The organism is Proteus sp. HMSC14B05 (genome assembly GCF_001808035.1).
Classification (GTDB): domain Bacteria; phylum Pseudomonadota; class Gammaproteobacteria; order Enterobacterales; family Enterobacteriaceae; genus Proteus; species Proteus mirabilis.
On record NZ_KV791969.1, the window covers coordinates 229,610 to 284,990 of the forward strand.

Here is a 55,381-nt window from a genome sequence, read left to right on the forward strand (position 1 = left end):
GCCTATTGCCCCTATCTATCAGTATACTAATGGGCGTCTAATTAAACCTTGGCTAAAAGGTTATCCCATTGAGAATCCTGAAGATGTCGCTTATAGCCATATGCTGTATGTTATAAAGCATTAAATAAGTGTTACAGGCAATAAGATAAGAAAGCCAAAATATTAGCAAAGAGTACGTAATGATTATTGCGTACTTTTTTTTTAGGGGAAGAGAGATAGAGAAAAAAAATCCCTCTGTTATGCAACAGAAGGAGACTCAAAAGGAATAAACATTGCAAAATTATGTTAATATAATTTTGCATGAATGTTTTGACTAATCGTGCAGTTGATGCAAAGTATAAATTTATACTTTTTATTTATAGGTATAACTACTTAATATAGCCTTATAATTATAATTTCAGTGGTCAGTAAACGTATTTTAACAACAAATAAAATTGATAAGATTATTTTTAACTTATGTTATCGTTTATTTATAAAACATTAAAAACGATAGCCTAGGGATAATTGGATACTATTTAGTCTAATATTATGTTTGTTTGACTCAGTATCTGAATGTAAATAGCCAAGATTAATGCCTACATTTTTTCTAAGGCTATAATCAATACCCGCTTGAAACATCACATTGGTGGTGTCGACGATAATGGTATCGGTTACCGCAACGCCTGAATAACTTTTATCAACTCGATATTTTAATTTTTTAGGCCCCATTTGGGCGTAGATAGCCAAAGAAGGTGTAATTCGATACGTTGGGCCTATTAACAATGCAGAAACCTTTGCATGTTCATCTTTTGTGCCTAGTTTAAGTGAGCTAGCGTCTATAAAATGGCTTTGATGTGTTGACTTGATATGCAGTAATGAAAGTAACATTCCCCAGTGAATATCGGATCCATAGTGATAACTTATTATTGCACCATTTGCTTTGTGGTTTTTTATTTTTCCATATATGTAACCGCCATAAATTGCCTGATTATTCTCAAAAGCATGTAGTGATGGAGAGAAAGGTAAAATAAAGCTTATAAATAAAATAAGATTTTTTTTCATTATCGCGTATCTAATTTGTTGGAGATGGCGATATTTTTAGTGAGTTAATAACATATTTCAAGTTAATTTCTTTGGAATGATTCTTAAAAAAAACTAGCATTCTTATTGAGTTAAAAGAAATTATTTTGGTATTAATAGAAGGGTAATTACTATAATCTTAGATAATATAAGATATTTTATAAATAATCGTTATTATTATTGGATCTTATTTATAATTTATAGCTAAAGGAAAGCGTAATAATAGCGAAATAAACAATGGATCCGAAAATCCATTGTTTAGCTAGTGAGTTACTTACTTTTTATCTAAGATCTCAACCAGTGTATATTTGATGCTTGGTGCATCCGCAGGAGGATTAGGAATATCTGTAACTTTGACTTTTACTTTGTACTGCGTTCCCGCTTGGTAATCAAATCCTTCGATATTTTGATAGAAGAGAGACCATTCACCAGCAGGTAATTCTTTTACTTTCATGCATTTCATTGGCGCAACACCAACACAATCATAAAGCTGAGAGTCAATAAGCAGTGTTTTTGTCGAATCGTTCATAACTTGGGTGTTGGTTCCTGTCGCTGTATTGCATCCTGCTAAAAGTAAAAATAAAGGAATGGTGAGAAACTTTTTCATATTAATAGCCTTATTTCAGGGGCGACAAATTAATTAAATATTTGCGTTTATTTTAAGCAAATTTCATTTTTATGACTAATATCTAGTGCCAATCGATAACCTAAATATAGGCATATATTGAAAAATCTATTATAACCTAATAATTAATGCTTATTTTAGTGTAAAAATCTTAAAGTAGAAAATATTTTACTCAATAATGTTGTTGTAGATGGGGGAACGTGATGGCGTTAATCTAGGCTAAATAGTGGCTTGATTTAACCTCTTGCAACATAATCAAATAAAGGCAATATTATTGATTGTTTACATGATTTTAGAAAAAAGCATAAAATTATATTTTAAATGATGGTATCAAGGAGGACGAATAATGAAAAGTGTCAATAACGCTATAATCGAAGATTCTGATGCTATCTATACGGCTCAGCTTAATGGGCATGGCGGAATTATGCCGATCACGGCTAATAGCATAGCAAGTAATGAAAGGCCTTTTTGGGTTCATCTCGATTATCGTAAACCCAAAAGTGATCAGTGGATTAATCAGACTGAGTTACTTCCTCCTATCGCAAAAGATGTGCTTTTAGCTGAAAATGTTCGACCTAAGGCACAGCGTATCGGGGAAGGGGTTATTATTAATTTGCAAACGATTAATAACAACCCCGATGATCGGCCGGATGAACTGATTGCGTATCGTATTTATATTAATGGTCAAATGATTATTTCGAGCCGACATCGTCGCGTTAATTCCGTTGATTCGGTGATCCACTCTTTAGAAGTGGGTGATGGTCCAGAAAATAGTGGTAGTTGGTTGATCACTATGGCCGATGCAGTGACAGATGAAATAGGTGATTTTGTTGAAACACTTCATGACCAATTAATTGAGTTGGAAGATATGATCCTCGATCAGCAAATTCCGGCTCGAGGTGAATTGGCATTGCTACGTAAGCAACTGATTGTGTTACGCCGTTATATGGCGCCACAACGTGATGTATTCTCTCGACTCTCTATCGAAAAATTACCTTGGATGAGCGACAGTGATCGCATTAGTTTGGTTGAAATATCAGAACGTCTCTCGCGTCGATTAGAAGATTTAGATAGTAGTATTTCTCGTACAGCCGTTATTGCTGATGAAATTACTTCAATGATGGCAGATGCGATGAACAGGCGCACATATACCATGTCATTAATGGCGATGCTATTTTTGCCCACGACCTTTTTGACAGGACTATTTGGGGTTAATTTAGGGGGGATCCCCGGTAATGAGTTTCCTTATGGCTTTGCTATATTTTGCTTTTCACTGTTTTTCTTGATTGTGATTGTTGCTTGGTGGTTAAAGCGTAGTAGGTGGTTGTGAAATTTCAGCAAATTAATCGTAACTAAATGGATTTAAAAAAGAATTCTCTAACTCTGTTTGAGATATATCAATTTTTTAAATGCCAACATCTGGCATTATAACTCTCGCAGGTGAATACAACGTTGAGCGATGAACGTTGTGCTCCATAATTGTAGTTTTTCTCATATTGAGTTCTTAATACAGAATAATTGACCATTATTACACCGATGTTAAATAAACATCGGTTTTTTTTTGCTTATTATTCTCGTCATAAGCAAAGCATATTAAACCCCAGCGCAACGACGATGGTTTGCTAGGGATAATACTGGCTATGCTTATTTTACCTCAACAACATCCAATCTAGCTTGGCTAAAGTCAGGACGCTCATCTTCATCATCGGAAAGAATAGGGCTTGTTGGAATATCATCCTTATCAAATGCTAGATCACCGCCGTTAATAATCTCATCACCCTGTTTGATATTAGCAAAGTCAAATAATTGGGTATCACATAGATGCGAGGGAACAATATTTTGGGTTGCCCTAAACATGGTTTCAATGCGCCCAGGGTAACGTTTATCCCAATCTCTTAGCATCTCTTTGATCACTTGGCGTTGCAAGTTAGGTTGAGAGCCACAAAGATTACACGGAATAATAGGGAAATTTTTTGCTTGAGCAAAACGCTCAATGTCTTTTTCTCTGGCATAAGCCAATGGACGAATAACGATATGTTTTCCGTCATCACTCATTAATTTAGGTGGCATGCCCTTTAGCTTTCCACCATAAAACATGTTCAGAAACAGCGTTTCTAAAATATCATCACGATGGTGGCCTAAAGCAATTTTTGTTGCCCCAACTTCGGTGGCTGTACGGTATAAAATACCACGACGTAAGCGAGAGCAAAGTGAACAGGTGGTTTTACCTTCTGGAATGATCTCTTTTACAATACCGTAAGTATTCTCTTCAACAATTTTATACTCTACACCCAGTTGCTCAAGATATTCAGGTAAAATATGCTCAGGGAAGCCCGGCTGTTTTTGATCTAAATTAACGGCAATTAAGGAAAATTGTATTGGCGCGCTTTTTTGCAAATTCATTAAGATAGATAGGAGAGTATAGCTATCTTTCCCGCCAGAAAGGCACACCATGATTTTATCGCCATCTTCAATCATATTAAAATCAGCGATAGCTTGCCCAACGTTACGGCGTAAGCGTTTTTGTAATTTGTTAAAATTATATTGCTCTTTTGGGATGCTCATTTTTTACGGTTCTATATCGTTGCTAAGGTTTTTTAACTTACTTTAAAGGGGTTTTCTGCTTTGTTTTCAATTTGTTGTATGACGTGCTTTATCGGAATAACATAATATCTATGCGTTTAAACGAATAAAGCTAAAAAGCAAAATTTAATCACCACTTATTGCAAGGAAATGATAAGCCGACAATGATAACAGAAGCATCGCGCATTTCGAAACTGCTAAGTAAAATAATCGCCACCCTGTGGGGCTGACTTACTGACCAAGATAGTAACGGGGAAAATAGCGATTACTATAAAGATAATCGCTATTGATAACAACAGCCCCTTATTTAAGTCACTAAAGGACGTCTATTTAAGAGGAGAGTGTGGCAAGTTTGGTGGCAAACCCCATAAAAAATAGCCCAACAATACCATTTCCCAGTTTAGCGATATTTTTACGTGAACCGAAGAAACGCGCCAATGCTACACCACCAAAAATAAGAAAAGAGAGATAAACAAAGCTAAATGCTTCAAGCATAGAAGCTAAGATCAAGTAGGATAAACCAGTATGTGCATAGTTAAAGTCGATAAATTGCACAAAAAAGGAGATATAAAACAAAATCGCTTTGGGGTTGGTTAAGCTTAATGTTAATGCCTTACGAAATACATGCTCTTGAATACAGTTTGTCTCAGTATGGCTTTGCTTTTTGGCAAAGAAGTTAGCATGAATAATTTTGATACCGAGATAGAGTAGATAAAAAGCACCTAAGAAACGGACAATAGTAAAAAGCACAGGAGAGGCTTTAATAACTGATGCCACACCGATAAATGCTAAGAAAATTAAGATAGCATCGCCAATAAAAACCCCTAATGCGGCTCGATAACCTGCACCAGCTCCTCTTGATGCACTGGTTTTAAGCACATAAAGGGAATTAGGGCCGGGGACGATAATAATAAAGAACATACCCGCAAGATATGTCCAAATATTGAGCACTCCAAATTGTTCAAGCCACACAGTAACCCCCATACTTTTACTGTACATGATATAAACATTGACCTGTTATTATATAAAGAGAAACAGAAAAATTTAAACGCCTATTTTTATACACTTTTAGCATAATTATTCGTAAATAATGATTTTTATACAGAAAGTAAGTTGTTTTTTAGTAGAAAATAGGGGGGAAGATCATCGTGATACAGAACAAAAGTGAATAGGGTCAATATTATCTTAAAAAGTAGAGTTTATCTTATTGATTTATCTATTTTTATCAAAAATAATAGCAACGTATACACTTGCATATAAAACTAAGGAAATAGATCATGGCAACCACTTTTCTACCTATTGGTCTTTTTGGGCCATTAAACCCTATTGGTTTGGGCGGTATTATGTTTGAATTTTTCTATTATTTTTAATCATAATATAACCTCTATAATAGTAAATAGTACCTCATCACCATTCTATATTAATAGTAAGGGATATTTATGATAAAGGTTATTGCAGAAGATTTTATTAAATCAGCATCAATAGAAACGGTCTTACCACTTTACCAAGAATTGGTGAAAGCTAGCCAACAAGAAGCACTTTGTATTAGCTATGATTTATTTGTTGATGAGAAAGATCCCGGTCACTTTATTTTTATTGAATCATGGCCAAATAAAGAAGCACTAGATATTCATTGTAATAGTGAACATTTTCGTCGCATCATTCCGATGATTAAACAATATACAAAAGCAGAGTCAAAAATCACTTTAGTCAATAGTGTATTTGATAAAAATATAGATTAATCATTTTATGTCTATATTTTAACGTATTAATAAATAATATATTAATTGGGGCCGCATTATTTATTGCGGCCTTGTTATATGTTGTGAACTATATTGAATAAAGCTCTAAAGGTAAGCCATCGGGATCTTGAAAAAAGGTAAAACGTTTTTGGCTACTAGGATCAATACGTATTGGCTCACATTGAATATTGTTTTGTTGTAAATAAGCAACTGAAGCATCAAGATCGTCCACTGCAAATGCCACATGGCGTAGACCACGTGCTTCTGGGTAACTTAAACGTGCTGGCGCATCTGGGAAGCTAAATAATTCAATTTGGTAGACTGTACCTAACGCAAGCTCAGCTTTCCAAGATTGTATTTCTTCACGGTATTTTTCATTTAATAGGGTAAGCCCCAGTATTTGACAATAAAAATGTTTGCTGACGGTATAATCAGAACAAATAATCGCCACATGATGAATTTTATTTAATTTTAACATTGATAACTCAACTAATAAAAAAATAACATAAGATAAATTATGCTATAAAGATAGCATAAAATAATAGATTTAATAATATTTATTTTATATAAGCGTATGATTTTTTATTTTTATATTTTGGTTAATTTAGAATAATCAAAAACAATAACAATTCTTAATATTTACTTAATGGTGGATAAAAATAATATAAGTTTACTCTAATTAAAGAGAGAGATTTTATTTTCATTTTATTAATAAGAATTTCTTTATAATAAATGTTTTTTATTGTATCGTTTTTATTGTTTAAAGATGCTTAACTTCATAAAAAATATAATTTTTTTAGTTTTTTTGTTATTTTATATAGAGAATAAAAATGAAATTTAATTTTTTGCTTTCAACTTCAATACTCGTTGTTTCTACTCTTTCTTTTAATGCTTATGCAACATTAGAAAATACAGTGTCGATAGGGTATGCTAAATCTAAATTGAAAGTCGATGAAGATTTAATAAATGATAACCTTAAAGGTATTAACTTAAAATATAATCATGAAGTAGCTAATGATTGGGGCGTTATCAGCTCGTTTTCATATGCAAAAAATAAAAATGATGGTTATGATCATTGGGGATATGCAGGTACTTCAAAGATTAGCTACTATTCGTTAACGGCAGGTCCAAGTTACCGCCTTAACAATTATGTCAGTGCATATGGACTAATAGGTTTTGGCTATTTTCATGAAGACTTTCACTACTATGATGAAAGAGAAAAAGAAAATAAGATATCAATGGCTTATGGATTAGGTGTACAAGTAAACCCAATCACTAACTTAGCTATTGATGTTTCTTATGAATACTCCAAACTATATGATATTGATTTTACTACTTGGGTAGTGGGTATCGGTTATCGTTTTTAATCAAAGGTGTCACACACGATAGTCAATATATTTTCTAAGGTCGCTTTTGCGACCTTTTTAGTCTTTATATAAGCTACTTTTAAACAAATTAAAATTGATAAGTTCGCCAGTGTAGTTAAACAGACAAATTGTGTGGTTATTAAGAAGTTAAGATTTCCAAATAATATGGTACATGGGTTGCAGGGGATCACGACTAATTAATACACGACCAAAAATATCATCAATATCGGCGTTTTCATCCGGTGCAAGACCGATAATCACTTCACTAAACCGGGCTGATGAAACAGGTAAACCGACAATAAATTGCCAATTATTCCCTAATGTAACAACTTCAGCTGCACCTCGTTCTTCAAATTGTAAATTAAAAAGCAGCTGATCGGCTACATCAAGATTATCAGCGGCTTGCGCTAAAAAGAGATCATAGGCTTGTTCTAAAGCTTCTTCTTCACTGATTAAGGTTGGTTGGTTCATGGTCATGCCTATAAATTATGTCAATATTGTCGCGCTATTTATATCGATAGTTAGCTGTTTTCGCTAACTATTTTATTGTTGATATAATTACTGAGCTGATTGTATCACTCTTTCTAGAGAAGTGGGCTAAAGAAATAACAAAGGCGTTCTAACACCCGATTCATAAATGGACGTTTTTCCCATTCATCAAGAGTAAGTTGTGTTGAACGGGCAATATAATCATATTGTACGATGCTAAGATCACTAGCAAAACATTCATCATCAATCACAACAGTTATTTCAAAATTAAGCCATAAACTACGCATATCAAGGTTAACCGAGCCAACCATACTCAGTTGACCATCAACCATCACACTTTTTGTATGTAATAGGCCATCTTCAAATTGAAAAACTTTTACACCCGCCTCAAGTATTTCAGTAAAAAAGGCTCGGCTTGCCCAACGTACCAGGAAAGAGTCATTACTTCGTGGCACAATAATACTGACATCCACACCACGCATAGCGGCGGTTGAAATGGCATGAGCCAGATCGTCACTTGGCACGAAGTAGGGGGTTGTCATGACTAATTCTTTTCTGGCTGAATAGATGGCCGTAATTAATGATTGTTGAATGAGTTCTTCAGGAAAGCCGGGGCCTGAGGCAATCACCTGTGTAGTATGCCCATTTGCTTGTTCAAATGGCATAATATTGTTATCTGGCGGCGGTGGTAAGTGGCGTTCACCGGTTTCCATTTCCCAGTCGAAAGCATAAATAATACCCAGTGTCGTAGAAACAGGGCCTTCCATTCTGACCATAATATCAATCCACTGACCGACACCCGCATCTTGTTTAAAATAGCGTGGGTCGACCATATTCATACTGCCGGTATAGGAAATGTAGTTATCAATTAATACTATTTTACGATGCTGACGTAAGTCCATACGACGCAAGAAGAAACGGAACAGATTGACTTGTAATGACTCGACAAATTCAATGCCGGCGGCTCGCATTCTTGCAGGGCCATTGGTGCGAAAGAAACTACGGCTTCCTGCAGAATCCACCATAATGCGACATTTTACACCACGTTTAGCCGCTTGAATAAGGGCTTCAGTGACTTCCTCTACCAATCCTCCGGATTGCCAGATATAAAACACCATTTCAATATTATCGCGCGCATTATTAATATCACGCGTGATGGCATTTAATGAGTCTTCGCAAGTTGTTAGTAGCTGGATCTTATTACCTTTTACACCATTAATACCTTGGCGTTTAGCGGTTAACTGAAAAATGGGCTCCGCAACATCACTATAGTGTTTAGCGAAAATATGTTTACATTTTTTTAATTCTTCAAGCCATGCAACTACGGAAGGCCACATCTGCCTAGCATGTTCGACACGGCGTTTACCAAGATGAAGTTCACCAAAGGCAAAATAGGCGATAACACCGACTAAAGGAAGGATATAAATAATCAGTAGCCATGTCATCGTTGAGGTGACAGGTCGTCGATGCATTAGGACACGAAATGTGACCCCTGCGATCAATAGCCAATAGAAGAAAAAAGTTAGCCAACTTAATACAGTATAAAATGTTGTCATAGTAAAGCTATTTTCCGTTGAAAAAGAATCGCATGAATAGGTCGGAGGCAATTTACTAACAATAGTTCATTATTTCTATTATTTGCCAAATGTTGTTATTAAATCAGGATTATTTTCTCTGTCAAATCTCTCTGGTAAGAGATAAACATCAAATAAGTCGCTATATACTTATTTTGATACATTTTATTTTTGAGAGAAAGGTATAAAGCATAAATAAAAAATAAGGCAAATTATCAATCCCCCCTTGGATCATAAAATGAACGTCCTATAATACACCACTTATTTGAAAAAATAGGTATTGATTGCAATGAGACATAGCAGGAATGAAGTGGCACGTTGGCGAATGATGAGACAAGCGTTACGTCGCCGTCGCCGTTGGTTAGAGGGTCAATCACGCCGTAACTTACGTATTTACCAAATGCGTAAGCTTGATACTTCTAGAAAACATAGAGCGCTGTTGTTCGTGCAATACACCGAACTAAATTGATCTTTAGCTTTTTTAGTTGTTATAGCAATCATTTTGATAAACGTTATTGAATATGATTGCTATTTGCATTTAAACTAGAGGCATTATTTTTTGTTTAGGTGAAATAAGATCAGTTATGCGCTTTAAGCTTTGGGTATTTATATCACTGTGTTTGCATGCCTCGCTTGTTGCGGCTGCCATACTGTATGTTGTAGAAGATAAGCCAATTGCACCAGAACCTATCTCTATACAGATGCTAGCCTTTGCTGCAGATGAGCCGGTAGGAGAGCCTGAGCCTGTAGTTGAAAAGGTGACGCCTCCGGAGCCTGAGCCTGTTGTCGAGCCAGAACCTGAGCCAGAACCAGAACCGATCCCAGATGTAAAACCGGTGATTGAAAAACCGATAGAGAAGAAGCCCGAACCGAAACCAAAACCTAAGCCAAAACCGGTGGAAAAACCAAAGCCACCTGTCGAACGGCCACAGCAACAGCCATTGGCGCTGAACAAGGGAAATGAGATGAAAAATCTTAATCCCAACGCTACACCGAGTAATAAAGGTGAGGAAAAGCCTGTTGCGACAACTAGCCAAGGGGAAGGAAAAGTACCTAATGTGCTTCGCCAAGGGTTACCTATCTATCCTCCTCGTGCCAAGGCAGTGGGTATTGAGGGTTCAATAAAAGTACGCTTTGATATCGATGCCGATGGACGGGTAGATAATGTAGAAATTCTCTCTGCTAACCCAAAAAATGTCTTTGAGCGCGAAGTGAGAAAAGCAATGCGTCAATGGCGTTATGAGAAAATCCCTTATAAAGGTAAAGTGGTTATCATTGATTTTAATATAGATGGTGTTTCTGCAAGTTAATAAGAAGCCATTGATTGATAAAGCGTCACATCACTCAATGATAAAAAAAGGCACTTTTGATAAGTGCCTTTTTTGTTGGTTTTATTGAGCTTAAAAAGGTTATTCCATGGTACTTGCTAAGGTAAAATTGGTTTTACCTTCAGGTAGGCGACGAGCGCTATTATTCTCATCGACTGCCACATAAGTAAACACGGCTTCAGTGGCACGATACCGTTGACCTACCGGCTCAGTTGCTACTTTTTTAACCCACACTTCAATATTAACAGTAATTGAAGAGTTACCGGTTTTTAAACAACGAGCATAACAGCAAACGACGTCGCCAACGGCAACAGGTTTTAGAAAGGTAATGCCTGTTACACTTACAGTAACAACGCGACCTAAGGCAATTTCTTTCGCTAAAATGGCACCACCAATGTCCATTTGAGACATTATCCAGCCACCGAAAATATCACCATTGGCGTTAGTATCAGCTGGCATGGCAAGCGTACGTAATACTAGCTCACCATTAGGCAAAGATTGTTGTTCAGTCATGGGGAAATACTATCTATCAATGTTAAAACTAAGGAGACTCCCTTGAGGCAGTCTCCCGATAAAATAGAGGTCATTATTCAGATTTAGATGTCACATCTTTATGTAATACTTTAGATGTTGATGTTGTTCCGTTATCTGATGTTTCAGATGTATGACTTTCTGTTGATTCCTCTTTCGTCTCTTCTTCGGGTAACCGGTTGTTCCAGATATACACAACACTAATCACAGTAAAGATTAAGGTTAATATTGTTAACCCAAAGACTTTAAAGTTTACCCAAGTTTCTTGAGATAAAGAAAATGCGACATAAAGATTACCCAGCGCACAAGCTAAAAAGAACAGAACCCAAGCGATATTGAGTTTTTTCCAATTAGTCGCTGGCATCGCTAATTCTTTACCTAGCATTCTTTCCATTAATGTTTTCGGCGTAAAGAGTTGCATCGCAATAAGCACTAGCGCAAAAATGGCGTAGATTGCGGTGACTTTCCATTTAATAAAGACATCTGAATGGAAAGCGATAGTCAATGTACCAAATATCGTTACAACGATTGCGGTGATCAGTGGTGCTTTTTCGACTTTATGGAAAATAAGCCATGTTAAACCGACTGAGATCCATGTTGCTACAATTAATGCGCCAGAAGCATAGAAAATATCTTGCCATTTATAAAAGATAAAAAACACTAATAGTGGAGCGAAATCAAGTAATTGCTTAAGCCAGCCGTTTTTCATAACCGATAGAAACCTATTGTCGTTAAATTTATAAACTAGGTTATTCTAATGCAAAGCGACATGAAAAGGGTAAACAATTGCATATCTTTAATAAGATCAGGCTTATTTATCACAATATGGCGGTTTTATATTAGATTAACTCATTGAATATAAGGTTTAATTTAATCTTGTGTCATTTAAAGATAAAGTATTGATTATGGTAGGAGATTAAAACATCACTCTAGTATATGATTCATTGAGCCATTATCTCTTCACGCGACTTTTTGATGAATGCGCGAAAAAGTAATTCAGATAAGAGGAAATCAATGAACGGAAAAAGAATAATAAAATGGATGCCTGGATTAGGCTTATTGTTTAATTATCAGCGTGAATATCTTGGATATGATATTAAAGCAGGGCTTTCTGTTGCTGCGGTTGCATTGCCTGTTGCTATCGCTTATACCGAATTACTCGGTATCAATGCCATTGTGGGATTATACGCCTGTATCTTACCCATGATCATGTATGCTTTATTTGGCACTTCACGCCAATTAATTACTGGCCCTGATGCTGCAACTTGTGCCGTGATAGCCGCAGTTGTCATCCCTCTTTCTGCGGGGGATGAAAATACCCGTTGGCAACTGGCCATTATAATGACTGCAATGACCGGTTTTTGGTGCATTCTTGCGAGTCATTTTCGCTTTGGCGCATTTACGGACTTTCTCTCTAGACCTATATTACAAGGTCTATTAAATGGCGTTGCCATCACTATCATGGTGGGGCAATTGAGTAAAGTATTTGGTTTTACCACCTCCCCAGAATATTTAATTGAAAAATTACTTGAAGTACCTTTTCGATTAAAAGATGCACATTGGCCAACACTGTTGATGTCGGCGCTAACCTTAGCATTACTATTAGGTATTCGTCATTTTAGACAACGTTGGCCCGCTCCATTAATTGCTATGGTGGTGATGACCTATTTAAGTTGGCAATTTGATTTAGTCAATTATGGGATTGCTATTGTTGATAAAGAAGCAGACAACGGTGATCTCTTTTTACCCATCGTTTCAATGAGTGGCTTTCATCTTGGATCACTTCGTGAATTAATTGTTCCTTCTATTAACCTTGCGGTGATTAGTTTTGTTAGCTTTATGATGACGGCAAGAAGTTTTGCTAGCAAAAATGGTTATGATGTTGATGCCGACCAAGAATTAAAGGCATTAGGCATTGCTAATATCGCATCGGCACTTTCGCAGGGATTTGCAGTAAGTGCCGCCAGTAGCCGTACTGCGGTGAATGATTCTGTTGGCGGTAAAACACAATTGGTCTCTATTGTGGCTGCGTTAGTAATTTTAGTTGTGTTGCTTTTTATGACCGACTTTATTGCCTACATTCCGTTATCTTCTTTAGGCGTTGTGCTGATTGTTTCCTCTTGGTCATTGCTAAGTATTCGTCATATTTGGTCTTATCGTAAACGAAATCGACAAGCTTTTACCTTAGCAACGTTTACTTTATTAGCGGTGTTGTTAGCGGGATTGATTAACGGCATTGGTTTTGCTGTGTTACTTGGGTTATTGCAATTTTTACGTATTGTATTCCGCCCAAGTGATCAGTTATTAGGTGTTGATGAACAAGGAATGATCCACTCAATCAACCAAGGTAACGGCATTGAATCGATATCAGGATTGATGATGTATCGTTTTAATTCCCCCTTAACCTATTTCAATGTTGGCTATTTTAAAAAGCGGGTACTACAGCTAGTGGACAGCGCGCCACAACGTCCTGCATGGTTAGCGGTTGATGCTACTGTAAGTTTTACTTATGACGATGTGAGTGTTTTTGCTGTTATTGATGAGCTAATTAGAGAGCTTAGGATCAAAGGCGTTAAATTGGTATTGGCTGGGCGCAGAACAGAATTAAATCGTTGGATTGCACGTAACAAGATCACTATCAATGATGATGATTTAATTATTGCACCCGATCTCTATTTTGTTATTCGTTTATATCAAAGTCGACAACAAATAAAAGAAAAACACAAACAGCAACAACAAGAGCCGTTTGCTGAAGATAACCAAGCCACTTTCATCAGGGATACGGAAACGAGGGGATAGAATGAATAACATGGGGTTTAGTGGCTGGATAGGTGTGTAAGGTTAATTGATTGTTTTTAAATGATTATGTTAATAACAATGCCGTGCTAATCTATTAATCACATTAGCACGGCATTGTTTGCTACGAGGGGGTTACTTGGTGATATATTTATTTTCAGTCAGCATAAACAGACGGAATAGATAAATAATCATCCATGCAGACGTAATATTCTTTAAAAAATAATATAAAAATTTGTGGATCATGTTAGGCAATTCACCCGTAATATTGCTTAAGAAGCCAATCCCAAATTGTAATAAAATCCAAATTCCTAAGGCAGGGATCAGCGCCCCTGATTCACCAAAGCCCATTTTCCAGCCTAGACGTATTGCGCTACCAATAGATTGTTGGCGTACCAGTACGACTGGCGCTAGTGCAAATCCCACTAATAAAATGATACCAGGGATAATCAACATAAAGCCTGCACTAATTAAAATAGAGCAGAGCAAAATTAGCAGAAACATCTTCGGTAAACGGGGTAAGCTGGCATTAAACGTTTGGTTCAATGTCACGTTATGACCGGCAGAAAGTGCCATTGCCAACATTAAAATCACTAAAACCAGAATACTTTGCTGAAAAAGCTCAAAAACATAGACCAGTAAGACCTTTTGAAATACCCCAATAACACTGTTATTCATCGCTTCTAATTCAGCGGGTGAGACATCAGCGAATCTGGTTTTTTGAAAATTAATAATAAAGTCATTAATTATTTGTGATTCTTGTGCATTAGGGCCAACCAATAGATATATGACAGCTAAAATGAGGGCCAAAACTGCAGATAGCGTGATAATGCTACGTTGTTCATTTTTATAAAAGTTAAGACTATCACGGTAGATTGTGCGTGCCGGGGTAGGCATGAAACTGCTCCTATACAAATAGACTAAGTCAATGGGACATATTGTACCTTTTAAGACAACAAAAAGGGATCATTTCTGTTATTTCTATAGCTATTGTTATTGAAAGGTTTTTTTCATTCGTTTGGTGAATGAAAATTAAATAATCAAATCAGATGAAACATTAAATTAACAATTAAATAACGATATTGTCAAATATCATATTTTAATGAGGTTCTTTTATTTAATGATTCTTAAAAACAATAAATTTAATTATAAGAAAATATTGTATTAATGCTAAATTTGATGTGGATCAATTATAAATAATCAGCATCATAAATAATAAAGAGAGGAATAACACTTTCTGCAAAAATAATTCCAAAGTTGTGATCGGCATTAGATCATAATTACTTATTAATGGGTATATTTTAGCGGAGATTTTACTTATTACAGGAATGGGTTAAATAATGAAAAAACTTTCTGCGCTTATTCTAGCGGCTGCAACACTTGCACCGTCTATTTCTTTTGCTCATCAAGCGGGTGATTTTTTATTCCGTGCGGGTACTGCAACAGTTCGTCCTAATACAGGTTCAGATACTATATTAGGTGGGCATTTTGATGCTAATAACAACACTCAATTAGGTTTAACCTTTGGTTATATGGTAACTGATAATATTGGGGTTGAGTTATTAGCAGCAACACCTTTTGAGCATAAAGTTTCTTTAACTGGTGTGGGCGAAATTGCTAAAGTTAAACATTTACCGCCAACATTAATGGCACAGTATTACTTTGGTGGTGCTGAAGATAAATTACGCCCTTATTTAGGTGCTGGTCTAAACTTTACGACCTTCTTTGATGAAAAATTCAATAATAATCCAGCGGTAGGCCAACATGGATTAAATGATCTTGATCTTAAAAACTCTTGGGGCTTTGCAGCACAAGCAGGTTTAGACTATAACCTAGATAAAAACTGGATGCTGAATGCTTCTGTTTGGTGGATGAATATCGAAACCGATGTCAAATTTAAAGATGGCGATGGAAACCACTATAAAGTGGATACTCGCTTAGACCCATTTGTGTTTATGTTCGGTGTTGGTTATCGTTTCTAATTATTCTTGCAATAACAGAATATGCTATTAAGTATCAGCGGGGCAGTGGCTCCGCTTTTTTTTATCTGTGTTAATCATAATTGCTTATCTACAGTTATCGTGTTTAGACTAAAAAATTTTATTACCTCTATTATGTGTATTAAGGCTTAGCTGATTATAACTAAAATAATAGAGGTATATTTTAATGGTGTATTAAAGATACATCTTTATATTTTTTATTAGTTAAAAAAATAATCACTATTCTCGATGAGCATTTAATTGGCTCGCATAAATGGGAATTTATAGATGTATTTTATTTGCATGTTTTATTTGCGTATGATATTGCCTAATAATAATTAAAAAATAGCGCCTAAATCGGCCAAAAATATTATTACTGATATTGAATAGTACTATTAAGAAAATGATGGTCGCATCAAATTTAAGTGAAAGTCACCAGAGTGGTGAAAATAACATCGAAAAAAGATAAGTATAACTTTAGTTTTAACGGTTTTTTGGGGATATTTTACCCGTAAAAAAGAAACGGCTAATTTTAGTAAAACAGAGAATTTGTCAAAAATTGATCTTCATACCAAAGAGTGTGGAATGCTTTAGATGAGACAAGAAAAAAACCACCGAAGTGGCTTTTTTCTTACTGACTTATAAAAAATAGCTTAACGGATAACCATTGAGTTAATGACACCTTTAACGCCAGTGACTTTACGTGCGGTTTCTATGGCGCGATTTGCATCAGCCTGTGAAGAGACAAAACCACTTAACTGAACTTTACCTTTAAATGTCTCAACGCTAATTTGTGTTGAGTTTAGGTTTTTCTCACCAATTAAAGCTGTTTTTACTTTAGTGGTGATCACCGAGTCATCAAAATATCCCCCAGTGCCTTCTGATGTTGCCGTTGGAGAGCATGCAGATAAAGTCATGGCCATAAGTAATGCCGCTAATACGGTAGAAATTTTTGCCCATAGTTTCATTATCAAACTCCTTATAATGACATTATTGATTGAGTACTACTGAATAGAAAACCTAAAGCTGTATACCCTATATAAAGTATGTGCAAGAAATGACAGATTGCCAACTGACTGAGCAAAAATAGTTTTATGCTTGTTCAGGCGAATCACGCATTACTCGCGCTACGAATAGAGGCTGATGGGGAAGTGATGGTCGATTGTTAATGATTAAATTAGGAAAAATCTGCTTAGGAAAAAGTTTTCTCTAAGCAGACGGCGATAATAATTTTAGACTTAAACGCTTATTGTTGCGGCTTTCATTTGTTGCACAAACTGCGTCAACATTTTTAACATCACATCAGGTTGATGTAGGTTATTTTCAATAATTTGTACAACGGCTGATCCTGAGATAGCGCCAAATGCACCATTACTAATGGCCTGTGAAACTTGTTGTGGCTCAGAAATACCAAAACCTTGTAATGCGGGTGGTGCATTATAAGCTTTAAGTTTACTGGTTAAATGAGTGAGTGACTGTTCTGCTCGTTTATCTGTCCCCGTAACACCGGCTCTTGATAATAGATAAGTATATCCCTCTGCGCTGGTGGCTAACTCTTGTAATAACTCATCATCTGCATTGGGCGGGCAAATAAAAATAGGGGCAATATTCGCGCTTAATGCTGCTTCTCGAAATTGTTTTGCTTCACGCAAGGGAACATCACCAATCAGTACTGAATCAACACCCGCTTGTTGGCATTTATGGTAAAAATTATCAACGCCATTGCTAAAAACAAGATTTGCATACACCAATAGTCCAATCGGAATAGTGGGGTGTTTTTGGCGGATCTGGCTTAATAACTCAAAACATAGGGTTGGGGTGACATTAGCATTTAATGCCCGTAAGTTTGCCCCTTGAATAGTAGGGCCATCAGCCAGTGGATCAGAAAATGGAATGCCTATCTCTAACGCATCTGCACCCCCTTCAATTAATGCGTCAATAATTTTTAACGACAGTTCAGCATCGGGATCACCTAAAGTGACAAAGGGAACAAACGCGCCTTGTTGTTTTTGTGCTAATGCTTCAAAGCATAATTGATAACGGCTCATTAAATTTCTCCTCGTGCAGCTAAAATATCGTTAACAGTAAAAATATCTTTGTCACCTCGTCCGGATAAATTGACAATTAAGAGTTGTTCTTTATCTGGATTTTGGGCAATCAGTTTCAACGCATAGGCCAGAGCATGTGACGATTCTAATGCGGGGATGATCCCTTCACGGCGTGATAGCGTTTTAAAAGCCTCAATGGCTTCATCATCTGTTACAGAAACATAATCTGCACGGCCAATGCTGTTTAAATGCGCATGTTGAGGGCCTACGGATGGGAAATCTAATCCTGCAGAAATAGAATAGGACTCTTCAATTTGGCCTTCTTCGGTTTGCATAATCGGTGATTTCATACCGAAATAAATGCCTAACTTGCCATGTTTTAATGGTGCTCCGTGCTCTCCTGTTTCGATCCCTTTTCCTGCCGGCTCAACACCAATTAATTGTACTGAGGTTTCTGGTATAAATGAGGCGAATAAGCCAATGGCGTTAGAGCCACCGCCAATACAGGCGATAACGGCATCAGGGAGACGACCTTCACGGGCTAAAATTTGCGCCTTAGCTTCATCCCCAATCATGCGCTGGAATTCGCGAACAATAGTGGGATAAGGATGCGGGCCTGCCGCAGTGCCTAATAAGTAGTGAGCACGCTCGTAGCAGCCAGACCAGTCACGTAACGCTTCATTACACGCATCTTTTAATGTTGATGAACCACTATGCACCGGAATAACTTCGGCACCCATTAAACGCATACGAAATACATTGGGTGATTGACGTTCAACATCTTTTGCCCCCATATAAATACGGCACTTCATATTTAACAGAGCACAAGCTAACGCAGTGGCAACACCATGTTGCCCAGCGCCCGTTTCTGCAATAATCTCTGTTTTTCCCATCCGTTTTGCTAGCAGTGCTTGGCCTAATACTTGGTTTGTTTTATGAGCACCGCCATGCAATAAATCTTCACGTTTTAGATATAAACGGGTACGAGTACCTTGGGTCAAATTGCGACAGAGTGTCAGTGCCGTTGGTCTACCTGCATAATTTTTGAGTAGATCTTGAAACTCTTGCTGAAATGACGGATCGTTTTGTGCGTCAATAAAGGCTTGTTCAAGTTGATCTAATGCAGGGATCAATATTTCTGGTACATATTGACCACCAAACTCACCAAAGTAGGGATTAAGTTTTCTCATTGTGATGTTGTCCTTGTCAGAAATTTTGTGAAAATTTGCTTTGTTGTAATTGTGTAAAGACTTGCGATAGACGTTGTGGATCTTTGATACCTGCTGAAGATTCCACCCCTGAATTAAAATCAAGTCCTAAGCAACCGGTGTTTAGAGCGTCTAAACAGTTATCACTGTTTAGGCCACCTGCAAGTAATGCTTTATGGCGTAAAGTAGGCGGAATAGTTTGCCAATCAAAGGTGTTGCCTGTACCACCCGTACCATTATCTAATACATATTTGTTAACTTGCGCAATGTGCTGAATATCATGGTGATAAGCCATATTAAGCGCTTGCCAAATTTCGCATTGTGGGGCAATTTTTTCCCTTAGTTGGGCAATAAATTGTGCATCTTCAGCGCCATGTAACTGAACAGCAGATAAATTAAGTTGTTTAGCATAGTCACAAATAAGCTCAATAGATTGGTTTTGAAAAACGCCCACAAAAGCTAATGGCGCTTGTGTTATCAATAATCGCGCTTGTGACAGTGTCACTCTTCGTGGTGATTTCTCAGCAAAAATTAATCCTCCATAATAGGCACCCGCTTGATAGGCCGCTTTAACATCTTGTGTACGGGTTAAGCCGCACACTTTATGCTTTCCCAAAACAAGTGCTCTTACCGCTTGGGCAATATTCTCTTGTGACATCAAGGCACTGCCCACTAAAAAGCCATTAGCATATTGACTTAGTGTTTTAACTTGTTGATGGGTATGAATTCCAGATTCGCTGATAACAATAGCCTCTTGCGGTAAACCTTGGCTAAGTTGTTCGGTACGGGATAAATCAATAGAGAGATCACGTAAATTACGATTATTAATCCCGATCACTTTTGCTTTAAGCTCAATGGCTCGCTGACGCTCTTCTTCGGTGCTCACTTCTGTTAATACTCCCATGTTTAATTGGTGAGCAACGGCACTAAGCGCACGGTACTGTTCATCATTAAGAACAGAAAGCATTAATAAAATGGCATCAGCTTGGTAAAAACGAGCTAAATAAATTTGGTATTCATCGATAATAAAATCTTTGCATAAAACAGGTTGATGAACGGCATCACTAACTTGACGTAAATAATCAAAACTGCCTTGAAAATATTTTTCATCAGTCAGTACCGAAATAGCGGCTGCATAGGGTTGATAAATTTTCGCAATGGCAACAGGATCAAAATCAGAGCGAATAATCCCTTTTGAGGGCGATGCTTTTTTACACTCTAAAATAAACACTGGGTGTGATTGCGTTAATGCTTGATAAAATGAACGTGTCGATGGCGCAATCTTATCTATAAAGGTTGATAAAGGTTGCTGTGCTTTACGTGCAACTAAATATTCGGTTTTATCTTTAACAATGGCATTTAATACAGTCATTATTTTTATCCTCTTGCGGCTAGCGCATTAACGCGATTAATGGTTTTACCGCTATAGATTGCGTGCATAGCAACTTCGGTATTAGCTTTCAAATCTTCTTGTCCGTGTAAACGCATTAATAAGGCGACATTGGCAGCGACGGATTCAGTGTGTGCGCGTTTACCTTGTCCTTGCAGTAAATTAGCCAATAATTGGCGATTAACCTCAGGTGTACCGCCTTCAAGATCACTTATCGCACAAGGACGCAGACCAAAATCACTTGGGGTTAATTGATAACGAGTGATTTCCCCATTGTGTAACTCAGCCACTTGTGTGGGAGCATGTAATGACACTTCATCCATTCCACCACTATGGACCACTGCCGCACGTTTGTAGCCCAAGACATTTAAGGTATCTGCAATAGGCATTAATAATTCAGGACTATAAACACCAATTAATGCTAAAGGCGGACGCGCTGGATTAATTAATGGGCCTAACACATTAAAGAGCGTGCGTGTTCTTAGCTGTTGGCGCACAGGGGCGGCAAAGCGAAAACCACTGTGATAAAGCGGCGCAAATAAAAAGCATAGTCCAATTTCATCTAACAATTGGCGGGCATCGTTGGCACTTTTATCTAGCGGAATACCAAATGCCGCTAATAAATCTGATGATCCTGAGCGACTAGACACGCTACGATTACCATGTTTAGCCACTTTTAGACCAATTTCTGCCGCGACAAACGCACTGGCTGTTGAAATATTGATGCTATTGGCTCCATCGCCGCCAGTACCCACAATATCGCAAAACAGATAATCTGGGCGTGGAAAAGGAGAGGCATTATCCAATAGGGCACGAGCCGCTCCGGCAATCTCTTGAGGGTGCTCACCACGCATTTTCATACTAATCAATACCGCTGCTAACTGTGATTCTGTTAATTCACCACGAATAATCGCACTAAACAGTGTTTGGCTCTCTTCTAAGCTTAATTGTTGTCCTGCAAATAATTTATTGAAGATAGTATCCATATTATGCGTCTCCTCTTGGTGCTTGTGCCCATGTAATGGTTTGTTGTAAAAGTTGTGCGCCTTTAGTGGTTAAAATTGATTCTGGATGAAACTGAAAACCACAAGTTCGATGTTGGCGATGGCGCACGGCCATCACGGTGTTATCACACCACGCATTGACGATAAGTTGCTCAGGCACAATTTCGCCAGAGAGTGAATGATAACGAGCGACGGGCAGAGGATTTGGCAGATGTTCAAACATCGCCTGCCCATCATGGGTGGCGAGCGTAGCTTTACCGTGTAAAATTTCCCCACAAGAAGAGACTTTACCGCCATAAGCTTCAATAATGGCTTGATGCCCTAAACAGATACCAATAATAGGCAATTTACCTAACATGCGATTAAGTAGCTCAGGCATACAACCCGCTTGTGATGGTGTACCAGGGCCGGGAGACAACATAAGAATAGGGTTATCTAACAGGTTTAATTGTTTTTCGATAAAAGAAGCACTGACATCATTGCGATAGATGATCACTTGATGATGTTGACTGCGTAAAAGGTCGACTAAGTTATAAGTAAAAGAGTCGATATTATCGAGTAGTAAGAGCGTCGCCATTAGCAAGCCTCCTGCATGTGAGTTTCAGCATGCGCCTGTAAAATGGCATTGATAACCGCTTGTGATTTATTGCGAGTTTCTTCCGCCTCCATTTTGGGATCAGAATCGAGCACAATACCAGCGCCCACTTGAATAGTTGCAATATCTTTTTCTACATAAGCAGAACGAATAACTATGCAAGTATCAAAATCACCGTTACCAGTAAAGTAGCCAATTGCACCGCCATAACTGCCTCGTTTGGTTTTTTCATATTGTGCAATCAGTTGCATAGCACTGACCTTCGGTGCTCCTGAGAGTGTCCCCATATTCATACAGGCTTGATAGGCATGAAAAATATCTAAGTCATGACGTAATGTTCCTACTACTCTTGATACTAAGTGCATAACAAAAGCGTAGCGATCTACTTTGGTTAATTCAGCGACATAACGGCTTCCAGCTTGGCAGATACGCGCTAAATCGTTGCGTGCTAAATCAACCAACATAAGGTGTTCTGATAACTCTTTGGTATCTGTGCGCATTTCAAGCTCAATGCGGCTATCTAAATCAGCATTGATTGAGCCGTCGGCATTGCGACCTCTTGGGCGTGTACCTGCGATAGGATAAATTTCAATTTGGCGATCACTTGCTTGATATTTCAACGCACTTTCAGGTGACGCACCAAAAACGGTAAATAACGCATCTTGCATATAAAACAAATAGGGACTGGGGTTTTTTTGTTTCAAAACTTGATAGGCAGCCAGTGGTGAGGGGCAGTTAATTTGAAAACGGCGTGATGGAACAACTTGGAAAATATCGCCACGACGAATATAGGTTTTCATCGCTTCAACAATAGCACCATACTCTTCGTCATTCATATTGCTACTTACAACCGCTTGCTGAGGTGTTAATGGTTGACGTTGTGGTTGTTTTAAAGGTTGCTGTGCGAGTGCAACTAATTGTGCCTGACGGGTATCAAGACGCTGACACTCTTGTGGATTATCCGTAAAGGCAACGGAAATTAATTGGCTATGATGATGTTGATGGTCGATCACAATTAACTGTTCAGCTAAATAAAAACAGTAGTCAGGGCAAGAAAAAACCGCTTCTAAATCAGGTAAGGATTCAAATCCGTTCACTAAATCATAGGCAAATAACCCTCCCACAAAAACAGCATTGGCTTCTTTTGCGGTGCTATTTGCTAGGAAAAAACGTAAAACATCAAATACGCTAGCCGCTTTTAACTTGCTCTCTTCATCTTGTGGGAAAGATGATGATGCAAAAGTAAATACACATTGTTCCGCTCGCTCTACGGAGAGTGTGCTTTTTTCTTTTAGTGCGTTTTTTAATAACGCTAAGATATATTGGCCGTTGAGACTTAACGCATCGACAGTCACTTGATTTTTGTTTGCACTAATACGCAATGCACTATCAACGATTAACAAACTTTTTAAATTGGCTTTGGTATCAATTTGTGCGGATTCTAACAATAAGGTGTGATGACGATGTTCACACAACGTATTGAAAAGTAACGCCGGCTCGCTGTGATAAGGCAATGCCGTTACCTTAGTTGTTAATGGGAATGCAAGTGAAGTATTCATTATTATCGCTCTATTTTCTTTTTTCTGGTGCTGATAAGCACAAAATTGGCACATAAAAAAACCCGCGGTAGGCGGGTTTTAGATATCACTGATGCTAAGCAGGAGATCAAACCGCCCATAAAAGAGTTTTGCGCCACCACAGAGCAATAAGACGTTGATTGATATTCATAAGATCTCCTTACAGCGGATGATAAGTTTATATTTAATAGACTAGCTCATGTTGTGTACTAGTAAACTGGATTATATTAGGTTCGTCAAGTACTTTATGGCATACTCTTAAAAATTCGTTGTATCACTGAGGATAAACAGGGAGAAGGAATGACTGAATTGCTATCTGATTTACGCGTGATTTATGATCTGCATAGCCATACTACTGCATCAGATGGCGAGCTCTCACCTGATGAATTAATCGATAGAGCCATTGAAAAACAAATTACGGTATTAGCGATAACCGATCACGATACTACTGCTGCTATCCAACCTGCCAAAAATTATATTGCAGAAAAAAGTTTACCTTTAACTTTGATATCAGGTGTCGAGATATCGACTTTGTGGGAGAATATAGAAATCCATATTGTTGGATTACAGATTGATATCGAACATCAAGCTATGACGACATGCCTAGCAAAACAGAGTCAATGCCGTGAAACTCGCGCTAAAATGATCGGCGAACGTTTAGCTAAAGCGGGTATTGCTGGGGCATGGGAAGGAGCAAGTGCCCTAGCGAAAGGCGGGCAAGTGACACGAGGACACTTTGCGCGTTTTTTGGTTAATGAAGGGCATGTGGCATCGGTCAATAAAGTATTTAAACGCTATTTAGCAAAAGGAAAAACAGGTTATGTACCGCCACAATGGTGCTCAATTGGTGACGCTGTCACGGCTATTCATCAAGCGGGTGGAGTTGCGGTATTGGCACATCCTGGTCGCTATGGTCTATCCTCTAAATGGTTAAAGCGATTAGTGCTTTATTTTAAACAACAAGGTGGTGATGCTATAGAAGTGGCACAATGCCAACAACCACCACAAGAGCGAGAACAACACGCAGCTTTAGCACAAGCTTATGATCTTAAAGCTTCGTTAGGTTCTGATTTTCATCGCCCTTGCTCGTGGATAGAGCTAGGACGTAATTTATGGTTACCCGCTAATGTTGAACCTGTATGGACATTATGGCAGGGATAACATCAAAAAGTCGTTGAGGGATATATGAGCCAACTTTTTTACATTCACCCTGATAATCCGCAGGCTCGTTTAATTGAACAAAGTGCGGATGTTTTACGCAAAGGCGGAGTGGTAATTTATCCAACAGATTCAGGCTATGCGATAGGTTGTTGTTTGGATAATAAAGATGCGATGACGCGTATTTGTCGAATTCGCCAACTCGATAAACATCATAATTTCACTCTAATGTGTCGAGATTTATCAGAAATTGCCACTTATGCCTATGTTGATAATGTTGTTTTCCGTTTAATTAAAAATAATACGCCTGGTAACTACACCTTTATTTTAAAAGCCACCAAAGATGTACCTAAGCGTTTAATGAATGATAAACGTAAAACAATTGGTTTACGTGTACCTTCTAATCCTATTGCGCTGGCATTATTAGAAAATATCGGTGAGCCATTAATGTCTACCAGCTTAATATTACCGGGTAATGATTTTGCAGAGTCAGATCCGGAAGAGATTAATGACTTATTGGGTAAACAGGTTGATTTAGTGATCCACGGCGGTTACTTGGGGCAAAAGCCAACCACGGTGATTGATTTAACAGAAGATAGCCCCGTTATTGTCCGTGAAGGAATGGGCGATATTACGCCTTTTCAATAACCTTTTAAATTTGGTAAATGCATCATAGGGGACTTATTATAGTGAGATAAAAGGTGAAGAGATTTATTGCTTGTGTTAAATTTACGCACTGCGATAAAGCCATTGGGCGCATCTTGTGGTTAGTGACATCAAGAAAGCTGTTTTTGAAGTAAACGGCATAGTAACGATGGAAGCCTTAGGCGCTATTTTATCGACACGATTTTATTTGTCATGCTCATTTTATTGTCACTTTGGCATGGCTTATCCCTGAATCAATAGACCTGTGTTTGTTAAACAGTTTAATAAACATGGGTTATTTTTTACCTGATTGATTTTAAAACTAATTTATTTTATGACGCCTGTGAAGGCGACACATGAGGTTGTTTCATGAGCGATAAATCGCAACGTACTGAAAAATTACAAAAAATTCTTGCTCGTTCTGGTCATGGTTCTCGACGTGAGATTGAAGGCTATCTTCAAGAAGGCCGTATCAGTATTGATGGCGTGAAGGCAAAATTAGGCGATCGTATTGATGCCAATTCTACAGCCAAAATCCGTTTAGATGGTCGTATATTAAGTATTCGCGAAGCACAAAAAGATGTTTGTCGAGTGTTAGCTTATTACAAGCCAGAAGGTGAGCTATGTACACGTAGTGATCCACAGGGCAGACCGACCGTATTCCAACGTCTTCCGCGTTTAAATAGTGCGCGTTGGATAGCCGTTGGTCGTCTTGATGTTAACACCAGTGGTTTATTACTCTTTACCACTGATGGTGAGTTAGCCAATCGCTTAATGCACCCAAGTCGTGAAGTTGAGCGTGAATATGCGGTACGTGTTTTTGGTGAAATTGATGATGCAAAAATTCGTCAATTGACTCGTGGGGTACAATTAGAAGATGGGCCGGCATCATTCCGTTCGGTTTCTTATCGCGGTGGTGAAGGCATTAACCAATGGTACAATGTATCGCTAACGGAAGGACGCAATCGAGAAGTCCGTCGTATGTGGGAAGCGGTAGGTGTGCAGGTTAGTCGCCTTATTCGTGTTCGTTATGGTGATATTGATTTGCCTAAAGGACTTCCACGTGGCGGATGGGTTGAGCTAGGCTTAAATCAAATTAACTATTTACGCCAGCTGGTGGAACTAAACGATGAGACAGTAACCAAAGTGGCTGTCGAAAAAGATCAGCGTCGAATTAAAGCAAATCAAATTCGTCGGGCGGTGAAACGCCATACCAAAATTTCTGCGCGTACTTCAACTTCACCGGCTAAGCGTGCCTCAAGCCGCCGCCAATCAGCGGGAAGTAAAAGCAAATAAACGAATAATTATTGATAAATTCAAATTAAATTTTCAGTTAGATACAGAAGTCTGCTAATTTTTAGCAGACTTCTTTTTTTGATAGCTTTATTTTTATAATAAATAAAACTATGATGCTTATATTAATACGATGATAAGCTGTTTCTATCATATTAATATTTTATTTGTATTTATTACGATAAGGTATACGCGATAATATGCATCGTTATATTTATTTAACAACAGTGTTGTGTATGAACTTTCTTAGTTTAGGCTGTGATGAGGCAACAACATCGACAACACAAACAGGCATTTTTTATATCAGTAACAATAACAATGTGCCGTTACAATTTAAAATTGATACTAATCATTTTTCGATTAATAAAGGTGAGGTAAAAAAAATAACATTAACCAATGGAGAGCATATATTAGAATCAAACTCAGGTGAAAAGAAAGTATTTATGGTTTACCCTGGAAATAATGGGGGGATTATTAATCCCTCTCAGGAAATATACTATAGCTTTACTTCCGTGTTTACTTCAGAAGAAAATAAAGAACACTTTTATTTAGATACGCGCTCTGTTTGGATCAATGGACAATTAATACATGGTGCCATTAATAGCACAGATGCTGTGTTTATCGACAACAATATCTTTCGTTGTGACATTCCATTAAATGAGCCTATTCCTCCTTATTTACCAGATTGGAAGAATTCTGGGGTAGGCAATGTATTGACTAAATGCTTCTCTCAAGAGGAGTTTCAAACGTTTTTAGCCAAATATCCTTATGGTATTCATTTCGATAATAATCACGATTTATTAACCAAACAAGCTGAGAAAGAACAGTTTAGTTGGATAAATGAAAAAGATACACGTACTGAGGATTTTAATCCTACACTGAGTGAAATAAATTTTAATAATAAAGAATTAGTACAAGAAGCCAATACTATTTATGAAATAGTTTACTCGTATTTAGCGTCTCGTGATCCTGATAAGAAACAAGAGCTTTATAATATTTATCATCTGCATATCATGTCTATGGCATGGATTTATAGCCAACAAATACAAAATGATATACTGGATGATAAAGAAGCCTACTTTCAATTAATAAAAGAGACCGGAAGAATATTTGGTGCAGGTATATTAGGTGAACCTGTATTGATATAAATATATTACGGCAATCTGAACACATAATACGAGTTTATTATACGCGTTTATTTTACCAATCAATTCCTTTTTGTGCTTTGATACCACTGTCAAACGCATGCTTAATAGGACGCATTTCCGTAACGGTGTCTGCTAATTCTATTAATTGTCTATGACAGCCTCGTCCTGTAATAATAACACTTTGATGATCAGGACGAGAAGTAATAGCCGCAACCACATCTTCAAGTGGTAGGTAATGAAAACTGATCATATAAGTAAGTTCATCTAAGACAACTAAATCATAGTCAGGTGAATTGAGTAATTGCAGTGCATATTGCCAAGTATTTAAACAGGCTTGTGTATCGGCAGCTTTATCTTGAGTTTCCCATGTAAAACCGGTTTCCATAACATAGAAGGGAACGCCGGCTTGTTCTAAAAGATTACGTTCTCCATTTTCCCATGTCCCTTTAATAAATTGCACAACACCGACTTTTTTATGATGACCAACCGCACGTGTAGCGGTTCCCATGGCAGCGGTGGTTTTCCCTTTACCATTACCAGTAAAAATCATCAAAATGCCTTGTTCGCGTTGCGCCTGCGCAATTCGGGCATCAACTTTTTCTTTCAAACGTTGTTGGCGCTGTTGGTGTTGTGCATCACTCATAGGATAAACCTTATATTCTCAAGTTATTCAGCAGGTCCGGCTTTACGATCGGGTTGTGCATCTAAAGATTGACCACTCACTTCAATGCTGTCATCACTCATTAGATAGAGATATAACGGCATTAGATCTTTTGGCGTTTTAAGTTTTTGTGCATTTTCATCGGGGAAAGCACTTGCTCGCATACTGGTGCGTGTTCCACCCGGATTGATGCAGTTAATACGCAAGCTACTGTCTTTATATTCTTCATGTAACACTTGCATTAAGCCTTCTGTGGCAAATTTAGAGACAGAATAAGCCCCCCAACCATAACGGCCTTGGCGACCAACACTGGAGGTTGTCAAAATAAGGCTTGCATGAGGCGCCTTAAGCATTAGGGGGATTAAGGCTTTAGTCAACATAAAGGTTGCATTAACGTTGACTTGCATCACATCATGCCAAAGTGTACTTGGTTGGTTAATTATCGGCTCAACGACACCGAGTAGGCCGGCATTTTGTAATACACCGTCCAAATGAGGAAAACGTTTTACGATAGTATCAGCAAATTCCTGATAATCGTTCTCGCTCGCGGTGAGTAGATCTAAAGGGTAAAGCATCGGTTGTTGCCCGCCTGAAGTGATAATCTCATTTTGTACATCTTCAAGCTTAGATAAGGTACGTCCTAACAAGATTAATGTCGCACCATAGCGAGCATATGTGAGAGCAGCTTCTTTACCTATGCCATCACCAGCCCCCGTTACTAGAATTATTTTATCTCTTAATACGGTATGATCGGGTTGATATTGCAACATATTAATATCCTGTTTATTGAAAAATAAATAAAGTGTAACGTCTTATGTGCTTAAGAACCAGTTTAGCGACTCATTTTTAAAGTGATTAACGGCTAGTGATACAGATAATAACTGCCAGAATGGCGCCTTTGTTACTGGCATCAGCGTAAAATTTCGTTAAACTAGGTGCTATAATTTCACTGTGTTTTATTAACCTTAAAAGAGGCCTTTGTGGAGTATATTTTACAATATGGACTGTTTTTAGCTGAGATTGCGACAGTTGTTGTCGCTATTATTGCTATTGTTTCGTTTTTTGTGGTTATCGGTAGTAAAAAGCAACATCGAAAAGGCACATTAAAGGTGACTGATCTTGCTGAGTCTTACCACGATAAACAACGTGTTATGCAACAAGCCAAAATGGATGAGGCTGAATTGAAAGTGTGGCATAAAGCGTTTAAAAAACAACAAAAGAAAGAGCAAAAACTGAGTAAAAACAATGCTAAAGAAGGGCGCAAAGGCGTTGTTAAACCTTGTTTATATGTTATTGATTTTAAAGGTAGCATGGATGCCCATGAAGTTGGTGCATTACGTGAAGAGATAAGCGCTATCCTCTCTGTGGCACAAGCGGGTGATGAAGTACTGCTTCGTCTTGAAAGTCCTGGCGGTATGGTTCACGGTTATGGCCTAGCAGCAGCCCAGTTAACTCGTTTAAAAGATAAAGGGATCAAATTAACTGCAGTGGTCGATAAAGTCGCCGCCAGTGGGGGTTATATGATGGCCTGTGTCGCTGATAAAATTGTTGCGGCACCTTTTGCGATTATCGGCTCTATCGGTGTGGTCGCTCAAATACCCAATATTCATCGTTTATTAAAGAAAAATGACATTGATGTTGAGTTACATACTGCCGGTGAATATAAACGCACGCTAACCCTATTAGGGGAAAATACGGATGAAGGTCGTGAGAAATTTAAACAAGATCTCAATGAAACTCATCTGCTATTTAAGTCTTTCGTACATAAATATCGCCCTGAATTAGATATCGATAGTGTTGCAACCGGCGAGTATTGGTATGGAACGGATGCTGTAGATAAAGGGCTGATTGATGAAGTGGGGGTCAGCGATGATTGGCTCATCAGTCGTATTAATGATTTTGAAGTATTATCCGTTCAATATATCCTGAAGAAAAAAATGGTAGAACGAGTTACTGGTGGCGCAATGGAAAGCGTGGATAAATTAATGATGCGTTGGCTACAAAGGGGTAAAAACCCACTGTTATAAGCATTATCAAATAACGAGTTGCTATCAAATTAGCGATATTCAGTAGTTAGATGTAAGCTGAGTATCGCTATTTTTTTATTATTTATTCAGCGTTTTTCGAATAAAAAAAGCCAGTGAGGTACACACTGGCATAAAAATAATTGATAATTTTTAACAACAATCGGGCAATATTTCCTCTTTCTAGGAAGACTCAATATAGCGATAAAGAGAAAATAAATATAATTGATATTACATATTGAATTGATAGGCTCTGAAAATCTTCTCTATATCTTATATTGATAGTTAATAACCGATTTCTTGGCAATAAGTGCCAAAATAGTCAGCAAACATCATCACGCTAGATGGTATTTTTCAGATAACACATGTGCTAAATGTTTAAACATATTGAATGCAGCGGTACTTTTAGCCGTGGGTAAGCCCTGTTCATCTAAAAAAAATTCGCCTTTAAATACCAGTACATTGCCTTTTTGTTCAACAGAATCTGCGTACATACCTTGTAAATAGTCTTCATGTTCACGTATGATTTTATTCGCTTTTTCAAGTAGCATCTCTGCGGAAATAGGTGTAGTTTGTGTCGACATCATTTATGCTCCTTAGAAAAATAATTTGTTGCGCCTCGCTTTTTATCAGGTAGAGTGTGGCATTTTTAAAAGCTTAGCTACTCTATATACATAGACATCGCTATGTTTTAGACCTGAATCAGTGATGAGGTGATTAAAATACCTCAAAAAAAGTAACGTGTTTTGCGTTTAAACAAAAGCTTTGAATAAAAACAGGTTGATATATTGCAAAACTAACGCAATATAAAAAGAGATTTCAAAAGTTTTCTGAGCTGAGGGTATTAAACAATACCGTCATGACAAAGTTTAATTAGGTAAAGGTAATTATGGGTAAAGCTCTTGTTATCGTGGAGTCCCCGGCTAAAGCCAAAACAATCAATAAATATCTTGGCAATGACTACGTAGTAAAATCTAGCGTGGGTCACATTCGTGATTTGCCAAAAAGTGGTTCTGGCAGCCAGAAGAGCGAAAACTCATCCGCCACGAAAGGCGTGAAAAAGGTTAAAAAGGATGAGAAATCAGCCTTAGTCAGCCGTATGGGTGTCGATCCTTATAATGGTTGGCATGCAAACTACCAAATTCTGCCGGGTAAAGAGAAGGTAGTCGCTGAACTAAAAGCATTGGCTGAAAAAGCAGATCATATCTATCTCGCAACGGACCTTGACCGCGAAGGAGAAGCTATCGCGTGGCATTTACGCGAAGTGATCGGCGGTGAAGATGATAGATTTAGTCGTGTCGTATTTAATGAAATTACGAAAAATGCCATTACACAAGCATTCCAAACACCGGGTGAGCTGAATATTGACCGTGTTAACGCGCAACAAGCACGTCGTTTTATGGATCGTGTGGTTGGCTATATGGTTTCTCCGCTGTTATGGAAAAAAGTGGCGCGTGGTTTATCTGCGGGGCGTGTACAGTCAGTTGCGGTACGCCTACTCGTCGAGCGTGAACGTGAAATTAAAGCATTTGTGCCAGAAGAGTATTGGCAATTACACGCTTCACTGCTGACACCCGATGAACAACCCTTGCGTATGGAAGTGACGCACTATCAAGATAATGCCTTTAAACCAGTCTCCTCTGAGGAGACTCAGGTGGCGGTTAAGGCGTTACAGAATGCCACTTTCATCGTTAAAAACCGTGAAGATAGACCAACATCCAGTAAACCAAGTGCCCCTTTGATCACCTCTACATTGCAACAAGCGGCAAGTACTCGCTTAAGCTTTGGGGTGAAAAAGACCATGATGTTGGCTCAACGTCTTTATGAAGCAGGTTATATCACCTATATGCGTACTGACTCTACCAACCTGAGTCAGGATGCAATCCAAATGGCACGTGATTATATTCACGATAAATTTGGTGCAAAATATCTGCCTAAAGAGCCGAATGTTTATTCAAGTAAAGAGAACTCACAAGAAGCACACGAAGCTATTCGTCCTTCTGATATCAATGTGACGGCTGAATCTTTAAAAGATATGGATAGCGACGCGAAGCGTTTATATCAACTGATTTGGGATCAATTTGTCGCCTGTCAAATGACACCGGCAAAATATGACTCAACCACACTTACGGTTGCATCAGGGGATTATAAACTACGCGCTAAAGGTCGCACATTGCGTTTTGCGGGTTGGACAAAAGTCATGCCAGCAATGCGCAGTAAAGATGAAGATAAAACATTACCAGCGGTTGATGTTGGGGCGCAATTAGCGTTAGCTGAGTTATCGCCAACGCAACACTTTACTAAGCCACCAGCGCGTTTTAGTGAAGCTACATTAGTTAAAGAGCTAGAAAAACGAGGTATTGGTCGACCTTCAACTTATGCTTCAATTATCTCTACCATTCAAGATAGAGGTTATGTCAAAGTTGAAAACCGTCGTTTCTATGCAGAAAAAATGGGTGAGATTGTTACCGATCGCTTAGAAGAAAACTTTAGTGATTTGATGAACTACGATTTCACGGCTCAAATGGAAGATCATCTCGACCATGTTGCCAACAACCAAGAAAACTGGAAAGCGGTATTAGATGCATTCTTCACAGATTTTAGTCAGCAACTAGAAGTCGCTGAAAAAGATCCAGAAGAAGGAGGAATGCGACCTAACCCTATGGTTATTACTTCTATTGAATGTCCTACTTGTTCTCGTCATATGGGAATTAGAACAGCGACGACAGGGGTATTCTTAGGGTGCTCAGGCTATGCTTTACCACCAAAAGAGCGTTGTAAACAAACGATAAATCTTATTCCTGAAGATGAATTACTTAATATCTTGGAAGGAGATGATGCGGAAACTAATGCATTACGTGCCCGTCGTCGTTGTCCGAAATGCGGTACGGCAATGGACAGTTATCTTATTGATACTCATCGTAAATTACATGTTTGTGGTAATAATCCTGCATGTGATGGTTATGAAGTTGAAGAAGGTGAATTCCGCTTAAAAGGTTATGAAGGCCCAGTGATTGAGTGTGATAAATGTGGCGCTGAAATGCATCTAAAAATGGGGCGTTTTGGCAAGTACATGGGTTGCACCAATGAAGAGTGTAAAAATACACGTAAGATCTTAAAGAGTGGTGAAATTGCACCCCCAAAAGAAGATCCGGTTCCACTACCTGAATTGCCTTGTGAAAAATCGGATGCTTACTTTGTGTTACGTGATGGCGCGGCGGGTATTTTCCTTGCGGCCAATACGTTCCCTAAATCAAGGGAAACCCGTGCACCGAAAGTGGCTGAGTTAGTACGTTTTAAAGATAGATTATCGGAAAAAATGCGCTACTTAGCACAAGCACCTGTAACCGATCCTGAAGGGAATCCAACCATAGTACGTTTTAGTCGTAAAACTAAACAGCAATATGTCTCTTCTGAAAAAGAGGGGAAAGCCACAGGTTGGTCAGCCTTTTATATTGATGGCAAATGGGTTGAAAAAAGTAAATAGTATCGATAGTTATTGATATTTTAAGATAAAAAAGCGACTTACTGACATAAGTCGCTTTTTTTGCATTAAGACGATATGCTAATTAACGTACATTGAAACAGTATTAATGGTGAGTCTCTATTTGTTGATATCGACGACTTTATGCTGAGCATAAATAATAAGAGGAAGATACTATGAAACTGATACCTTTGTTACTCTCTGGACTACTCTTTACATCGGTTGCCAGTGCGGCGAGCTTAGATGTTACGTTAAAAGAAGCCTTACCTACAGGGGCGGGTGATGATATTGGTGTTGTCACTATTACCGAAACCGATTATGGGCTGTTATTTACGCCAAAACTTACTGGGTTAACACCGGGTGTTCATGGTTTTCATATCCATGCTAATGGCTCTTGTGAGCCAGATATGAAAGATGGAAAACCTGTTCCAGCATTAAAAGCGGGTGGTCATCTTGATCCTGAAAATAAAGGTGTTCACTTAGGGCCTTATAACAAAGAAGGACATTTAGGTGATCTACCTGGTTTGGTTGCCAATAGTCAAGGTGACGCTGATTATGCCGTTCTTGCTCCTAGACTGACTAAGCTTGATCAAATTAAAGATAAAGCCTTAATGGTGCACGTTGGGGGAGATAACTACTCAGATAACCCAGAAGCGCTTGGCGGTGGTGGTGCTAGAATGGCATGTGGTGTGATTAAATAATTCATTTATTTATAATCCAAAAGCTATCTGATGATGGCTTTTGGGTTAATGGTTATACTCACTAAAATAGTGCATAGTTTTATCCCATCGCTATGTGATGAAATCACATTTAATATTGATTAAAAAACGACTGCTTTAAGCGGTTTTTCTTATGTATTTTTTGGGTGTTAACCATATCATTTTTTCTTTTTCTATTTTTCCCGTCATTTTCTACTATTACTTATTTGATTAATTATTTATAAAAAATAATATATCTAACATAATATGAATCTTTATTTATTTCGTTTCTCTTTATTTATGCAATTCGAATTTTATCATTATTCATAAAATGAATATAAAAAGCCCAAAAGAAGATTAAAAAACAGACATATTATATAAGCTAAATAAAATAAATGGCTTATTTAGAATTATATTTTAATTAAACCAAGCTTATTAGCTAAATATATTGATAAAATTGAGCTATTTAAAGTGGTAAGGTAATGAAATTGAATGCGATTAATTTTTAACTGTTAAAAATCAATATATTATGAACTATTTTTTGAGTTTTCCATATTGGAAGCAAAATATATTTTACTGTACACAGTATTTACTGGGTTATGAGTGATTTGTTTGTTTATTAGTCATATTTTATATTGACAAACACTTTTTATGATTATTTATGTAGCATGATATAGTGATATTTCAATTATTTTACGAAAAGTGACTTATGCTAGAGAGGTACTAAATATGGGAGCTGTTTACAGTTTATTAATAAGCTTTTATTATCCTTTATTCAAGTCTTATTGTACGCACTGGCTAAGGTAGCGGATATAACGGACGAAGTGTTTTTAGTGTAATAGTTTAGTTTAATTTGTTATTTTTGATAAAAGGATATTGTTATGCCAACACCTTGCTATATTTCCATTGAAGGGAAAACACAAGGTAACATCACGGCAGATCCTGTCAGTAATATATTACCCACATTATTTATGCCAGAAGGCATAACGGCGATGAAAAGGTTCAAATATGCTAATGACAATGATTAAATTATTTGTTCTTATTCCTTATCTATTGTTAGGTGGTTGTAGTGGGCTTATCAATATATATCTTGATAATAAATTCCCCGTCAATATGAATAATGATGGCAAAAAAATCACGGTTTATTCAACTATTTCCCCTGAAACAGTAGTGGAAGTGATTGGTACTTATACGTCAAATAAATGCCAACGTTCTCATTTTAATTCTGATTATACCGAAGTCTCTTACTCCTCTTTAACACAAAAAGTAGAGGTAGAACGTAAAATAGCAGAGGATAATAAAAACGCGACCTATACCGTGCCTATCGATGGGGGAGGATGGTGTAATTGGAAGCTAGTAGAAATAAAACTAGCGCCAGTCTCTACCATTTATAAAAATCATATGGTGATTAGTAAGGTTATCCCAATTGTCGATGACAAACATTCAAAAATAGAACTATTTACTACATTGGCCCCTGTTATAGTGGAAGAAGATGATCAATCCATCTATTATTCACCATCAATCACGGAAGGTGAGAAAAAACTATCCAATAAATCAAATGGAGAAATTTATTTTAATTATAAAGTTGAGCCTAAACTAACCACGACTATCTCAAAAGATGAAAAAGTTATTTTTCCTAATGGGAGTATTAAAGAGCCGACCTTTTCTATTTATACTGGAAGGGTTAGTTTTAATGAAATAATCGAGAATAGTGATGAAAAGGCGTTTACTTCTTTTGTTCGATATATTGATTGATTAATCTGTTTGGGGGAGTAAGTAGTTTTTTGCTGTCTAAAGTGTAAGAAGGGATATGCGATTGCGATTTTAAGCAGGTGAATGGAGTTGAATGGGATTAACTATGTTAATGACAATGATTAAATTATTTGTTCTTATCCCTTATCTATTGTTAGGTGGTTGTAGTGAGCTTATCAATATATATCTTGATAATAAATTTCCCGTCAATATGAATAATGATGGCAATAAAATCACGGTTTATTCAACTATTTCCCCTGAAATGGTAGTGCAAGTCCGAGGTACTTATACATCTAATAAGTGTGAACGTTCTCATTTTAATTCTGATTATACCGAAGTCTCTTACTCCTCTTTAACACAAAAAGTAGAGGTAGAGCGTAAAATAACTGAGGATAATAAAGCCGCGACCTATACCGTGCCTATTGATGGGGGGGGATGGTGTAACTGGAAGTTAGTAAAAATAGAACTAGCACCAGTCTCTACTATTTATAAAAGTTATATGGTTTTTAGTAAGGTTATTCCAATTACCGATGATAAGCATTCAAAAATAGAACTGTTTGCTACATTAGCCCCTGTAATGGTAGAAGGCAAGAATGAGCAATCCATCTATTATTCATCATCGAGCACGGAAGGTGAGAAAAAACTATCTAATAAATCAAATGGAGAAATCTATTTTAATTATAAAGTTGAACCTAAATTAACCACGACTATCATCTCAAATGATAAAAAAGCTATTTTCCCTAACGGTAATATTAAAACACTGAGTGGTTCGACTTATAGTAAAATGATTGGTTTTAATGAAATAATCGAGAATAGTGATGAAAAAGCGTTTACTTCTTTTGTTAGATATATTGATTAATCAATAGGTTACTATTCTAATTCAACTATTAATTTAACTATGCAATCTTATAGATTTATTTGATATGAGCTAACCTTCGATGGTGATCATCTTCTACGTATGTACATTACGTTAAATATGACTCTGTTGCTCCTGACCGTTTACTGTACTTTCCAACGCTTACTAGGCAATAGTACAGTGGTTTTAACAGTAAATCGAATCAGTAAATTGTTATTATCACAATACAATCAAGACCATCCACAGACAGCAAGATTTCTACCAATTTTTATAGCTTATAACTATTCGATATAATAAAACTTAAATAACCTTATTAATTACGTTAGACCGAAATGAAATAAGTGATATAGTGGTTATATATTGCTTATTTATTATTCTTTTTAGTTATATGAATATGAGCGGAATAACAGAATAATAAGTCTTTTGTAAAGGGATCGTGCTTCTATGAAATTACAACAGTTGCGTTATATCGTTGAAGTGGTGAATAACGATTTAAACGTCTCAACGACAGCAGAGCGTTTATATACCTCTCAGCCGGGGATCAGTAAACAAATTCGTATGCTAGAAGATGAGTTGGGTATACAAATATTCTCTCGCAGTGGTAAGCACTTAACACATGTGACGCCAGCGGGGGAAGAAATTGTCAGATTATCTCGTGAGATATTATCCAAAACAGAAGCTATCCGCTCGGCTGCAGGGGAACACACTTATCCTGATCGCGGTTCGCTTTCTATTGCCACCACTCATACACAAGCGCGTTATGTTTTACCCCCAGTGATTAAAGGTTTTATAGAACGTTATCCCGAAGTGTCATTACATATGAATCAGGGTTCACCGACACAAATCGCAGAAGATGTTTGCCGTGGTAAAAGTGATTTTGCTATAGCGACAGAATCACTACATCTGTATAACGATTTAGTGATGTTACCTTGTTATCGTTGGAATCGTATTGTGGTGGTAACTAAAGATCACCCATTGGCGCAAAAGCGTGAAGTTACCTTACAAGAGCTTGCAACTTACGATATCGTTACTTATACCCATGGTTTTACTGGGCGCTCTGATCTTGACGAAGCCTTTGGTAAAGTGGGTTTAAAGCCTAAAATTGTTTTTACTGCAACGGATGCGGATGTAATAAAAACTTATGTCAGGCTACACTTAGGTATTGGTGTGATTGCGAGTATGGCATTTGATCCGACGCTTGATAGCGACTTAGTCGCTATTGATATGCGTGATAAATTTAGTTATAGCACCACAAAAATTGCATTTCGACGTAGTGGTTTTTTACGCGGTTATATGTATGACTTTATGTGGCGTTTTGCCCCACATCTAACACGTAATTTGGTGGAACAAGCGACAGCTTTACGCACCAATGAAGAAATTGAAGAGTTATTTAAAGATATCGAGTTACCTTTAGTTTAATACGCAAAGGCGGGTATATTATCCCGCCTTTTACCATTATGTAACTTATAACATTAATGCTATTGCAATAAAAAGTCCCCACTAAAAAATGAATCAGATTGAGTAATACTCAACTGACGAAACTTATTTAAAAAAGCATAAAATTGTCGATTAATTAGTGGATCATTAAGTGCACCAATATCAAAAATTGAGGTGATTGTTGTGTATTCTACTGAAATCGTAAATTTTCGCCCCGAACAACTGGCTAATAACATTTTGGCTGTTCGATGTGAGAAACGTAGACTCATTATTTTTAATTTAGGTACAAAAATAAGCTGATTATTATGATTAAGGATTTCCGTCACACCTGCAATAGTTATTGTTTTATAGCTATCAAAGGATTGGCGTATTCCTAGTTCAATTTGTTGTCCCTGATTGCGTAAAAAATCGATAAACTCGGCTAATGACGGTGACGCTGCATTAATGGCTGCACCTAATAACAGTTGCACAAAGGCTTGAGCAATTGAAAAATCAAATGTTTGCTTATCAAGTCGTTTGCTTTCAACTTTATTACGGCTAAGCAAAGGCAAATGATTAAGGGTTTCTAGCCAATGCTCTGGTTGATAATAAGCTTCACTATCTTCTTTTTTTAATACTGAAAGATGATTCGACATAATAGAGATTAAGGCAATTTGTATATCTTTCAGCTGTGTCATGATCATTTTTTCTGATTCGTTAAAACGTTTAGGTGAAGCGATAATAAATTGAACAAGTCCTTCTGTATCTTTGATATTAAGTGTCTGTTGTAATGATTTTATTGCTAAAGGCTGTGGAAAAGGGGGCGTAATAGGTTGTGCAAAATAACTATCAGCCATCATAATCTTTTTTAGTTGTTCGGCTTGTTGATTGTTCATATACATTATCCTTTATTTGCAATAATACCCCCATTAAATCCTAATTAAGTTAAAAGAAAGAGATTAAGTTTTGTTAGTAATATAATCTCAATAACATCATATTAACAAATCGTGTGGTCCGTAAGCGAAATTTCTCTTTCTATGATATGGTTAATAGATAACCTTACCTATTTTGATAGTTTGTGATTGCTGTCAGCATAAAAATAAGAAGGAGAGGAGCTATGTCGTTACGTCTGAAAAAGGAGAGTCTTTCTACGCTCTCTGTAGGTACTCATCAATATGAGTATTACCGTCTTTCTGAAGTTGCTCGTCAATTAGGGGATATCACTCGTCTCCCTAAATCGTTAAAGGTTCTGCTAGAAAATTTAGTCCGCTATCTTGATGATGATACGGTTGTTGAAGATGATATTAAGGCATTGGTGGATTGGCAAAAAAATGCCCACGCCTCCCGTGAAATTGCCTATCGCCCAGCAAGAGTATTAATGCAAGATTTTACGGGTGTACCTGCCGTTGTTGATTTAGCCGCTATGCGTGAAGCCGTAAAATCTTTGGGGGGAAATGTAGAAAAAGTTAATCCACTTTCTCCTGTTGACTTGGTTATCGACCATTCGGTGATGGTTGATAAATATGCCAGTGATGATGCTTTTGAGAAAAACGTTGAAATTGAAATGCAGCGTAACTATGAGCGTTATCTCTTTTTACGTTGGGGGCAACAGTCGTTTGAACGTTTTCGTGTAGTACCTCCTGGAACGGGCATTTGCCATCAGGTTAACTTAGAATATTTAGGTAAAGCGATATGGTCTGAGCAACAAAATGGCCGACATATTGCTTACCCTGATACTTTGGTTGGAACCGATTCACATACTACTATGATCAATGGTCTGGGAGTATTAGGTTGGGGCGTTGGTGGCATTGAGGCGGAAGCTGCGATGTTAGGCCAACCGATTTCAATGCTGATCCCTGATGTGGTAGGTTTTAAATTAACAGGTAAACTACGTGAGGGGATCACAGCGACTGACCTAGTATTAACCGTAACGCAAATGTTACGTCAACATGGTGTGGTAGGGAAATTTGTTGAGTTTTATGGTGATGGACTGGCTTCTTTGCCTCTTGCTGACCGAGCGACGATTGCCAATATGTCACCTGAATATGGTGCAACCTGTGGCTTCTTTCCTATTGACGAAATTACATTAGATTATTTACGCCTTACTGGGCGTGAAGAGCAAGAAATTGCATTAGTTGAAGCCTATAGTAAAGAGCAAGGCTTATGGCGTCATGCCGGTGATGAACCTATTTTCACCTCAACCTTATCGTTAGATATGGGCACTGTGGAAGCAAGTCTTGCTGGCCCTAAACGACCACAAGATAGAGTTAACTTGCTGAATGTACCAAAAGCATTTAAAGCTGCTGTAGAGCTTGAAACAAATAAAAAACCTCTTGCTCAATATCCTCAGGTCACTATTGATAATCAGCCTCCTTTTACCTTAATGGATGGTGCGGTAGTGATTGCAGCGATCACCTCATGTACCAATACCTCTAACCCTAATGTTTTAATGGCCGCAGGTCTACTGGCTAAAAATGCGGTAGAAAAAGGCCTACAGCGTAAGCCATGGGTCAAATCGTCACTAGCTCCCGGCTCTAAAGTGGTGACTGACTACTTAGCACTGGCAGGATTAACACCTTATTTAGATAAACTTGGTTTTAATTTGGTTGGTTATGGTTGTACTACATGTATTGGTAACTCAGGGCCTTTATTAGCCCCGATTGAAGAGGCGATTAAAGATAATGATTTAACTATAGCCGCTGTATTATCGGGTAATCGTAACTTTGAAGGTCGTATCCATCCTTTAGTGAAAACCAACTGGCTTGCTTCTCCTCCTTTAGTCGTGGCTTATGCGCTATCTGGTAATATGAATATTGATTTGACCAAAGAGCCATTAGGTGAAGATAAGCAGGGCAATCCGGTCTATTTAAAAGATATTTGGCCTGACAGTAAAGCCATTGCCGATGCGGTGGAAAAAGTAAAAACGCAGATGTTCCATAAAGAGTATTCTGCGGTATTTGATGGTGATGAAACTTGGCAATCACTAAAAATACAAGATACCCCGGTGTATGCTTGGCAACCTGATTCTACCTATATTCGCCATCCTCCTTTTTTTGAAGGTATGACAAAAACACCTGAGGCGATTAAAGATATTCACCAAGCCAGTATTTTAGCCATATTAGGTGACTCGGTGACCACCGATCATATTTCACCTGCAGGGAATATTAAAGCTGATAGTCCTGCAGGGCGTTATCTTCGAGAGCATGGTGTTGAACCAAAAGACTTTAACTCTTACGGTTCAAGACGTGGTAATCACGAAGTTATGATGCGAGGAACTTTTGCAAATATCCGTATTCGTAATGAAATGGTGCCGGGGATCGAAGGGGGCTTTACAAAACATATTCCAACGGGAGAAACGTTAGCCATTTATGATGCGGCGATGCGTTATCAGCAAGAAAATACGCCTTTAGCCATTATTGCCGGTAATGAATATGGATCAGGCTCTAGCCGTGACTGGGCCGCCAAAGGTACACGATTATTAGGTGTGCGAGTGGTGATAGCCGGATCGTTTGAACGTATTCACCGTTCTAATTTGATTGGTATGGGAGTATTACCTTTAGAATTTCCTAACGGTGTATCACGCCAGACTTTAGGGCTCAAAGGTGATGAAAAAATTGAGATAACGGGGCTTAATTCGCTAACACCGGGTCAAGATGTCGCTGTCAATATTACTTTTGCAGATGGTCGCCAAGAAACTATTATGGCTCGTTGTCGTATTGATACGCAAACTGAGCTGGCTTATTTTGAACATGGCGGGATCTTGCATTATGTTATTCGTAATATGTTGTAAAATAATTTAGTAAGTATTAATTAGTTGGCGAAGAATGATGAATTAATTCTTCGCTTTCTTTTTTATAATAGAATATTTTTATATTTCATAATATCGACAAATGATTTCATCTAATACTATAAACTAACCATTAAATGCTAAACGTATTTTTAATGAGTATCAAGTTAATATAACAATATTAACAGGGTGTTATTATGGAGGTGTTTATGAAGAAATATAAAATAACGAGTGAAACAAAAGAATATAATGGTGTTACTTTATATAGAATTAGAAGAGTGTATACAGATAGTCCAGGAGGATGGATAGAAAATGAAAGTAATTTAAGCAGAGATGATAATTGTTTTATTTTTGATAATGTAATGGTATTTGGTAATGCTAAAGTCACAGATAATGCAATTATAAGAAATAATGTGAAGATCTACGGTAATGCAATAGTTAAGGGAAATAGTAAAGTAAAAGACAATGCAGAGATTTATGGTAATGTGCTAGTGGAAGATAATGTGACAATATCTGATGATGTTGTAATATATGATAATGCAGTTATTAAAGATAATGCGAGAATATCTGACGATGCTGTAATATATGATAATGCTGTTATTAAAGATAATGCTAAAGTATCAGAATATGCTATTGTTCGTGGTGATGCAATAGTTGAAAAAAATGGTTGGGTGACTGGTTATGCGACTGTTGAGGGAAATACAATTGTATCGAAAGGTGAGGTTATTAAGAGCCAATTTGGCTCTTGGGATGATATTGATGAACTAAGAGCATTTTATATTTATATTAATAGATATAACAGTACAGCGACTGCATATGTTAATGGTAGACATCAGGTACCTATTACTATTTATATAGAGGCTTTAGATAAAAATGGTCGTATCATAAAAGTAGCCAAAGAAGATATTTATAGAAATACACATATTGTAAATGAAAAAAATCTTCCTATTGACCGCAATGATATTTCTTTATCTGATAAAGAAAATGGGTTTGTATTTCCAAGCAGTGAAGAAGCAACATTGAACTCCCCTGATGCATCTACTTGTGTTATTTATCTTTCTGTTAATAAAGTGATAGATACCTTTAGGATTTGTGCACAGACTCACATTAAAGGAAAAGAGTATACTACAGCCTTTAAAAATAATTACAGTGATTATTTAAATTTTATCATTCTGGACGTTGCACCAAAAAAAATATTTACAGAAGCAGATGTAGACATAGAACCGCTGGTAAATCCTAGAATAGAAAAAGATGTAGAAACATCAGGTGATGTCTTGACGAAATATTATCTAAGGTTTAACGGTAATAATAGAACGATAACTAAGAGTGTAGAGTATGAAGAAAATAAATCTTTTCATTATTTTCAAAAAGGTCATTATCAGATTATTAGCACATCGACTGATAAATATATTAAAAAAATTCCATTAAAGCCTCATTATTACACTAAGGAATTCCATTTTAAACCAGATACTTTAATTCCGGTCACATCAGCAAATGATGAGGATGGAGTATGTTTCTGGAGCTATAGTATAGAATATGGAAAAGCATTTACATCCAGTAGGAAAGATGAAGAAATGAATTGTATTATATATGATCAATATGGTAATGATCTTCAAGTATCAATTAAAGCAGATGAAAATAATAAATTAAAGTTTTATTTTGGGTCATAACTATTAATAAATAGGTCACTTATTATAAGTGACCTGATAAATTATAAGTCGTGTTTACCACCCTTGAATAGCACCACCTTTAAAAATAGTCTCAGCGGCTGTTGCCACTTCGGGTGACTGGTAGGCTTTAATAAAATCGCGTACATTCTCTGCTTCTTTATTATCTTCTCTTGTAACAATTATATTAGTATAAGGTGAACTTTTATCTTCAATAAAAATACTGTCTTTGGTTGGTGATAAATTAATTTGTTGGATATAAGTTGTGCTAATTATCGCAACTGTTACTTGGGGATCGTTTAATACTCGTGGTAGTTGCGCACCTTCTAATTGCATAATATTTAATTTAAGTGGATTATCAATAATATCGAGTGTTGTGGGTAATAGGCCACTGTCAGGGTTTAAGGTGATCAGTTTCTCTTTTTGTAGCAATAATAATGCGCGCCCCAAGTTGGTTGGATCATTGGGCAGTGCTATTGTATCACCGGGTTTTAATTCTTGAGGATGTTTAATTTTGGTTGAATAACCCGCCATAGGAAAAACAAAGGTATTGCCTACCGCGACGAGGTTATAACCACGAGAACGATTATCTTGCTCAAGGAAAGGGCGATGTTGGAACACATTGGCATCTAATTCTTTGTTTGCAGTGGGATCGTTAGGTAACAATGAGCCACTAAAACCCACCAGCTCAACCTCTAAACCATATTTTTCTTTAGCCACTTTTTTAGCGACTTCTGCCACATCTTGCTCTGCACCATTAATCACCCCCACTTTAATTGCATAACGGTTGTTATCATTGTTATCGCAACCTGTTAATAGTGTCCCAGCTAATAAAAGAGACGCAAAAATCCTACCAGAAAAATGTAATGGCATTATGCTATTCCTATTAAAAATTATTTAGTTATAAATAGCTTAAAGCCAGTTAAAGAGTCAACAGCTTGCCATATGATAAAATTTCACATGATATAATTTAATAATTAAAGGATAAAAAAATCATCTTGAAAATAGTCAGTAGCTTGATAGGGGTAAGTGCAGGAAAATAAAATCCGGGCTAAATCACCCGGATTGAATAATAACGCTGATAATCTATCCGATATTTATGTTATTGCGCTTTTTTAAATAACATATGTCCCATTTTATCCGCTTTAGTATCAAGATAATGAGCATTACTTGGATTACGTCCTACGATTAATGGAACACGCTCTACCACGTTGATCCCAGCTTCTTTCATTATTTCGATTTTCTTTGGATTATTGGTTAATAATCGTACTTCATGTATGCCTAATAGATTATACATATCAGCGCAAAGGGTGAAGTCGCGCTCATCGGCTTTAAATCCTAACTTTAGATTAGCTTCGACAGTATCTAATCCTTGGTCTTGTAATGCATAAGCGCGGATTTTATTAAGTAAACCAATATTGCGACCTTCTTGGCGATGATAAAGTAATACACCACGGCCTTCTTTGCTAATTTGTGAAAGGGCAGCTTCTAGCTGAAAACCACAATCACAACGCAGGCTAAATAGTGCATCGCCAGTTAAACATTCAGAATGAATACGGGATAAAACGGGTTTTGTGCCAGAAATGTCACCAAAAACGAGGGCAACATGATCTTTTCCTGTGGCAATTTCTTCAAAACCCACCATTAAAAACTCACCAAAAGGAGTAGGGAGTTTTGCTTCTGCGATACGTCTTAATTTCATTATTTTTGACTCATAATTTCAGGTGATACTCTCGTTCAAGATTATACACTTTATAACGAGGACAAAGAGAAATAAAACACTGAAATGGTTCCTTGTCTAAATCGGCAGGGAATTTGATCACACACACACTTAATAAATCACACCTAAACAAATTATCAGATTTTAAGCCTACTTGCATAATTATTTATTGCTAAACTGGTATTGTTTATACTAATCATTTATATCAGTTAATCATCAGTAAATAAAAACAGTGCATACAGAATAGATAAGGACAAATAGATTGAATAAGCAAATATCAGTATTGATGCTTTTAGGAAGTGGATTGCTTTTGATTGTACCTATTGTGGTGCTTATTCTGGGATGGCAATGGCAACCATCAGCACATCCTCTGGGAGGCGAAAGCACTTTATGGATAGCCAATAGTGCGGCTAAACCTTGGGGAGCTTTAACTATATTACTTTGCCTTGTTTTGCTCTTTTTTATTCTTAAACTACCTAAAAAAGCATTTATTCAGTTGGCAATTATTATGGTCGCGACTTTGATGTTGGGGCAGTTGATCAAAGTGGTTGTAAAAAATAGCGTTAAAGAGCCACGACCTTATGTGGTTTGGGTCAGTAACCAACTATCAATATCACCAGAACATTTTTACCAAGTGTCTCGTCCTGAGCGTGAGCAACTGTTGCATAATGGATTATCTCATTCGTCGCTGATCCCTCAATGGCAATTAAGCCATTGGCGAGCAGAAACCGGTTATGCCTTTCCTTCTGGACACAGCTTATTCTCTGCAACACTGGCTTTATTTGTGTTTGTGCTGTGTATGTTACGACGTCATTATTTTTTAGCCAGCTTAGGGATATTATGGGGTATTGATGTGACTGTCGGACGAATAATATTAGGTATGCACTGGGCATCTGATGTGATTGTCGGTATTCTGATTAGTGCTGTGTTGGTGTGGTGTGCATTTTGGATGATTGAACGACGATTGTTGTTAAAACCTTGATAATCGTTTTTCTTTTTGAGATAGCGAATTTATTTTTCACTATTTATGTGAAAAAATATACGAAAATCAGATGATTCTAAGAAATGACTTTCTTTGTGAGTGGTGAAAATGCTACCTTTATCCCTTATCCAAAGAAAAGAGAATAAAAAGGAAATAATGTGAAGAAAGTTCTACTTTTTATTTTGGTTGTTCTGGTGCTAGCTATTGTCGTAATAGCCATGACGTTAGGTTCAAATAATGATCAGGTGATCACCTTCAATTATCTTATTGCTCAAGGTGAATATCGTATCTCTACTTTATTAGCCACGCTGTTTGGTGTTGGTTTTGTACTGGGCTGGATCGTCAGTGGCGTTTTTTACTTGCGAGTACGTTTATCATTAGTAAGAGCAAAGCGTAAAATTAAGCGCCTTGAAAGTGAACAAACCAAACAAGAAAGCCAAGAAAATCGTTCTACAGCCGTTTCTACTGTAAAATAAGGACGAGAATAGATGCTTGAGTTGCTGTTTCTGTTATTACCGGTCGCTGCGGCTTATGGCTGGTATATGGGGCGTCGTGGTGCGCAACAGGATAAACAGCAAAATGCCGATCGCCTGTCACGTGAATATGTGGCAGGGGTTAACTTTTTACTTTCTGATCAACAAGACAAAGCGGTTGATCTGTTCCTTGAAATGCTTAAAGAGGATAGCTCAGCCTTTGAAGCACATCTTACTTTAGGTAATCTATTTCGCTCTCGTGGTGAAGTTGAACGTGCGATTCGTATTCACCAATCGTTAATGGAGAGCGCAGCACTCTCTTTTGAACAACGTCTTCTCGCTATTCAGCAACTTGGCCGTGATTATGTCGCAGCAGGGGTTTATGATCGCGCTGAGCATATGTTTTTACAGCTGATTGATGAGCAGGATTTTCGTCAAAGTGCATTACAATCCCTCCTAGCCATTTATCAACTTACCAGTGACTGGGGTAAGGCGATAGAAACCGCAGAGAAATTGGTAAAACTGGGTCAACATGAACTTAAAGAGCAAATTGCTCATTTCTATTGTGAACTCGCATTGCAAGAAATGAGCAGTGATAATCTTGATAATGCGCTAAGTTTTCTACAAAAAGCCGGGCAAATGGATCCACTTTGTGCCCGTGTTTCCATTATGTATGGTCGTATCTATATCGCGCGCGATGAAAAAAATAAAGCCATTGATGTATTAATGAAAGTAATTGAGCAAGATAAAGAGATGGTCAGTGAAACTTTGCCAATGCTTTTTGAATGCTTCCAATCTCAAGGTGATCCCGCACGTTGGGAAGCCTATCTACGTCAATGTGTCGAGAGTAATTGTGGTGCCATTGCAGAGCTTTATCTTGCCGATATTATTGAAGAGAAAGAGGGCATTGAAGCCGCACAGTTATATATTAATCGCCAACTAGAACGTCATCCTACCATGCGACTTTTCTATCGTTTAATGCGCTATCATTTAGCTGAAGCAGAAGAAGGACGCGCAAAAGAGAGTCTGATCTTATTACGTTATATGGTCGGTGAGCAGATCCGCACAAAACCTGATTACCGTTGCCATAAATGTGGTTTTACCTCCCATGCATTATATTGGCATTGTCCATCCTGTCGCTCTTGGGATACCGTTAAGCCGATACGTGGCTTAGATGGTCAGTGACGATGTCACTTTTAATAGTCTCTTGATAAATAAAGGCCTTAAAATGTCATTTGATTGTGATAAAAAATCGCCCAGCTCTACCTGCGCGCCCGTTATTGTGGCACTAGACTATGAAGACCAAAAAAGTGCACTCGATTTTGCACAACGTATCGACCCTTCATCTTGTCGCCTTAAAATTGGTAAAGAGATGTTTACTCGCTTTGGACCGCAATTTGTAACGCAATTGCAACAGCAAGGGTTTGATATTTTCTTAGATTTAAAATTTCATGATATACCCAATACGGTGGCGAGAGCAGTTGCCGCGGCTGCCGATTTAGGGGTATGGATGGTAAATGTGCATGCGAGTGGTGGTAGTCGTATGATGCGTGCGGCAAAGGAGAGCTTAAGATCATTTGGCAAAGAGGCACCGCTATTAACCGCTGTCACTGTGTTGACCAGTATGGATCAATCCGACCTCACTGAATTGGGCATTAACCTAACTCCAGCAGAACAAGCCGAACGCTTAGCATTACTGGCTAAAGCCTGTGGTCTTGATGGTGTGGTATGTTCGGCCCATGAAGCCACTCGTTTTAAACAAGTGTGTGGTGATGACTTTTTATTGGTCACTCCCGGAATTCGACCCGCGGGGAGCGATGTGGGTGATCAGCGTCGAGTTATGACGCCAGAGCAAGCGATAGTGGCTGGGGTGGATTATATGGTGATTGGCAGACCTATTACACGCAGTGAAAATCCACTGGAAACTTTACAGCAAATTAATCGTTCTATACAAGGTGTTGTGCAACATGGATAATAATTCTCGGCTGGTTTATTCCACTGATATTGGTCGGATTAAAGAAGAAGAGCAGAAACCTACACGCCCCGCCGGTGATGGTATTGTGCGTATCCAACGTCAAACCAGTGGCCGTAAAGGTAAGGGGGTTTGTGTTATCTCTGGTATTGATTTGGATGATGCCGCTCTGGCTAAATTAGCGGCTGAATTAAAAAAGAAATGTGGTTGTGGTGGCAGTGTTAAAGAGGGATTAATTGAAATCCAAGGTGATAAACGGGATTTAATTAAATCTTTATTAGAAGCGAAAGGGATGAAAGTGAAATTGGCCGGAGGCTGAGGTCGTTTTTTTATCACACCCCCAATCATTGATTGAAGCCTAGTATTCTACATATAGTGCGCTTATCTTGTTGAAGGTCGGCGCATTTTTATTATTAGCAAACTAGTTTTGGTGGTGACAGTGTCACTTTATATATCTGGAGAGTCGCAAAATGGAATAAAAAAGCTGATAACCTGAGTAAGGTTATCAGCTTGATAATATCTATTACGCTAAATAGCTGTTAAATCGGACGAGCAACAATATTACGCGTTTCTAGTTTCACATCTTCAATACGTACCGGAATAATGTCATTAAGCTTATAGGCTGTTTCACCTTTAATAATGACAGAGCCAGTTTCTTGACTACATTGAATTTCGTCACGTACTGCATGTAAAAATGGTGCAGGAATAAAGGCAATAGCCCCATTTTCAACTAAACGTACCCGAATACCACCACGAGTAATATCAATAATTTCGGCATTAAAGGTACTCTCAGTGCCAGCAAAAGGTTTTAAGAAGCGCGCATATAACCAATCACCGACATCGCGCTCGGCCATACGGTTAGCACGACGACGTTCGGCAATACGAACACAATCTTCATCTTGCGGTTTTTCTGCCGCACTTTTGCTGATAATCGCTTTTAATAAACGGTGATTTAAAATATCACTGTATTTACGGATCGGTGATGTCCATGTCGCATAAGCTTCAAGGCCTAAACCAAAATGAGGGCCTGGCTCTGTTTTTATTTCAGCGAAGTTTTGGAAACGACGAATACGGCTATCAAGGAATTGGTTTGGCTGATTATCCAGTTCACGACGTAAGCGACAGAAACCTTCAAGGGTTAATAACTCATCGGCATTAGTTTCAATACCGTGCTCTTTTAAGGTTTGTGAGACTTGATCAATATAGAGCGGATCAAAACCAGTATGAACGTTATAAATACCAAAACCGAGATTACGACTAAGTACCTTTGCCGCACAAATATTGGCGGTGATCATCGCTTCTTCCACGATACGGTTGGCAGTACGACGTTTTTCCGCCACGATATCTAATACGTTGCCACTGTCATCAAGAATAAAGCGATAGTCCGGACGCTCTTTAAAGACGAGAGCATGTTGTTCACGCCATATATGACGTTTCTCGCTCATCTCTTTTAATAGCATGACTTGTTCATGAACAATCTCATTTTCAGGTGCCCACTGTGTTTCTTCACCTTCTAGCCAATCAGAAATATTGTCATAAACCAGTTTTGCTTTTGATTCTACCCATGCTGAGTAGAAGTGGATCTCATCGGTTAATGCACCATCCTCCATAATACCCACTTGGCAGACTAACGCAGGACGTTTTTCATTAGGGCGCAATGAGCAGAGATTATCTGATAGCTCACGAGGTAACATCGGGATATTAAAGCCCGGTAGATAGTTTGTTAGCGCTCGTTGTGCTGCGATGGTATCTAATTCACTATTAGGCTGAATATAAGCCGTTGGATCGGCAATAGCGATATACAGTGAAAGTTGACCATTTTCTTCTTTACGAATATATAACGCATCGTCCATATCTTCGGTTGAAGCACTATCGATGGTCACAAAGGAGAGCGCAGTTAAATCTTCACGCGGTAGATCATCATGTAAGGTTAATGTTTCACTGTCTACTTCAGGTGCATTTCGCTCTAATTGATGACGCATTAATGTCACCCACCAAGGTGCAAAATGGTCATCTTTATCGGTAATAAAATCAGTTAATTCAGCTTGAAAATGTTTATCACCTTTAAGAGGGTGTCGGCGCATTTCCGCCACTGCCCAATCTTGATCAGCAAATGGATGCGTTAAGCTTTTTATAGGACGACAAGGAATGGCATCTTTGAGTAGAGGGTGATCAGGAATAATCCATAGACGATTATCACCTTCTTTTTTCTGAACACGGCCGACAAAGCGAGTCAAAAAGGGTTCTACCAGCTCTTCAGGCTCAGCGGACTCTTTATCATTATTGGTATGTACGGCAGCAATAATGCGATCACCGTGCATCACTTTTTTCATTTGAGGAGGAGGGATAAAATAGCTTTTCTGACCATCAACTTCAAGGAAGCCAAAGCCTTTATCTGTCCCTTTTACAAGGCCTTCCACGCGCGGTGTTTGGGCATGGAGTTGCTGTTTTAGCTGAGCAAGCAGCGGATTGTCTTGAAACATATTTTTCCGGAAAGTCGGCAATTTTAATAATAAAAGTGGGCAATAGTTTTATTCGATTGTGTGTAATGACGCAAGTAATATGCATCAGAAAAACAGAGAAATTTGCACAATGTTATTGTGGATCTGTTTTTTCGGTATACTCACAGAGATCTTCAATAATACAAGAGCCACACCGTGGTTTTCTGGCAATACAGGTATAACGACCATGCAGGATAAGCCAATGGTGGCAATCGACTTTAAATTCTGCCGGTACCACTTTTAGCAGTTTTTGTTCCACTTCATTAACATTTTTTCCCGGTGCAAATTTAGTGCGATTACACACGCGAAAGATATGTGTATCAACAGCAATGGTCGGCCAACCAAAAGCGGTGTTAAGTACGACATTCGCTGTTTTACGACCGACACCGGGTAATGCCTCTAAAGCTTCTCTATTTTCAGGAACTTGGCCATGATGTTTATCTACCAATATTTGGCAGGTTTTAATCACATTCTCAGCTTTTGTATTAAATAGGCCAATGGTCTTAATATAGGATTTGATCCCCTCAACACCTAATTCCAGCATTGCTTGAGGTGTATTGGCAACAGGATAAAGTTTTGCTGTTGCCTTATTAACACTAACATCGGTGGCTTGTGCAGAGAGTAACACGGAGATCAATAATTCAAACGGGGAGTTAAATCTTAACTCAGTAGTAGGATGCGGATTGTTATCCCGCAACCTAGTTAAAATTTCTATACGTTTAGCTTGATTCATTATGCTCACAAATTAGTTTTTAACAATATGACTGCCACAACCTTGTTCTTTTTCATAGGTTTTGGTCGTGGATGGAACGCGTTTTTTCTGTTTTTCATCAATCAGGTATTTTATGGCCAGCATAAAACCTAAACCAATAAAGGCACCGGGTGGTAAAATAGCCAGTAAGAAAGGTGAGTCTAAATGTACTATCTCAACCCTTAATACTTGCGCCCATTCACCTAATAATAAATCAGCACCATCAAATAAAGTGCCATTACCTAATATTTCACGCATTGCCCCTAAAATAAAAAGTGCCGCTGTTGCACCTAATCCCATAGCAAAGCCATCAATTGCTGAAGGGAAAACTTCATTTTTAGCTGCAAACGCCTCTGCACGACCAATCACAATACAGTTAGTGACAATAAGAGGAATAAATATTCCTAACGATTGGTATAAACCATAAGCATAGGCATTGATAAGCAATTGTACCGCACTAACAACGGATGCGATAATCATAACATAAATTGGAATACGAATTTCAGAGGGAACCCAACGACGTAAACTAGACACTGCCACATTGGTACAAACTAATACTAATGTTGTGGCTAGACCTAAGCCTAGAGCATTGGTCGCGGTAGAAGACACTGCCAGTAATGGGCACAGCCCTAATAATTGAACTAAAGCAGAGTTATTCTTCCATAATCCTTGTGAAAACAGTTCTTTGATCATACTCATTTTAATTCGCCTCACAAGCTGAAAGGGTATCTAATTTTTCAGGTAAAGATTGTATTAACCATGCAGTGCGTTTTGATGCATTAACGACGGCTCTTGGTGTGATAGTTGCTCCGGTGAATTGGTCAAAATCACCACCATCTTTTTTTACCGCCCAATGTGAGTCATGATCACTGGTAATAAACTTGTTACTTAATGAGTAAATCCAATCTGAAATACGCGTTTCTATTTTATCACCTAGCCCCGGTGTTTCATTATGTGTTGTCACGCGAACACCGAGTACTTTGCCACTAAAATCAGCACCAACCAATAATTCAATCGCCCCTGAATAACCGTCAGGTGCCGTTGATTCTAATGCGGCGGCGACAGGTTTACCATTAAAACGAGCAATATAAAGTTTATGTGGTTTTTCATTACCTAATGCTTTATCTGTCAAAATATAACAATCTTGCGCGAGATGGTTATTGTAGAGAGAGGTTGGGATCACTTGGTCTAATAATTTCTGTTTTTCTAAAGCCGCTTGCTCTGCGATAGTATTCGCCGTCAAGTGATAGACGACAGCCGTTAACCCTGTGGTACAGGCCGCAAAGATAGCTAATGTTAACCCATGACGTTTTAGTATCTCGATCATCATTATCTCCATTAATGTCCATAAACCCGAGGACGGGTATAACTATCAATAAGCGGTACAGCAATATTAGCTAATAGGACTGAGAAGGCCACGGCATCAGGATAACCACCATAGACACGAATAATCCACACTAATAGGCCAATGATTGCACCATAGATTAATCGCCCTTTTGGTGTGGTGGAGGCGCTAACAGGATCGGTGGCAATAAAGAAAGCCCCTAACATCGTCGCACCTGAGAAAAGCTGTAATAGTGGCTGAGAGTAACGAGTAGGATCGATCCCCCAACTGATCAGCGAACAAACACCAAGCAGCGTTAACATGGCAACAGGAATTTGCCAGCTAATAATTCGTTTATATAACAAGATAACGCCCCCAACCAGATAGGCAACATTCACCCATTGCCAACCCATTCCCGCAAATCCACCTTGTAAGATTGGCGTTGCTAATACTTCATCAATAGAGTGGGTTAATAATCCGGTTTTAAAACTATCAAGTGGTGTGGCTTGGGTAATGCCATCTACAGAGCGTCTTAAATCTTCAAGGGTGAGTCCTGATGGTGTATGTCCGGTAAAGAAAATACTTAAGCTATCTATAAAGTTATAAGACACTGCTTGTAATTCAATGGGGGGCATCCATGATGTCATTTGTACAGGAAAGGAGATCAATAGCACCACATAACCGACCATCGCGGGATTAAATGGGTTTTGACCTAATCCACCATAAATATGTTTGGCAATAACAACCGCAAAAAATGTCCCTAAAACAATTATCCACCAAGGCGCTAAAGGAGGAATACTAATTGCTAGTAAGATACCTGTTAGTAAAGCGGAATTATCTTTTAGGTATAGAAGTGGATCTTCTTTTCTGAGTTTGACACAAATAGTCTCCGCCAATAGCGCGACAATGATTGCCAAGATGATTTGATATAGCGTCCCTAAACCAAAGAAGTAGAGTTGGCATAGAATACCTGGAATAGCGGCCAATATTACCCACAACATCACTTGACTGGTGGATTGTTGATTATGAGTAAATGGAGAGCTGGCGATTTTTAATTTGCTATTGTTATTTTGTATTGGTCTAAATTTCATTTGTATTAATCCAATGTCACTTCTTCTTTAGCATGGCGTTGCTGTGCTTCTTTTTTAGCTTTTACCCGAGCAATAGCAGCAGC

Annotated in this window: 51 protein-coding genes and 2 pseudogenes (1 of these 53 only partly in view); 26 read left to right on the forward strand and 27 right to left on the reverse strand. The window is 37.9% G+C overall.

Translation table 11 applies throughout. The annotated features are described in order from the left end of the window. Nucleotides 1–124, forward strand: partial view of a peptide ABC transporter substrate-binding protein gene (locus tag HMPREF3129_RS03510; protein ID WP_036918391.1) — the 3' end only. The gene continues 1,496 nt to the left of window position 1, outside the view; the window shows 124 of its 1,620 coding nt (coding positions 1,497–1,620); its start codon lies beyond the left edge, outside the window; it ends in the stop codon at nucleotides 122–124. 356 nt (nucleotides 125–480) lie between these two features. On the opposite strand, the gene HMPREF3129_RS03515 is transcribed toward HMPREF3129_RS03510, so the two are convergent. Then, nucleotides 481–1,041, reverse strand: a complete 561-nt coding sequence (locus HMPREF3129_RS03515; protein WP_004243090.1) for an outer membrane beta-barrel protein — start codon at nucleotides 1,039–1,041, stop codon at nucleotides 481–483. Nucleotides 1,042–1,333: 292 nt separating this feature from the next. Continuing rightward, nucleotides 1,334–1,666 (reverse strand): DUF4377 domain-containing protein, encoded by a 333-nt coding sequence (locus HMPREF3129_RS03520; protein WP_004248145.1) that lies wholly within the window; start codon nucleotides 1,664–1,666, stop codon nucleotides 1,334–1,336. 364 nt (nucleotides 1,667–2,030) lie between these two features. Here HMPREF3129_RS03520 and zntB point away from each other — a divergent pair, with 364 nt between their 5' ends. After that, nucleotides 2,031–3,014 (forward strand): zinc transporter ZntB, encoded by a 984-nt coding sequence (zntB, locus tag HMPREF3129_RS03525; protein WP_004243087.1) that lies wholly within the window; start codon nucleotides 2,031–2,033, stop codon nucleotides 3,012–3,014. Nucleotides 3,015–3,328: 314 nt separating this feature from the next. On the opposite strand, the gene ttcA is transcribed toward zntB, so the two are convergent. Then, nucleotides 3,329–4,249 (reverse strand): tRNA 2-thiocytidine(32) synthetase TtcA, encoded by a 921-nt coding sequence (ttcA, locus tag HMPREF3129_RS03530; protein ID WP_004243086.1) that lies wholly within the window; start codon nucleotides 4,247–4,249, stop codon nucleotides 3,329–3,331. Nucleotides 4,250–4,597: 348 nt separating this feature from the next. After that, nucleotides 4,598–5,266 (reverse strand): leucine efflux protein LeuE, encoded by a 669-nt coding sequence (gene leuE / locus HMPREF3129_RS03535; RefSeq protein ID WP_052124560.1) that lies wholly within the window; start codon nucleotides 5,264–5,266, stop codon nucleotides 4,598–4,600. 440 nt (nucleotides 5,267–5,706) lie between these two features. Between leuE and HMPREF3129_RS03540 the strand changes: the two genes are divergently transcribed. Next, complete coding sequence (locus tag HMPREF3129_RS03540) at nucleotides 5,707–6,009, forward strand: putative quinol monooxygenase (protein ID WP_004243082.1); 303 nt, start codon at nucleotides 5,707–5,709, stop codon at nucleotides 6,007–6,009. Between the two features lie 88 nt (nucleotides 6,010–6,097). Here HMPREF3129_RS03540 and gloA2 read toward each other — a convergent pair whose 3' ends face one another. After that, a complete protein-coding gene (gene gloA2, locus HMPREF3129_RS03545; RefSeq protein WP_020945701.1) occupies nucleotides 6,098–6,487 on the reverse strand; it encodes an SMU1112c/YaeR family gloxylase I-like metalloprotein in 390 nt (129 codons plus the stop codon). A gap of 352 nt (nucleotides 6,488–6,839) precedes the next feature. Here gloA2 and HMPREF3129_RS03550 point away from each other — a divergent pair, with 352 nt between their 5' ends. Beyond that, nucleotides 6,840–7,376: an Ail/Lom family outer membrane beta-barrel protein gene (locus HMPREF3129_RS03550; RefSeq protein WP_004243080.1), complete on the forward strand. Its 537-nt coding sequence runs from the start codon at nucleotides 6,840–6,842 to the stop codon at nucleotides 7,374–7,376. A 147-nt stretch (nucleotides 7,377–7,523) separates the two neighbouring features. Here HMPREF3129_RS03550 and HMPREF3129_RS03555 read toward each other — a convergent pair whose 3' ends face one another. Both HMPREF3129_RS03555 and cls read right to left on the reverse strand, forming a co-directional pair. Then, complete coding sequence (locus HMPREF3129_RS03555) at nucleotides 7,524–7,853, reverse strand: HI1450 family dsDNA-mimic protein (RefSeq protein WP_036918389.1); 330 nt, start codon at nucleotides 7,851–7,853, stop codon at nucleotides 7,524–7,526. Nucleotides 7,854–7,960: 107 nt separating this feature from the next. Next, nucleotides 7,961–9,421 (reverse strand): cardiolipin synthase, encoded by a 1,461-nt coding sequence (cls, locus tag HMPREF3129_RS03560; protein WP_004248139.1) that lies wholly within the window; start codon nucleotides 9,419–9,421, stop codon nucleotides 7,961–7,963. 307 nt (nucleotides 9,422–9,728) lie between these two features. On the opposite strand from cls, the gene HMPREF3129_RS03565 reads away from it, so the two are divergent. Next, nucleotides 9,729–9,908, forward strand: coding sequence for a YciY family protein (locus HMPREF3129_RS03565; RefSeq protein ID WP_004248137.1), 180 nt, complete (start codon nucleotides 9,729–9,731; stop codon nucleotides 9,906–9,908). A gap of 115 nt (nucleotides 9,909–10,023) precedes the next feature. Beyond that, nucleotides 10,024–10,749 (forward strand): TonB system transport protein TonB, encoded by a 726-nt coding sequence (gene tonB / locus HMPREF3129_RS03570; RefSeq protein ID WP_036918388.1) that lies wholly within the window; start codon nucleotides 10,024–10,026, stop codon nucleotides 10,747–10,749. Between the two features lie 99 nt (nucleotides 10,750–10,848). Here the strand turns inward: tonB and yciA are convergent, their stop codons facing one another. Both yciA and HMPREF3129_RS03580 read right to left on the reverse strand, forming a co-directional pair. Continuing rightward, nucleotides 10,849–11,280, reverse strand: coding sequence for an acyl-CoA thioester hydrolase YciA (gene yciA, locus HMPREF3129_RS03575; protein ID WP_004243075.1), 432 nt, complete (start codon nucleotides 11,278–11,280; stop codon nucleotides 10,849–10,851). A 73-nt stretch (nucleotides 11,281–11,353) separates the two neighbouring features. Next, on the reverse strand, nucleotides 11,354–12,007 hold the full coding sequence (locus HMPREF3129_RS03580) for a septation protein A (RefSeq protein ID WP_004243074.1): 654 nt from the start codon (nucleotides 12,005–12,007) through the stop codon (nucleotides 11,354–11,356). 305 nt (nucleotides 12,008–12,312) lie between these two features. Between HMPREF3129_RS03580 and HMPREF3129_RS03585 the strand changes: the two genes are divergently transcribed. Then, complete coding sequence (locus HMPREF3129_RS03585; protein WP_036918386.1) at nucleotides 12,313–14,097, forward strand: SulP family inorganic anion transporter; 1,785 nt, start codon at nucleotides 12,313–12,315, stop codon at nucleotides 14,095–14,097. Between the two features lie 132 nt (nucleotides 14,098–14,229). Here the strand turns inward: HMPREF3129_RS03585 and HMPREF3129_RS03590 are convergent, their stop codons facing one another. After that, nucleotides 14,230–14,991, reverse strand: a complete 762-nt coding sequence (locus HMPREF3129_RS03590; protein ID WP_004243072.1) for a YciC family protein — start codon at nucleotides 14,989–14,991, stop codon at nucleotides 14,230–14,232. A gap of 443 nt (nucleotides 14,992–15,434) precedes the next feature. Between HMPREF3129_RS03590 and ompW the strand changes: the two genes are divergently transcribed. Continuing rightward, nucleotides 15,435–16,076 carry an outer membrane protein OmpW gene (gene ompW / locus HMPREF3129_RS03595; RefSeq protein ID WP_036918385.1) on the forward strand — a complete coding sequence of 214 codons (642 nt, stop codon included), beginning with the start codon at nucleotides 15,435–15,437 and terminating at the stop codon, nucleotides 16,074–16,076. 650 nt (nucleotides 16,077–16,726) lie between these two features. Here ompW and HMPREF3129_RS03600 read toward each other — a convergent pair. The 6 genes and pseudogenes from HMPREF3129_RS03600 to HMPREF3129_RS03630 all read right to left on the reverse strand — a co-directional run bounded on the left by HMPREF3129_RS03600 (nucleotide 16,727) and on the right by HMPREF3129_RS03630 (nucleotide 23,877). Next, nucleotides 16,727–17,041 carry a BON domain-containing protein gene (locus tag HMPREF3129_RS03600; protein WP_004243069.1) on the reverse strand — a complete coding sequence of 105 codons (315 nt, stop codon included), beginning with the start codon at nucleotides 17,039–17,041 and terminating at the stop codon, nucleotides 16,727–16,729. A gap of 270 nt (nucleotides 17,042–17,311) precedes the next feature. After that, on the reverse strand, nucleotides 17,312–18,121 hold the full coding sequence (trpA, locus tag HMPREF3129_RS03605; RefSeq protein ID WP_004243068.1) for a tryptophan synthase subunit alpha: 810 nt from the start codon (nucleotides 18,119–18,121) through the stop codon (nucleotides 17,312–17,314). Further along, the gene (gene trpB / locus HMPREF3129_RS03610) at nucleotides 18,121–19,311 is read right to left on the reverse strand and encodes a tryptophan synthase subunit beta (protein ID WP_004243066.1); all 1,191 of its coding nucleotides are present in this window, start codon (nucleotides 19,309–19,311) and stop codon (nucleotides 18,121–18,123) included. The genes trpA and trpB overlap by 1 nt, the downstream gene beginning before the upstream one ends. A 16-nt stretch (nucleotides 19,312–19,327) precedes the next feature. Then, nucleotides 19,328–20,701: a bifunctional indole-3-glycerol-phosphate synthase TrpC/phosphoribosylanthranilate isomerase TrpF gene (gene trpCF / locus HMPREF3129_RS03615; protein ID WP_036918384.1), complete on the reverse strand. Its 1,374-nt coding sequence runs from the start codon at nucleotides 20,699–20,701 to the stop codon at nucleotides 19,328–19,330. Nucleotides 20,702–20,706: 5 nt separating this feature from the next. Continuing rightward, a pseudogene (gene trpD / locus HMPREF3129_RS18830) lies at nucleotides 20,707–22,300 on the reverse strand (bifunctional anthranilate synthase glutamate amidotransferase component TrpG/anthranilate phosphoribosyltransferase TrpD). Continuing rightward, on the reverse strand, nucleotides 22,300–23,877 hold the full coding sequence (locus HMPREF3129_RS03630; protein WP_036918383.1) for an anthranilate synthase component 1: 1,578 nt from the start codon (nucleotides 23,875–23,877) through the stop codon (nucleotides 22,300–22,302). The pseudogene trpD and the gene HMPREF3129_RS03630 overlap by 1 nt, the downstream one beginning before the upstream one ends. A gap of 318 nt (nucleotides 23,878–24,195) precedes the next feature. On the opposite strand from HMPREF3129_RS03630, the gene rnm reads away from it, so the two are divergent. The 4 genes from rnm to HMPREF3129_RS03650 all read left to right on the forward strand — a co-directional run bounded on the left by rnm (nucleotide 24,196) and on the right by HMPREF3129_RS03650 (nucleotide 28,139). Beyond that, complete coding sequence (rnm, locus tag HMPREF3129_RS03635) at nucleotides 24,196–25,056, forward strand: RNase RNM (protein WP_004243058.1); 861 nt, start codon at nucleotides 24,196–24,198, stop codon at nucleotides 25,054–25,056. A gap of 24 nt (nucleotides 25,057–25,080) precedes the next feature. Further along, on the forward strand, nucleotides 25,081–25,701 hold the full coding sequence (locus tag HMPREF3129_RS03640; protein ID WP_004243057.1) for an L-threonylcarbamoyladenylate synthase: 621 nt from the start codon (nucleotides 25,081–25,083) through the stop codon (nucleotides 25,699–25,701). Between the two features lie 366 nt (nucleotides 25,702–26,067). Beyond that, a complete protein-coding gene (rluB, locus tag HMPREF3129_RS03645; protein WP_004243055.1) occupies nucleotides 26,068–26,994 on the forward strand; it encodes a 23S rRNA pseudouridine(2605) synthase RluB in 927 nt (308 codons plus the stop codon). Between the two features lie 233 nt (nucleotides 26,995–27,227). Then, nucleotides 27,228–28,139 (forward strand): hypothetical protein, encoded by a 912-nt coding sequence (locus tag HMPREF3129_RS03650; protein WP_223302929.1) that lies wholly within the window; start codon nucleotides 27,228–27,230, stop codon nucleotides 28,137–28,139. Between the two features lie 52 nt (nucleotides 28,140–28,191). Here the strand turns inward: HMPREF3129_RS03650 and cobO are convergent, their stop codons facing one another. Continuing rightward, nucleotides 28,192–28,782 carry a cob(I)yrinic acid a,c-diamide adenosyltransferase gene (gene cobO / locus HMPREF3129_RS03655; RefSeq protein ID WP_004243052.1) on the reverse strand — a complete coding sequence of 197 codons (591 nt, stop codon included), beginning with the start codon at nucleotides 28,780–28,782 and terminating at the stop codon, nucleotides 28,192–28,194. Between the two features lie 23 nt (nucleotides 28,783–28,805). Continuing rightward, entirely contained in the window at nucleotides 28,806–29,567 is a 762-nt protein-coding gene (locus tag HMPREF3129_RS03660) for a YciK family oxidoreductase (protein ID WP_026090429.1), read from the reverse strand. 213 nt (nucleotides 29,568–29,780) lie between these two features. Here HMPREF3129_RS03660 and sohB point away from each other — a divergent pair, with 213 nt between their 5' ends. Beyond that, nucleotides 29,781–30,827, forward strand: a complete 1,047-nt coding sequence (sohB, locus tag HMPREF3129_RS03665) for a protease SohB (protein ID WP_004243049.1) — start codon at nucleotides 29,781–29,783, stop codon at nucleotides 30,825–30,827. Between the two features lie 332 nt (nucleotides 30,828–31,159). Here sohB and HMPREF3129_RS03670 read toward each other — a convergent pair whose 3' ends face one another. Then, on the reverse strand, nucleotides 31,160–31,408 hold the full coding sequence (locus tag HMPREF3129_RS03670) for a YciN family protein (RefSeq protein ID WP_036896103.1): 249 nt from the start codon (nucleotides 31,406–31,408) through the stop codon (nucleotides 31,160–31,162). A 305-nt stretch (nucleotides 31,409–31,713) separates the two neighbouring features. On the opposite strand from HMPREF3129_RS03670, the gene topA reads away from it, so the two are divergent. From topA to cysB, 6 genes and pseudogenes are all read left to right on the forward strand, one after another. Then, nucleotides 31,714–34,311, forward strand: a complete 2,598-nt coding sequence (gene topA, locus HMPREF3129_RS03675; protein WP_004248126.1) for a type I DNA topoisomerase — start codon at nucleotides 31,714–31,716, stop codon at nucleotides 34,309–34,311. 173 nt (nucleotides 34,312–34,484) lie between these two features. Continuing rightward, nucleotides 34,485–35,009 carry a superoxide dismutase family protein gene (sodC, locus tag HMPREF3129_RS03680; protein ID WP_017628093.1) on the forward strand — a complete coding sequence of 175 codons (525 nt, stop codon included), beginning with the start codon at nucleotides 34,485–34,487 and terminating at the stop codon, nucleotides 35,007–35,009. Between the two features lie 878 nt (nucleotides 35,010–35,887). Continuing rightward, a pseudogene (locus HMPREF3129_RS19155) lies at nucleotides 35,888–35,962 on the forward strand (hypothetical protein); the annotation flags it as partial. A gap of 52 nt (nucleotides 35,963–36,014) precedes the next feature. After that, nucleotides 36,015–36,761 carry a hypothetical protein gene (locus HMPREF3129_RS03685; RefSeq protein WP_036918382.1) on the forward strand — a complete coding sequence of 249 codons (747 nt, stop codon included), beginning with the start codon at nucleotides 36,015–36,017 and terminating at the stop codon, nucleotides 36,759–36,761. A 103-nt stretch (nucleotides 36,762–36,864) separates the two neighbouring features. Next, the gene (locus HMPREF3129_RS03690) at nucleotides 36,865–37,617 is read left to right on the forward strand and encodes a hypothetical protein (protein ID WP_070486779.1); all 753 of its coding nucleotides are present in this window, start codon (nucleotides 36,865–36,867) and stop codon (nucleotides 37,615–37,617) included. A gap of 441 nt (nucleotides 37,618–38,058) precedes the next feature. Continuing rightward, the gene (gene cysB, locus HMPREF3129_RS03695) at nucleotides 38,059–39,033 is read left to right on the forward strand and encodes an HTH-type transcriptional regulator CysB (protein WP_036918380.1); all 975 of its coding nucleotides are present in this window, start codon (nucleotides 38,059–38,061) and stop codon (nucleotides 39,031–39,033) included. 59 nt (nucleotides 39,034–39,092) lie between these two features. On the opposite strand, the gene HMPREF3129_RS03700 is transcribed toward cysB, so the two are convergent. Then, nucleotides 39,093–39,926 carry a hypothetical protein gene (locus HMPREF3129_RS03700; protein ID WP_004248113.1) on the reverse strand — a complete coding sequence of 278 codons (834 nt, stop codon included), beginning with the start codon at nucleotides 39,924–39,926 and terminating at the stop codon, nucleotides 39,093–39,095. 221 nt (nucleotides 39,927–40,147) lie between these two features. Here HMPREF3129_RS03700 and acnA point away from each other — a divergent pair, with 221 nt between their 5' ends. Next, entirely contained in the window at nucleotides 40,148–42,820 is a 2,673-nt protein-coding gene (acnA, locus tag HMPREF3129_RS03705) for an aconitate hydratase AcnA (RefSeq protein WP_036918379.1), read from the forward strand. Between the two features lie 206 nt (nucleotides 42,821–43,026). Next, nucleotides 43,027–44,487 carry an LbetaH domain-containing protein gene (locus tag HMPREF3129_RS03710; protein WP_036918378.1) on the forward strand — a complete coding sequence of 487 codons (1,461 nt, stop codon included), beginning with the start codon at nucleotides 43,027–43,029 and terminating at the stop codon, nucleotides 44,485–44,487. A 54-nt stretch (nucleotides 44,488–44,541) separates the two neighbouring features. Here the strand turns inward: HMPREF3129_RS03710 and HMPREF3129_RS03715 are convergent, their stop codons facing one another. Continuing rightward, entirely contained in the window at nucleotides 44,542–45,357 is an 816-nt protein-coding gene (locus HMPREF3129_RS03715) for a MetQ/NlpA family lipoprotein (protein WP_004243034.1), read from the reverse strand. A gap of 229 nt (nucleotides 45,358–45,586) precedes the next feature. Next, nucleotides 45,587–46,186, reverse strand: a complete 600-nt coding sequence (gene ribA / locus HMPREF3129_RS03720; protein ID WP_004243033.1) for a GTP cyclohydrolase II — start codon at nucleotides 46,184–46,186, stop codon at nucleotides 45,587–45,589. A 280-nt stretch (nucleotides 46,187–46,466) separates the two neighbouring features. Between ribA and pgpB the strand changes: the two genes are divergently transcribed. The 5 genes from pgpB to yciH all read left to right on the forward strand — a co-directional run bounded on the left by pgpB (nucleotide 46,467) and on the right by yciH (nucleotide 49,950). Then, complete coding sequence (gene pgpB / locus HMPREF3129_RS03725; RefSeq protein WP_004248109.1) at nucleotides 46,467–47,186, forward strand: phosphatidylglycerophosphatase B; 720 nt, start codon at nucleotides 46,467–46,469, stop codon at nucleotides 47,184–47,186. Between the two features lie 158 nt (nucleotides 47,187–47,344). Continuing rightward, nucleotides 47,345–47,662: a LapA family protein gene (locus HMPREF3129_RS03730; protein WP_004243031.1), complete on the forward strand. Its 318-nt coding sequence runs from the start codon at nucleotides 47,345–47,347 to the stop codon at nucleotides 47,660–47,662. Between the two features lie 12 nt (nucleotides 47,663–47,674). Further along, the gene (lapB, locus tag HMPREF3129_RS03735; RefSeq protein ID WP_004243030.1) at nucleotides 47,675–48,844 is read left to right on the forward strand and encodes a lipopolysaccharide assembly protein LapB; all 1,170 of its coding nucleotides are present in this window, start codon (nucleotides 47,675–47,677) and stop codon (nucleotides 48,842–48,844) included. A gap of 43 nt (nucleotides 48,845–48,887) precedes the next feature. Further along, complete coding sequence (gene pyrF / locus HMPREF3129_RS03740) at nucleotides 48,888–49,634, forward strand: orotidine-5'-phosphate decarboxylase (RefSeq protein ID WP_036918375.1); 747 nt, start codon at nucleotides 48,888–48,890, stop codon at nucleotides 49,632–49,634. Beyond that, nucleotides 49,627–49,950: a stress response translation initiation inhibitor YciH gene (gene yciH, locus HMPREF3129_RS03745; RefSeq protein ID WP_004248106.1), complete on the forward strand. Its 324-nt coding sequence runs from the start codon at nucleotides 49,627–49,629 to the stop codon at nucleotides 49,948–49,950. Before pyrF ends, yciH begins: the two co-directional genes overlap by 8 nt. Before the next feature lie 220 nt (nucleotides 49,951–50,170). Here yciH and HMPREF3129_RS03750 read toward each other — a convergent pair whose 3' ends face one another. The 5 genes from HMPREF3129_RS03750 to rsxD all read right to left on the reverse strand — a co-directional run bounded on the left by HMPREF3129_RS03750 (nucleotide 50,171) and on the right by rsxD (nucleotide 55,298). Beyond that, nucleotides 50,171–52,114 (reverse strand): exoribonuclease II, encoded by a 1,944-nt coding sequence (locus tag HMPREF3129_RS03750; protein WP_004248105.1) that lies wholly within the window; start codon nucleotides 52,112–52,114, stop codon nucleotides 50,171–50,173. A 112-nt stretch (nucleotides 52,115–52,226) separates the two neighbouring features. Beyond that, nucleotides 52,227–52,865, reverse strand: coding sequence for an endonuclease III (gene nth, locus HMPREF3129_RS03755; protein WP_004243025.1), 639 nt, complete (start codon nucleotides 52,863–52,865; stop codon nucleotides 52,227–52,229). A 12-nt stretch (nucleotides 52,866–52,877) separates the two neighbouring features. Next, nucleotides 52,878–53,582: an electron transport complex subunit E gene (locus HMPREF3129_RS03760; RefSeq protein WP_070486777.1), complete on the reverse strand. Its 705-nt coding sequence runs from the start codon at nucleotides 53,580–53,582 to the stop codon at nucleotides 52,878–52,880. Nucleotide 53,583: 1 nt separating this feature from the next. After that, complete coding sequence (gene rsxG / locus HMPREF3129_RS03765) at nucleotides 53,584–54,210, reverse strand: electron transport complex subunit RsxG (protein WP_036918372.1); 627 nt, start codon at nucleotides 54,208–54,210, stop codon at nucleotides 53,584–53,586. Between the two features lie 11 nt (nucleotides 54,211–54,221). Next, nucleotides 54,222–55,298 carry an electron transport complex subunit RsxD gene (gene rsxD, locus HMPREF3129_RS03770; protein ID WP_036918369.1) on the reverse strand — a complete coding sequence of 359 codons (1,077 nt, stop codon included), beginning with the start codon at nucleotides 55,296–55,298 and terminating at the stop codon, nucleotides 54,222–54,224. Nucleotides 55,299–55,381 lie beyond the last annotated feature (83 nt).

What these genes read in the sequence shown, in the direction of transcription:
- HMPREF3129_RS03515 (WP_004243090.1), bottom strand. Translation starts at nt 1,041, where the DNA reads ATGAAAAAAAATCTTATTTTATTTATAAGCTTTATTTTACCTTTCTCT.
- HMPREF3129_RS03520 (WP_004248145.1), bottom strand. Translation starts at nt 1,666, where the DNA reads ATGAAAAAGTTTCTCACCATTCCTTTATTTTTACTTTTAGCAGGATGC.
- zntB (WP_004243087.1), top strand. Translation starts at nt 2,031, where the DNA reads ATGAAAAGTGTCAATAACGCTATAATCGAAGATTCTGATGCTATCTAT.
- ttcA (WP_004243086.1), bottom strand. Translation starts at nt 4,249, where the DNA reads ATGAGCATCCCAAAAGAGCAATATAATTTTAACAAATTACAAAAACGC.
- leuE (WP_052124560.1), bottom strand. Translation starts at nt 5,266, where the DNA reads ATGTACAGTAAAAGTATGGGGGTTACTGTGTGGCTTGAACAATTTGGA.
- HMPREF3129_RS03540 (WP_004243082.1), top strand. Translation starts at nt 5,707, where the DNA reads ATGATAAAGGTTATTGCAGAAGATTTTATTAAATCAGCATCAATAGAA.
- gloA2 (WP_020945701.1), bottom strand. Translation starts at nt 6,487, where the DNA reads ATGTTAAAATTAAATAAAATTCATCATGTGGCGATTATTTGTTCTGAT.
- HMPREF3129_RS03550 (WP_004243080.1), top strand. Translation starts at nt 6,840, where the DNA reads ATGAAATTTAATTTTTTGCTTTCAACTTCAATACTCGTTGTTTCTACT.
- HMPREF3129_RS03555 (WP_036918389.1), bottom strand. Translation starts at nt 7,853, where the DNA reads ATGACCATGAACCAACCAACCTTAATCAGTGAAGAAGAAGCTTTAGAA.
- cls (WP_004248139.1), bottom strand. Translation starts at nt 9,421, where the DNA reads ATGACAACATTTTATACTGTATTAAGTTGGCTAACTTTTTTCTTCTAT.
- HMPREF3129_RS03565 (WP_004248137.1), top strand. Translation starts at nt 9,729, where the DNA reads ATGAGACATAGCAGGAATGAAGTGGCACGTTGGCGAATGATGAGACAA.
- tonB (WP_036918388.1), top strand. Translation starts at nt 10,024, where the DNA reads ATGCGCTTTAAGCTTTGGGTATTTATATCACTGTGTTTGCATGCCTCG.
- yciA (WP_004243075.1), bottom strand. Translation starts at nt 11,280, where the DNA reads ATGACTGAACAACAATCTTTGCCTAATGGTGAGCTAGTATTACGTACG.
- HMPREF3129_RS03580 (WP_004243074.1), bottom strand. Translation starts at nt 12,007, where the DNA reads ATGAAAAACGGCTGGCTTAAGCAATTACTTGATTTCGCTCCACTATTA.
- HMPREF3129_RS03585 (WP_036918386.1), top strand. Translation starts at nt 12,313, where the DNA reads ATGAACGGAAAAAGAATAATAAAATGGATGCCTGGATTAGGCTTATTG.
- HMPREF3129_RS03590 (WP_004243072.1), bottom strand. Translation starts at nt 14,991, where the DNA reads ATGCCTACCCCGGCACGCACAATCTACCGTGATAGTCTTAACTTTTAT.
- ompW (WP_036918385.1), top strand. Translation starts at nt 15,435, where the DNA reads ATGAAAAAACTTTCTGCGCTTATTCTAGCGGCTGCAACACTTGCACCG.
- HMPREF3129_RS03600 (WP_004243069.1), bottom strand. Translation starts at nt 17,041, where the DNA reads ATGAAACTATGGGCAAAAATTTCTACCGTATTAGCGGCATTACTTATG.
- trpA (WP_004243068.1), bottom strand. Translation starts at nt 18,121, where the DNA reads ATGAGCCGTTATCAATTATGCTTTGAAGCATTAGCACAAAAACAACAA.
- trpB (WP_004243066.1), bottom strand. Translation starts at nt 19,311, where the DNA reads ATGAGAAAACTTAATCCCTACTTTGGTGAGTTTGGTGGTCAATATGTA.
- trpCF (WP_036918384.1), bottom strand. Translation starts at nt 20,701, where the DNA reads ATGACTGTATTAAATGCCATTGTTAAAGATAAAACCGAATATTTAGTT.
- HMPREF3129_RS03630 (WP_036918383.1), bottom strand. Translation starts at nt 23,877, where the DNA reads ATGAATACTTCACTTGCATTCCCATTAACAACTAAGGTAACGGCATTG.
- rnm (WP_004243058.1), top strand. Translation starts at nt 24,196, where the DNA reads ATGACTGAATTGCTATCTGATTTACGCGTGATTTATGATCTGCATAGC.
- HMPREF3129_RS03640 (WP_004243057.1), top strand. Translation starts at nt 25,081, where the DNA reads ATGAGCCAACTTTTTTACATTCACCCTGATAATCCGCAGGCTCGTTTA.
- rluB (WP_004243055.1), top strand. Translation starts at nt 26,068, where the DNA reads ATGAGCGATAAATCGCAACGTACTGAAAAATTACAAAAAATTCTTGCT.
- HMPREF3129_RS03650 (WP_223302929.1), top strand. Translation starts at nt 27,228, where the DNA reads ATGAACTTTCTTAGTTTAGGCTGTGATGAGGCAACAACATCGACAACA.
- cobO (WP_004243052.1), bottom strand. Translation starts at nt 28,782, where the DNA reads ATGAGTGATGCACAACACCAACAGCGCCAACAACGTTTGAAAGAAAAA.
- HMPREF3129_RS03670 (WP_036896103.1), bottom strand. Translation starts at nt 31,408, where the DNA reads ATGTCGACACAAACTACACCTATTTCCGCAGAGATGCTACTTGAAAAA.
- topA (WP_004248126.1), top strand. Translation starts at nt 31,714, where the DNA reads ATGGGTAAAGCTCTTGTTATCGTGGAGTCCCCGGCTAAAGCCAAAACA.
- sodC (WP_017628093.1), top strand. Translation starts at nt 34,485, where the DNA reads ATGAAACTGATACCTTTGTTACTCTCTGGACTACTCTTTACATCGGTT.
- HMPREF3129_RS03685 (WP_036918382.1), top strand. Translation starts at nt 36,015, where the DNA reads ATGCTAATGACAATGATTAAATTATTTGTTCTTATTCCTTATCTATTG.
- HMPREF3129_RS03690 (WP_070486779.1), top strand. Translation starts at nt 36,865, where the DNA reads ATGTTAATGACAATGATTAAATTATTTGTTCTTATCCCTTATCTATTG.
- cysB (WP_036918380.1), top strand. Translation starts at nt 38,059, where the DNA reads ATGAAATTACAACAGTTGCGTTATATCGTTGAAGTGGTGAATAACGAT.
- HMPREF3129_RS03700 (WP_004248113.1), bottom strand. Translation starts at nt 39,926, where the DNA reads ATGAACAATCAACAAGCCGAACAACTAAAAAAGATTATGATGGCTGAT.
- acnA (WP_036918379.1), top strand. Translation starts at nt 40,148, where the DNA reads ATGTCGTTACGTCTGAAAAAGGAGAGTCTTTCTACGCTCTCTGTAGGT.
- HMPREF3129_RS03710 (WP_036918378.1), top strand. Translation starts at nt 43,027, where the DNA reads ATGAAGAAATATAAAATAACGAGTGAAACAAAAGAATATAATGGTGTT.
- HMPREF3129_RS03715 (WP_004243034.1), bottom strand. Translation starts at nt 45,357, where the DNA reads ATGCCATTACATTTTTCTGGTAGGATTTTTGCGTCTCTTTTATTAGCT.
- ribA (WP_004243033.1), bottom strand. Translation starts at nt 46,186, where the DNA reads ATGAAATTAAGACGTATCGCAGAAGCAAAACTCCCTACTCCTTTTGGT.
- lapB (WP_004243030.1), top strand. Translation starts at nt 47,675, where the DNA reads ATGCTTGAGTTGCTGTTTCTGTTATTACCGGTCGCTGCGGCTTATGGC.
- pyrF (WP_036918375.1), top strand. Translation starts at nt 48,888, where the DNA reads ATGTCATTTGATTGTGATAAAAAATCGCCCAGCTCTACCTGCGCGCCC.
- yciH (WP_004248106.1), top strand. Translation starts at nt 49,627, where the DNA reads ATGGATAATAATTCTCGGCTGGTTTATTCCACTGATATTGGTCGGATT.
- HMPREF3129_RS03750 (WP_004248105.1), bottom strand. Translation starts at nt 52,114, where the DNA reads ATGTTTCAAGACAATCCGCTGCTTGCTCAGCTAAAACAGCAACTCCAT.
- nth (WP_004243025.1), bottom strand. Translation starts at nt 52,865, where the DNA reads ATGAATCAAGCTAAACGTATAGAAATTTTAACTAGGTTGCGGGATAAC.
- HMPREF3129_RS03760 (WP_070486777.1), bottom strand. Translation starts at nt 53,582, where the DNA reads ATGAGTATGATCAAAGAACTGTTTTCACAAGGATTATGGAAGAATAAC.
- rsxG (WP_036918372.1), bottom strand. Translation starts at nt 54,210, where the DNA reads ATGATCGAGATACTAAAACGTCATGGGTTAACATTAGCTATCTTTGCG.
- rsxD (WP_036918369.1), bottom strand. Translation starts at nt 55,298, where the DNA reads ATGAAATTTAGACCAATACAAAATAACAATAGCAAATTAAAAATCGCC.